The 57,671-nt window shown below is 39.5% G+C and carries 41 protein-coding genes, 1 tRNA gene and 1 pseudogene (1 of these 43 running past the window's edge); 23 read left to right on the top strand and 20 right to left on the bottom strand.

All coding sequences use genetic code 11. The features are described from left to right. From pnp to CWB72_RS19125, 8 genes are all read right to left on the bottom strand, one after another. Positions 1–1,573, bottom strand: partial view of a polyribonucleotide nucleotidyltransferase gene (pnp, locus tag CWB72_RS19160; protein ID WP_138566441.1) — the 5' portion only. Its footprint begins 554 nt before the window's first position; only the first 1,573 of its 2,127 coding nucleotides appear in the window; the start codon lies at positions 1,571–1,573; its stop codon lies off the left edge, out of view. 223 nt (positions 1,574–1,796) lie between these two features. After that, positions 1,797–2,066, bottom strand: a complete 270-nt coding sequence (gene rpsO / locus CWB72_RS19155; RefSeq protein ID WP_010385052.1) for a 30S ribosomal protein S15 — start codon at positions 2,064–2,066, stop codon at positions 1,797–1,799. A 104-nt stretch (positions 2,067–2,170) separates the two neighbouring features. Further along, positions 2,171–3,109 carry a tRNA pseudouridine(55) synthase TruB gene (gene truB / locus CWB72_RS19150; protein ID WP_138634743.1) on the bottom strand — a complete coding sequence of 313 codons (939 nt, stop codon included), beginning with the start codon at positions 3,107–3,109 and terminating at the stop codon, positions 2,171–2,173. Between the two features lie 5 nt (positions 3,110–3,114). After that, entirely contained in the window at positions 3,115–3,507 is a 393-nt protein-coding gene (gene rbfA / locus CWB72_RS19145) for a 30S ribosome-binding factor RbfA (protein ID WP_058029279.1), read from the bottom strand. 115 nt (positions 3,508–3,622) lie between these two features. Then, positions 3,623–6,274 (bottom strand): translation initiation factor IF-2, encoded by a 2,652-nt coding sequence (infB, locus tag CWB72_RS19140; RefSeq protein ID WP_130253952.1) that lies wholly within the window; start codon positions 6,272–6,274, stop codon positions 3,623–3,625. 27 nt (positions 6,275–6,301) lie between these two features. After that, positions 6,302–7,804: a transcription termination factor NusA gene (gene nusA / locus CWB72_RS19135; RefSeq protein ID WP_138566443.1), complete on the bottom strand. Its 1,503-nt coding sequence runs from the start codon at positions 7,802–7,804 to the stop codon at positions 6,302–6,304. Positions 7,805–7,842: 38 nt separating this feature from the next. Next, positions 7,843–8,298 carry a ribosome maturation factor RimP gene (gene rimP / locus CWB72_RS19130; RefSeq protein WP_130253954.1) on the bottom strand — a complete coding sequence of 152 codons (456 nt, stop codon included), beginning with the start codon at positions 8,296–8,298 and terminating at the stop codon, positions 7,843–7,845. Between the two features lie 241 nt (positions 8,299–8,539). Next, positions 8,540–8,616: transfer RNA gene (locus CWB72_RS19125), tRNA-Met, on the bottom strand. A gap of 256 nt (positions 8,617–8,872) precedes the next feature. Here CWB72_RS19125 and CWB72_RS19120 point away from each other — a divergent pair. Next, entirely contained in the window at positions 8,873–9,352 is a 480-nt protein-coding gene (locus CWB72_RS19120; protein ID WP_138634740.1) for a hypothetical protein, read from the top strand. Positions 9,353–9,383: 31 nt separating this feature from the next. Further along, positions 9,384–9,890, top strand: a complete 507-nt coding sequence (locus tag CWB72_RS19115) for a hypothetical protein (protein ID WP_138634737.1) — start codon at positions 9,384–9,386, stop codon at positions 9,888–9,890. A 29-nt stretch (positions 9,891–9,919) separates the two neighbouring features. On the opposite strand, the gene CWB72_RS19110 is transcribed toward CWB72_RS19115, so the two are convergent. The 3 genes from CWB72_RS19110 to dapE form a co-directional block, all read right to left on the bottom strand. After that, complete coding sequence (locus CWB72_RS19110) at positions 9,920–10,312, bottom strand: DUF3019 domain-containing protein (protein WP_130253957.1); 393 nt, start codon at positions 10,310–10,312, stop codon at positions 9,920–9,922. Next, positions 10,302–11,150 (bottom strand): MipA/OmpV family protein, encoded by an 849-nt coding sequence (locus CWB72_RS19105; protein ID WP_249349013.1) that lies wholly within the window; start codon positions 11,148–11,150, stop codon positions 10,302–10,304. Before CWB72_RS19105 ends, CWB72_RS19110 begins: the two co-directional genes overlap by 11 nt. Positions 11,151–11,281: 131 nt before the next feature. After that, complete coding sequence (gene dapE, locus CWB72_RS19100; protein WP_138634734.1) at positions 11,282–12,445, bottom strand: succinyl-diaminopimelate desuccinylase; 1,164 nt, start codon at positions 12,443–12,445, stop codon at positions 11,282–11,284. A gap of 265 nt (positions 12,446–12,710) precedes the next feature. Here dapE and CWB72_RS19095 point away from each other — a divergent pair, with 265 nt between their 5' ends. After that, the gene (locus CWB72_RS19095) at positions 12,711–13,379 is read left to right on the top strand and encodes an OmpW/AlkL family protein (RefSeq protein WP_138634731.1); all 669 of its coding nucleotides are present in this window, start codon (positions 12,711–12,713) and stop codon (positions 13,377–13,379) included. A 40-nt stretch (positions 13,380–13,419) separates the two neighbouring features. Here the strand turns inward: CWB72_RS19095 and CWB72_RS19090 are convergent, their stop codons facing one another. After that, positions 13,420–13,959, bottom strand: a complete 540-nt coding sequence (locus tag CWB72_RS19090) for an acyl-CoA thioesterase (protein WP_138566534.1) — start codon at positions 13,957–13,959, stop codon at positions 13,420–13,422. 123 nt (positions 13,960–14,082) lie between these two features. On the opposite strand from CWB72_RS19090, the gene CWB72_RS19085 reads away from it, so the two are divergent. Next, positions 14,083–14,586, top strand: a complete 504-nt coding sequence (locus tag CWB72_RS19085; RefSeq protein WP_349304029.1) for a hypothetical protein — start codon at positions 14,083–14,085, stop codon at positions 14,584–14,586. Here the strand turns inward: CWB72_RS19085 and tyrR are convergent. Next, on the bottom strand, positions 14,583–16,139 hold the full coding sequence (gene tyrR, locus CWB72_RS19080; protein WP_138566448.1) for a transcriptional regulator TyrR: 1,557 nt from the start codon (positions 16,137–16,139) through the stop codon (positions 14,583–14,585). The two genes, CWB72_RS19085 and tyrR, sit on opposite strands and share 4 nt — an antisense overlap. Positions 16,140–16,363: 224 nt before the next feature. Here tyrR and CWB72_RS19075 point away from each other — a divergent pair, with 224 nt between their 5' ends. The 12 genes from CWB72_RS19075 to CWB72_RS19020 all read left to right on the top strand — a co-directional run bounded on the left by CWB72_RS19075 (position 16,364) and on the right by CWB72_RS19020 (position 41,268). Then, positions 16,364–18,598, top strand: a complete 2,235-nt coding sequence (locus CWB72_RS19075; RefSeq protein WP_138634728.1) for a CapA family protein — start codon at positions 16,364–16,366, stop codon at positions 18,596–18,598. A gap of 21 nt (positions 18,599–18,619) precedes the next feature. Beyond that, a complete protein-coding gene (locus CWB72_RS19070; RefSeq protein WP_138634725.1) occupies positions 18,620–20,578 on the top strand; it encodes a hypothetical protein in 1,959 nt (652 codons plus the stop codon). Next, on the top strand, positions 20,578–23,688 hold the full coding sequence (locus tag CWB72_RS19065) for a poly-gamma-glutamate biosynthesis protein PgsC/CapC (protein WP_138634722.1): 3,111 nt from the start codon (positions 20,578–20,580) through the stop codon (positions 23,686–23,688). Before CWB72_RS19070 ends, CWB72_RS19065 begins: the two co-directional genes overlap by 1 nt. Then, entirely contained in the window at positions 23,675–25,963 is a 2,289-nt protein-coding gene (locus tag CWB72_RS19060; protein WP_138634719.1) for a hypothetical protein, read from the top strand. Before CWB72_RS19065 ends, CWB72_RS19060 begins: the two co-directional genes overlap by 14 nt. Further along, a complete protein-coding gene (locus CWB72_RS19055) occupies positions 25,950–26,723 on the top strand; it encodes a hypothetical protein (RefSeq protein ID WP_138634716.1) in 774 nt (257 codons plus the stop codon). Before CWB72_RS19060 ends, CWB72_RS19055 begins: the two co-directional genes overlap by 14 nt. Before the next feature lie 32 nt (positions 26,724–26,755). Continuing rightward, entirely contained in the window at positions 26,756–30,958 is a 4,203-nt protein-coding gene (locus CWB72_RS19050; protein WP_138634713.1) for a hypothetical protein, read from the top strand. Beyond that, complete coding sequence (locus CWB72_RS19045) at positions 30,945–35,030, top strand: poly-gamma-glutamate synthase PgsB (RefSeq protein WP_138634710.1); 4,086 nt, start codon at positions 30,945–30,947, stop codon at positions 35,028–35,030. Before CWB72_RS19050 ends, CWB72_RS19045 begins: the two co-directional genes overlap by 14 nt. Positions 35,031–35,324: 294 nt before the next feature. Beyond that, on the top strand, positions 35,325–36,761 hold the full coding sequence (locus CWB72_RS19040) for a peptide MFS transporter (RefSeq protein WP_138566456.1): 1,437 nt from the start codon (positions 35,325–35,327) through the stop codon (positions 36,759–36,761). Between the two features lie 428 nt (positions 36,762–37,189). After that, positions 37,190–38,236 carry a 4-hydroxyphenylpyruvate dioxygenase gene (gene hppD, locus CWB72_RS19035; protein WP_130253968.1) on the top strand — a complete coding sequence of 349 codons (1,047 nt, stop codon included), beginning with the start codon at positions 37,190–37,192 and terminating at the stop codon, positions 38,234–38,236. A gap of 148 nt (positions 38,237–38,384) precedes the next feature. Next, entirely contained in the window at positions 38,385–39,698 is a 1,314-nt protein-coding gene (fahA, locus tag CWB72_RS19030; RefSeq protein WP_138634708.1) for a fumarylacetoacetase, read from the top strand. A gap of 132 nt (positions 39,699–39,830) precedes the next feature. After that, entirely contained in the window at positions 39,831–40,892 is a 1,062-nt protein-coding gene (locus CWB72_RS19025) for a M23 family metallopeptidase (protein WP_138634705.1), read from the top strand. Next, positions 40,882–41,268: a bactofilin family protein gene (locus CWB72_RS19020; protein ID WP_130253970.1), complete on the top strand. Its 387-nt coding sequence runs from the start codon at positions 40,882–40,884 to the stop codon at positions 41,266–41,268. Before CWB72_RS19025 ends, CWB72_RS19020 begins: the two co-directional genes overlap by 11 nt. Here the strand turns inward: CWB72_RS19020 and CWB72_RS19015 are convergent. Next, positions 41,255–41,719: a hotdog fold domain-containing protein gene (locus CWB72_RS19015; RefSeq protein WP_138634703.1), complete on the bottom strand. Its 465-nt coding sequence runs from the start codon at positions 41,717–41,719 to the stop codon at positions 41,255–41,257. The two genes, CWB72_RS19020 and CWB72_RS19015, sit on opposite strands and share 14 nt — an antisense overlap. A gap of 190 nt (positions 41,720–41,909) precedes the next feature. Here CWB72_RS19015 and CWB72_RS19010 point away from each other — a divergent pair, with 190 nt between their 5' ends. The 3 genes from CWB72_RS19010 (at position 41,910) to CWB72_RS19000 (ending at position 44,483) form a co-directional block, all read left to right on the top strand. Next, complete coding sequence (locus tag CWB72_RS19010) at positions 41,910–43,103, top strand: multidrug effflux MFS transporter (RefSeq protein ID WP_138634700.1); 1,194 nt, start codon at positions 41,910–41,912, stop codon at positions 43,101–43,103. Positions 43,104–43,368: 265 nt separating this feature from the next. After that, on the top strand, positions 43,369–43,998 hold the full coding sequence (locus CWB72_RS19005) for a LysE family translocator (protein WP_138634697.1): 630 nt from the start codon (positions 43,369–43,371) through the stop codon (positions 43,996–43,998). Positions 43,999–44,021: 23 nt separating this feature from the next. Next, positions 44,022–44,483, top strand: coding sequence for a methylglyoxal synthase (locus tag CWB72_RS19000; protein ID WP_138634694.1), 462 nt, complete (start codon positions 44,022–44,024; stop codon positions 44,481–44,483). A gap of 24 nt (positions 44,484–44,507) precedes the next feature. Here CWB72_RS19000 and yegD read toward each other — a convergent pair whose 3' ends face one another. The 6 genes from yegD to sixA all read right to left on the bottom strand — a co-directional run bounded on the left by yegD (position 44,508) and on the right by sixA (position 51,336). Then, complete coding sequence (gene yegD, locus CWB72_RS18995; RefSeq protein ID WP_138634691.1) at positions 44,508–45,869, bottom strand: molecular chaperone; 1,362 nt, start codon at positions 45,867–45,869, stop codon at positions 44,508–44,510. 53 nt (positions 45,870–45,922) lie between these two features. Continuing rightward, positions 45,923–46,759, bottom strand: coding sequence for a DNA ligase (locus CWB72_RS18990; protein WP_138634688.1), 837 nt, complete (start codon positions 46,757–46,759; stop codon positions 45,923–45,925). Positions 46,760–46,837: 78 nt separating this feature from the next. Then, on the bottom strand, positions 46,838–47,506 hold the full coding sequence (locus CWB72_RS18985; protein ID WP_138634685.1) for an HAD family hydrolase: 669 nt from the start codon (positions 47,504–47,506) through the stop codon (positions 46,838–46,840). Positions 47,507–47,536: 30 nt separating this feature from the next. Beyond that, positions 47,537–47,836, bottom strand: coding sequence for a hypothetical protein (locus tag CWB72_RS18980; RefSeq protein ID WP_138634682.1), 300 nt, complete (start codon positions 47,834–47,836; stop codon positions 47,537–47,539). A gap of 340 nt (positions 47,837–48,176) precedes the next feature. Then, positions 48,177–50,489: a TonB-dependent receptor gene (locus tag CWB72_RS18975; RefSeq protein ID WP_138634679.1), complete on the bottom strand. Its 2,313-nt coding sequence runs from the start codon at positions 50,487–50,489 to the stop codon at positions 48,177–48,179. A gap of 379 nt (positions 50,490–50,868) precedes the next feature. After that, on the bottom strand, positions 50,869–51,336 hold the full coding sequence (gene sixA, locus CWB72_RS18970) for a phosphohistidine phosphatase SixA (RefSeq protein ID WP_138634676.1): 468 nt from the start codon (positions 51,334–51,336) through the stop codon (positions 50,869–50,871). A gap of 161 nt (positions 51,337–51,497) precedes the next feature. Here sixA and CWB72_RS18965 point away from each other — a divergent pair, with 161 nt between their 5' ends. From CWB72_RS18965 to CWB72_RS20955, 4 genes and pseudogenes are all read left to right on the top strand, one after another. Continuing rightward, positions 51,498–54,170: an insulinase family protein gene (locus tag CWB72_RS18965; protein WP_138634673.1), complete on the top strand. Its 2,673-nt coding sequence runs from the start codon at positions 51,498–51,500 to the stop codon at positions 54,168–54,170. A 74-nt stretch (positions 54,171–54,244) separates the two neighbouring features. Beyond that, positions 54,245–56,506: a putative bifunctional diguanylate cyclase/phosphodiesterase gene (locus CWB72_RS18960; RefSeq protein WP_138634670.1), complete on the top strand. Its 2,262-nt coding sequence runs from the start codon at positions 54,245–54,247 to the stop codon at positions 56,504–56,506. A 504-nt stretch (positions 56,507–57,010) separates the two neighbouring features. Further along, complete coding sequence (locus CWB72_RS18955; RefSeq protein WP_130253983.1) at positions 57,011–57,397, top strand: MmcQ/YjbR family DNA-binding protein; 387 nt, start codon at positions 57,011–57,013, stop codon at positions 57,395–57,397. A gap of 84 nt (positions 57,398–57,481) precedes the next feature. Then, positions 57,482–57,619 (top strand): annotated as a pseudogene (locus tag CWB72_RS20955) (6-phosphofructokinase); the annotation flags it as partial. Between the last annotated feature and the right edge of the window lie 52 nt (positions 57,620–57,671).

Here is a 57,671-nt window from a genome sequence, read left to right as displayed (position 1 = left end):
GTGCGATCTGCATGATTTCTTTTGTGATACCTTCAATCTTGATATCCATTTGAAGTGCAGTAACACCAGCGTTAGTACCAGCTACTTTAAAGTCCATGTCACCTAAGTGATCTTCATCACCTAAGATATCAGAAAGAACAACAAAGTCGTCGCCTTCTTTAACTAAACCCATTGCGATACCCGCAACAGATGCTTTAACTGGTACACCCGCGTTCATAAGCGCAAGTGACGTACCACATACAGAAGCCATTGAAGATGAACCATTTGATTCAGTGATTTCTGATACTACACGAATTGAGTATGGGAACTCTTCAAGTGTAGGAAGAACCGCTGCAACACCACGCTTAGCTAGGTTACCGTGACCAATTTCACGACGCTTAGGCGAACCTACAAAACCAGTTTCACCTACACAGAATGGAGGGAAGTTGTAGTGCAACATGAAATGGTGCTTTTGAGTACCTGTTAGGTCGTCAATTAGCTGTGAATCACGCTCAGTACCTAAAGTTGCAGTTACTAACGCCTGAGTTTCACCACGTGTGAAGATAGCAGAACCGTGTGTACGAGGAAGTACACCCGTCATTACGTCTAGTGCACGAACCATGTCTGGTTCGCGACCATCGATACGTTTTTCACCTGCGATGATACGACCACGAACTGTCTTCTTCTCAAGAGAACCAAACAGCTTACCAACTTCTTGCTCGTCTAAAGACTCATCTTCAGCAAGCTCAGCAGTTAGTTTTTCAACAACTTCTGCTTTAGCAGCAGAAATCGCTTCTTTACGAGCCACTTTATCAGTGATCAGGTAAGCAGCGCCTACTTTCTCTTCTGCGATTGCAGCGATTTTATCAGCAAGTGTTACGTTCTTTTCCGGTGCTGTCCAATCCCAAGCTGGTTTACCCGCTTCTGCTTTGAATTCTTCTACAGCTTTGATGATAGCCTGTGCTTGTTCATGACCATAAACAACTGCACCTAGCATCTCTTCTTCAGTCAGAACTTCAGCTTCTGATTCAACCATTAATACTGCGTTTTCAGTACCTGCAACAACTAGGTCTAGCTTGCTTGATTCAAGCTCAGTCAGTGTTGGGTTAAGTACGTATTGACCATCAGTGTAACCTACACGAACTGCACCTAGTGGACCGTTAAATGGAATACCAGAAATAGCAAGTGCTGCTGACGTACCAATCATCGCAACCATATCTGGCTGGATGTCAGGGTTTACAGATACAACTGTTGCAATAACTTGTACTTCGTTTACGAAACCGTCTGGGAAAAGTGGACGAATTGGACGGTCAATTAGACGTGCGATCAATGTTTCACCGTCGTTTGGACGACCTTCACGCTTTAAGAAGCCACCAGGAATACGACCAGCAGCATACATACGCTCTTGGTAGTTCACTGTTAGTGGGAAGAAGTCTTGACCTGGTGCTGCTTCACGCTTACCAACAACAGATACTAATACTGAAGTGTCACCGATGCTAGCTAGAACCGCACCATCAGCTTGACGTGCAATTGCACCTGTTTCTAGGGTCACGGTATGTTGACCTAGTTGAAATTCTTTAATAATTGCTTGCACAATATTTTCCTTATTTAAAACAAAATAAAACGCCAACAATCACCAATTACAGTCTTAAGCAGACTAAATAAATCCGCTTAAGTACTACAATTGGCTAACGCGTCAGCGTTCACTCGACATAATTGCCAAGTGCGAGTAATTATACTTGTAGAATACCCACAAAAAAAGGGGCGATTAGGCCCCTTTTTTATCATTGGCTAAAAAGCCAACATAAACAAAAAGATTAGCGACGTAGGCCAAGCTCTTTGATTAGTGCAGAATAACGCTCAACACTCTTACCTTTTAGGTAGTCTAGAAGGTTACGACGTTGGCTAACTTTACGTAGAAGACCACGACGTGAGTGGAAATCATGCTTATGGTTAGCGAAGTGGCCTTGTAGCTTGTTGATGTCAGCAGTTAGAAGTGCAACTTGTACTTCTGGTGAACCAGTGTCGCCTTCTGCACGTGCGAATTTTGCTACGATTTCTGCTTTTTCTTGGTTGCTTAGTGACATAATAACTCCAAAATAAATTTAAATTGTGCTTTAGCCGATCACTAATTCAGCCAAAGCGGGAAGCGGCGCGTAGTTTATCAGCATTCACACCTAAACTCTAGTCTTTAATCTTGTTGACTTGAAAGTGCACGTTTTGCTTTGAGTAAGCCTTGATCATTACGCTCACCCACACCGGCAAATTGTCCATTGGCAACAACTTTAATTGGACCGTCTGGCAACTCACCACAACTTACCGTTTGACCGTGGCCAAATGCAATGCCTTGCGCTTCATCAATTTCAATACAAGGTAAATCAACGAGTGCGGTATCCATGGGTAACAGCAATTCGTCAAGATACGTACATGCAGGTAAATCTTCTGCCTTCGCCTGATTAAGCTTTTCTTCAAGTTGCTCTAGTGTCAGCATTTTATCACTTGGATAATGCCCCACTTTCGAACGATGAAGCATAATCACATGTGCACCACAGCCAAGCTTTTCACCTAAGTCGTCAACAATCGTGCGAATATAAGTGCCTTTCGACACATGCACTGTCATTTGAATTTCTTCATTTTCCGCGTCATATTCGTCAAGGGTTAAACTGAACACATTGATCTTGCGACATTTTCGTGGCACTTCGATACCTTGTCTTGCATAAAAATACAAAGGCTTGCCTTCGTATTTCAGCGCTGAGTACATCGAAGGGTACTGATCTGATTCACCTAAAAAGCTAGCTACTTGCTCTTCAAGCATTTCTTGCGTCACTGCAACTGGACGTGTTTCGACTACTTCACCGTCAGAGTCTGAGGTGGTGGTACGCTCGCCGAGCTTAGCTCTAACAACGTACGTTTTATCAGTATCAAGTAAAAACTGGCTGAACTTAGTCGCTTCACCAAAACAAATTGGTAGCATACCTGTTGCAAGTGGGTCTAGTGCCCCTGTGTGACCTGCTTTTTGCGCAAAGTAAATTCCTTTAGCGCGCTGTAATGCTTTATTTGAAGAAATGCCTTCTGGCTTATGAAGAAGTAAAATGCCATCAACCGGGCGACCTTTAGATCGTCTCGCCATGCTAATTACTCTTCACTTTCTTCCTCTGGGCCGCGCTTTGCATTGTCTTCACGGATCACAGAGTCAACTAAGTTAGAAATACGCATACCTTCAAGAAGAGATGTATCAACCACAAATCTCAACTCAGGCATAATGCGAGCGCGAATACGTTTACCTAAAATAGAACGAATATAACCCGTTGCATCATTCAGTATTTGTACGCTCTGTTTAGTTTTATCTTCATCACTGGTATTTAACACAGTCACGAAGATTTTCGCGTATGAAAGGTCTCTTGAAACTTCAACGGCAGAAACCGTCACAAAACCTAAACGCGGATCTTTAATTTCTCTTTGTAAGATCACAGCGATTTCTTTTTGAATTTGCTGTGCAACTCTGTCAGTACGAGAAAATTCTCTCATTATCACCTACTTGTAATTTAAACCATTGATTTTACTAATGGTTTTATTCATATCTCTAATAGACGAATGGGGGCATATAAATGCCCCCATTTTTATAATTCAGTATAGCAGTTGATTAAAGGCTACGCTGGATCTCTACAACCTCGAATACTTCGATTTGGTCGCCTACACGTACATCGTTGTAATTCTTAACACCGATACCACATTCCATACCGTTACGAACTTCATTTACGTCATCTTTGAAGCGACGTAGTGATTCAAGCTCACCTTCATAGATAACAACGTTATCACGAAGTACGCGGATTGGATTGTTACGTTTAACCACACCTTCAGTAACCATACAACCGGCAATTGCGCCAATCTTCGGTGACTTAAACACATCACGAACTTCAGCAAGACCAATGATTTCTTGCTTGAATTCAGGTGCAAGCATACCAGACATTGCTTGTTTAACTTCGTCGATTAAGTGGTAGATTACACTGTAATAACGTAAGTCTAGGCTTTCAGCTTCAATCACTTTACGAGCAGAAGCATCAGCACGTACGTTGAAGCCTACAACAATCGCGTTAGATGCTGCAGCAAGTGTTGCATCAGTTTCAGTGATACCACCAACACCAGTACCAACAATCTTCACTTTAACTTCATCTGTTGATAGTTTCACTAGTGCATCAGAAATCGCTTCAACTGAACCTTGAACGTCCGCTTTCAGTACCACATTAACTTCAGACACATCGCCTTCAGTCATGTTAGAGAACATATTCTCAAGCTTCGCTTTCTGCTGACGGGCAAGTTTAACATCACGGAACTTACCTTGACGATAAAGTGCTACTTCACGCGCTTTACGTTCGTCTTTAACTACAGTTGCTTCATCACCTGCAGCTGGCACACCAGAAAGACCTAAGATCTCTACTGGAATTGAAGGACCTGCTTGCTTGATGTCTTTACCATCTTCGTCTTTCATTGCACGAACTCGGCCGTATTCAAGACCACAAAGTACGATATCACCTTGCTTAAGCGTACCTGACTGAACCAGTACAGAAGCAACAGGACCACGACCTTTATCTAGGCGAGATTCAATGACAACACCTGACGCCATACCATCATGAACAGCTGTTAGTTCAAGAATTTCAGCCTGCATTAGAACCGCTTCAAGTAGCTCATCAACACCTTGACCTGTTTTCGCTGAGATGTGAACGAACTGCACGTCACCGCCCCAATCTTCAGGAATTACATCGTGCTGAGAAAGTTCATTCTTAACACGATCTGGATCAGCTGTTTCTTTATCAATTTTGTTTACAGCAACAATAAGTGGTACTTCAGCCGCTTTCGCGTGCTGTACCGCTTCGATTGTTTGAGGCATTACACCATCATCTGCAGCAACAACTAGGATTACGATATCAGTTGCTTTCGCACCACGAGCACGCATTGAAGTAAACGCTGCGTGACCTGGAGTATCTAAGAAAGTAACCATGCCGTTTTCAGTTTCAACGTGGTAAGCACCGATGTGCTGAGTAATACCACCCGCTTCACCTGATACCACGTTCTTAGAACGAATATAATCAAGTGTTGACGTTTTACCGTGGTCAACGTGACCCATAACAGTTACAACTGGTGCACGAGATTTCAGCTCAGCTGAACCTTCACAACGGTCATTTAATACTTTTTCTTCTAGCTCGTTCTCTTTAACAAGAATAACCTGGTGACCCATTTCTTCAGCAACAACTTGTGCTGTTTCTTGGTCAAGTACTTGGTTAATAGTAACCATTTCACCCATCTTCATCATGGTTTTAACGACTTCAACGCCTTTAACCGCCATGCGAGATGCAAGCTCTGCAACTGTAATTGTTTCACTGATGCGAACTTCTTGTTTTACGTCTGCAACTGGCTTTTGGAAACCATGTTGTAAAGAAGTAGGTGCCTTCAGCTTACCTTTACGACCTCTTGCTGGTGCTTCAGCTTTTGCTGGACCTTTCTTCTTCTTCTTGCGACGTGCACTCTTTTCTTCACGCGCATCTGACTCATCTTCTGCTTCTCGAGCATATGTTGATGTAGTCATGTGGTGATCTGCTGTTTCTTCACGCTTCTTGCGCTCTTCTTCTTCCTTTTTCCAGCGCGCTTCGTTTTCTTCCGCTAGACGACGAGCTTCTTCAGCTTGACGTTTTGCTTCTTCTTCAGCTTTTTTCAAAGCTGCTTCTTCTGCTTCTTTCTGCAATCTTTCAGCCTCTAGACGATCTTTCTCTTGCTGTACTGTATCCACTTGCTTGCTCTGCTGTTCTTTGGCTTTACGCTCAGCATCAGCTTTACGCTTTGCCTCTTCTTTAGCTTTGCGCTCAGCTTCCTCTTTTGCTTTACGCTCTGCTTCTTCTTTCGCCTTTTGTTCAGCTTCTTGCTGAGCTTTCAACTCAGCTTCTTTACGAGCAGCTTCCTCTTGCGCTAAACGCTCTTGCTCTTTTTGCTGTTCAACGGCGCTCTTCTTGACATATGTGCGCTTTTTACGAACTTCAACTTGTACAGATTTCTCTTTACCTGTCGAACCTTTCACGCTTAAAGTGCTTTTGCTTTTACGCTGTAATGTCATACGCTCTGGGCCTTCAGCACCTTTACCACCGTGCTGCTTGCTCAAATGATCAAGTAATTGTGCTTTTTCAGCTTCAGTGACCATATCACCATTGCTTTTGCTGATCCCAGCATCACTTAATTGCTGCAACAGTTTATCAACAGATGTATCAATAGTTTCGGCCAGTTTTTCAATACTTACTTCTGCCATAGTGTGTGTTACCTCCGTTAATAAATTTTATGCGTCTTCACCAAACCAACAGATATTACGTGCAGCCATGATAAGCTCACCCGCTTTTTCTTCTGAAAGTTCAGTAATCTCTACTAATTCGTCAATACCTTGCTCTGCTAAATCTTCAAGTGTTACAACGCCTTTACTTGCCATTACAAATGCAAGGTGACGCTCCAACCCTTCTAGAGCAAGTAAATCTTCCGCAGGCTCTGCGCCCTCAAGACTTTCTTCAGTTTTCAGAGCACTTGTTGTTAGTGCATCTTTTGCACGATTGCGTAGCTCTTCAACTGTATCTTCATCAAGACCATCGATTTCTAAGAACTCAGCCGCAGGCACGTAAGCAACTTCTTCAAGTGAAGAGAAACCTTCGTTGATAAGTAAAGAGGCAAAGTCGTCATCGATATCTAGGTTTTCAGTGAATAAGTTTATCAGTTTATCAGATTCAGCCGCGTTCTTCGCTTCCATATCTTCGACTGTCATCACATTTAGTTCCCAGCCAGTTAACTGACTAGCTAGGCGAATGTTTTGACCGTTACGACCAATTGCTTGCGCAAGGTTGTCAGCTTCTACAGCGATATCCATTGAACGCGAATCTTCATCCATTACAATTGATGCAACTTCTGCTGGTGCCATAGCATTGATAACAAACTGAGCAGGATTGTCATCGTAAAGCACGATATCAACACGCTCGCCACCGAGCTCTGTTGAAACAGCTTGTACACGTGCACCGCGCATACCAACACATGCACCCACAGGGTCAATACGTTTATCGTTTGACTTAACTGCAATTTTAGCACGTGAACCAGGATCACGAGCTGCGCCACGAAGTTCAATCATTTCTTCGCCAATTTCAGGCACTTCGATACGGAATAGTTCCATCAGCATTTCAGGCTTGGAACGCGTTACAAATAACTGCGCGCCACGTGCTTCAGGTTTAACTTCGTATAATAAGCCACGAACACGGTCACCCGGGCGGAAGCTTTCGCGTGGTAACATATCTTCACGGTAAATCACAGCTTCTGCATTGTTACCAAGATCAATCACGATCGCATCACGCGTTGCTTTTTTAACTACACCGGTAACTAATTCACCCTGCTGATCTTTGTAGGCTTCAACTACCAGTGCACGCTCTGCTTCACGTACTTTTTGTACGATTACTTGCTTCGCCATTTGCGTAGTAATACGGTCAAATTTAATTGACTCAATTTGCTCTTCAACAAAATCACCCAGTTCAATGCTGTCGTCATCAAAACGCGCTGCTTCTAAAGTGATTTCAGAAAATGGGTTTTCTAATGAGCCATCTTCTTGCGGGTTAACAACCATCCAACGACGGAAAGTATCGTATTCACCCGTTTTGCGGTCAATTGAAACACGTACTTCAATTTCGCCTTCATGCTTTTTCTTTGTTGCCGTTGCTAAAGCAAATTCTAACGCTTCAAAGATTTTTTCTCTAGGAACCGCTTTTTCATTTGAAACGGCTTCTGCTACTAAAAGTATTTCTTTTGCCATAATAATGCCTCGCTTGCCCTTGTCCTTCGCTCTAATTATTAAAATTTTGCGATGATATTGGCACGTTCAATATTGCTAAGCATGATCATATGATCCTGCCCATCGATTTGGAGTGTGATCATGTCACCTGAAACAGCAACTAAATCACCTTTAAAATTTCTTCTTCCATCTTGAGGAAGCTTAGTACGAACTCTTAATTCTTCACCCTGCGCTTGCTCGTAATGAGCTGCTTTGAAAAGAGGTCTATCAACACCCGGTGAAGATACTTCAAGGTCGTATTCATTTGTAATCGGATCTTCAACATCTAAAATCGCGCTCACTTGGCGACTCACATCAGCACAGTTATCAACCGTGATGCCATTCTCATGATCGATGTAAACACGTAGAGTTGAGTGTCTACCGGCTTGCACAAACTCTAGACCCAATAATTCGAATCCCAATGCTTCAACAGCAGGCTCTAGCATAGCTGTTAATTCTAGCTCGATTTTTGACACAAATATCCTCCATACAAACAAAAAAAGGGCAAAATGCCCAGAGTAATCATGTATCTTTAGCAAGCTTTAGATACAACAACGCCCCGGACCAAGCGGGGCGTCACACTAAATACAAAACTGTGTGGCCTAGGGCCAAGCTTGGTCACGCCAGCGCTAAATAAGAACGCTATAAACGCAAAACGCGCATTACAATGAATGCGCGCTACCAGAGTAAGAAAACATAAAAATTATTTTCTAAAATTGGTTGCGGGAGCCGGATTTGAACCGACGACCTTCGGGTTATGAGCCCGACGAGCTACCAGGCTGCTCCATCCCGCGCCAACGTGCAGCACTACTACTGCAAAAACAGGCTGTATTATAGGGAGTGTTCCATAAATAAGCAACCATAAAGCAAATAAATACTTTAGTAAGTATTCTCACTCTGTAGAACCACTTTTCAATAAATATTAATTCAAAACCCTAAAAGCCATCTATACTCATAATGAAACAGCAAATTACTGCTCAAATCACCTTAATAAGGTGCCGGTTTTACGAATGCAAATGGATGTGCCTACTTATTTATGAGGCACTCACTATGAGTCTATCACCCTATCAATTTCAGTTGTTAACCAGCTCAAGTAGAGATATTTGTAATAACTTTGAGCATTTTTATACTTACTTCAATTTATTAATAAATGAAAAGTTGACAACCTTCACACCTTGCTCTGTCCACTTTAATCATAGAATGCATATATTGTCACTTAATGAACATCTCACATCTCAGCAGAGTATTTGGCTTTTTATAGAGCACAACTCTCTCTACCTTAATGAGCTGTTTCCAGACAAGCATCAAGTTTTTATTTTTCGAGATGTATTTTTAATGGCATTAAGTACAACGCTGAAATCCAAGTTTACTCTCGCTGTAAGAAAGGCATGGCAAAATATTCTTCACGTCTTTACTAATATGGTTTTAGCAAGAGTACATGGTTATAGCAACGTTATTTCTATGCAGCAATACAGAAATAGGTTTCAAGAGTCTAAGTCTTTCAATGGAAAATTACGCCGAGATCCGTAAACTATAGAAAATAGGTTTATTAGGAACATGAATGAAAAAGACACTTACTTTAGCAGCCCTACTGACAGTCTCGTTATTTGGATGTGACGTATTTGAAAGTTCAAAAGCGCAAATTGAACAACAATATTTATCTGAGAATCAAGAATTAAAGGCTGCGATTGACGCTATCAGAGAGCAAGGACTTCAAGCTGTAGCAACCTCAGCTGAAAATGGCTCTGTTGCAGCTTGCGTTGCCAAAAACCTAGATTCAGACCCTATGGGTGCTTTAATTGAGGTTGAAGGGGCTCTTCAGGATAGTGCTGATCTAGCGGGGTTAGTAGAAACTATCAACTCACTTACTGAGCAAGAGTTGAGTTTAGAAACAATTGGTAAATTACTTCAGCACGGTGCTGAAACGGTTGATTATTTAAAAACTTTACTCAGCCAATACGAACTATCAGAGTTACAAACGCAACTTACCCACTTACTCGAACAAGGTCAAAATAAAACTCAGGATGTTGGCCAACACCTTCGTGAACTCATTGAACAGTGTAAATAACTAATTTTAAGGGAGACATTTTGTCTCCCTTAAAATATTCTCCAGCGTCGCTTTTTCGATTTAATCTTGTGGACCCAATTCACTTCTATGGTTGTCACCGCCAACGTATCTCTTTTTTGTTTTGAAATTAACTCATAACTGATACTTTGTGTAGAACCGAAATTTAATGTGTACACAAAGGCTTTGGTGTTTGCCCAGCATTGAAGTATTTTCTTGGAATTGCTTTCTCGTAAACAATAATCGCCTATATCAGGGGCGGTAATAGCAAACTTAACGTCTGTATAACAGGTCCGGCCTTCATTTAGAGCTACGCATTTACTCGGCATTGCATTTAGGATCTCAGTTGGTCCTTCATCTTTCGTTTGCGCATAACTTACTGAAGTCATAAGCAACGAGCAGAGTGAGATCGCTCTAAAATACATATTTCACTCCCATAAAAACAACACGGGCATCACGAGAGTGAACAATTGGGCTCTCAACTATATGTGATGAATACGCAAAGCCGGATGCGCCGGCACTAAATACCCAACTTTGTGCTATTGGATAATCAGCTTGCAATTGCACATAAAAAGAAGAGGTGTTGCCTACAACATATTCAGGTCTGAAAGCTGTGGCTTCATCAGCATCAATACCATAATAATAATCTATAAAAGCAGAAGAATAGTAATTTGCACCTATGTTTAACCAAACATCCCAGTTTCTTAATTCAAAGTTTCTCGTGGTATCTAAGTGAAAAAGCCAACCATCACTTTCACCAAAAGCGTCAAACACAAGTTCGGCAACAGTTTGAAATTTTCCGTGACTTAAGTAATAGGCAAAGCCAAGAGACAAATCTGCTTCTCTTTCTTTGATTCCTTTAAGTTCATGTACTTCTTCGTCTCTATCATAATAGCCATTCTCATTGAAAGGTTGTTGATAACTGCCCATAATGACATCAACCCCCCAATCATTTTCAATGATCAATTGGTAACCTAAATCAGATCCACCATAAAAGTCACCTGAATGAGTATTTAAATAAAAATTTTTGTATTCTATCTTCGCATCTATCAGCAGACCGGGTGCACTAAAATGTGATTCCGCCCCCACCAGCTGAGCCATCGTTGAGTCAACCCAAAATGTTCCTAAGCTAAATTGCCATAGTAATTCATCATCTTCTAGATGTTCATCTGCTTGACTATATGAAGAAAAGAAGCAAAAACAACATAGCAATAGTATGGTTATTTTTTTCATTGTTTTTGTGTTTATAGGTTTTATTGTCATTCTTACTTGCATGATAGCCTAAGCTTAAGGCATCCAACAATATGAATTTGAAGTCATAAAAGCATACTACCTTTCCCAAAATGGGGAAAGTAGTAAATCATCAGAGTTGTAAACAAATACAACTAATATAATTATATAAAGTAGTTTTTTAATATTGCTCGATAGATTTCTTCTACTTTCAACAAATCTGCAATTTCCACTCGTTCATTAACTTGGTGAATAGTAGAGTTGGCTACGCCACATTCTATAACTTGGGTATGTGCGTTTGAAAAAAAGCGACCATCTGATGTACCACCCGCTGTGGTTAATTTAGGATATTGACCTGTCGTCTCATAAATAGACTTTTCAACCAAAGTTAAAAAACAATGGTTATCTTTATGACCTGTATAATAGGGCTCACAAGGTCGCTCCCAATAACAGCTTAAGTTTTGTTGAACAGGCTCAAGTGCTTGTTCAACTGCGTTTATAATTTGTTGGCTATTATACCCGTGGCTATACCTTACATTAAAAGTGACTTCGCAGTTATCAGGAATGATGTTATCGACGCTGTTGTTAACTTGAACCCCTGTTACCTGAAGCCCCGTTTTGGAACCTGCTTCATCTTTATTCCAAATAATGTTGGTCAGACAATTAATCACTTTACCTGCTAAGTGTGCCGCATTAATACTGTTTTCAGGATATGCAACGTGACCTGCTTTACCTTTGACCTGAATTCGACCTGAAAGTGCGCCTCGACGTCCATTCTTAATAGCGTCTCCAGCTAATATATCAGCCGTAGGTTCACCAACTAGACACGCATCTAAGACGATATTTTTCTTTTCTAAATACTCGGCAATTACTTTACAGCCAAATTCAGCCTCACCTTCTTCGTCGGAGGTAATTAGCCAGTAGAGTGAGCCAATCTTACAGCGCTGATCCTCTATTAATTCTTTAGTTGCTGATAACATCGCCGCAATTCCCCCTTTCATATCTGCGGCACCGCGGCCATAGATGAAACCATCGACTATATCTCCAGAAAAAGGCGCAACATGCCAACCTAAAGAAGTTGCGGGAACTACATCAACATGACCAATAAAAGCCATACATGGCCCTTCAGAGAAAGTCCGCTTTGCAATTAGGTTACTCACTCCATGATGATTAACCATTTCAAATTCAAACCCCAGCTTCACAAGCTGCTTTGTCAACCAAGCAAGTGTACCGGCATCATTAGGCGTGATCGATTTGGCTTTTATCAATGTTTGCAGGAAGTTAATCGTATTGTTACAGACTGGCTTTTTAATTGCTGTGCTATACATAATTTTCAAACTAACTAGTCAGAAGTTGTCAATTATTTAAGCGTTAATATGTTGCATTTGTGTGTCACTTTACTGTCAATACAAAGATATAATCACCTAATTCAAAATTCATTTTGGGCAAAAATTTAATCTAAATCAAAGTTTCAAAAATTTCTGAAATAACCTGAATTAAAAATTGATCTAGAACAGTTTTCGTTTTCATGGCTAGCCTATAGTGGCTTCAAGAAAAAATATATATACCTTGCAAAGGCATCAGGAGATGAAAATGAAAAAACTTGGCGCAGCTCTACTTACTACCCTTTTAGTAGCCGCTCCTTTAGCACAAGCTAAATTAAGCGTTAACGTTGGTCTTATTAATGTAAACCCAAGCGATACAGCTTCAGCACTTGATCAAGACAAAGGTGCGGGTTTAGTTGCTGATTCAAATACTCAGCTTGGTATTACATTCGATTATCAATATACAGACAACATTGTATTTGAACTAATTGCAGCTACGCCTTTTTCTCATCACGTAGTTGGTGCTGGTAACTTGACTGGTGTAGGTGACATTACTGACGTTCATTTAGCAAGTGTTAAACATTTACCACCTACATTAGTTGCTCAGTACCACTTTTTAGAGCCGAACGCTAAGTTCCGTCCATTTATTGGCGCAGGTCTTAACTACACGGTTTTCTTCGATGAAGAAGCGAGCTCTACACTTAAAGCTGTTTTAAATACTGACGACGTTAAAGTAGAACTTGATAGCTCTTTTGGTATCGCACTACAAGCTGGATTTAACTATCACTTAAACGAAAAGTGGGGCATTCACACTATGGTATCAAAAATGGATATTAATACTGACGCATCAGTTTATGCAGACAAAACTAAGGTATTAACATCTGATGTAGAACTTGACCCTGTTGTTGCTATGGTAGGTGTTAAGTACAAGTTTTAATACAGAATACAGTTACTTTCTCGATCCCTAAGGCCACGTTTTAGTGGCCTTTTTTATTACTATTTTTCTTTGCTTCTAACATGGCCTTCCAATGAATTATTTCTTCTGAAAGCACTGGTGCTTGACCTTCGAAGTTAGCTGCTTTTAGCATATCTTCGACACTCACAATACCTTGTTTACTTCTAAAAACGCCCCTTACATAAGCGATGGCATGCAAGCCTCTCTCGGTAGTAAATCTTTGCTCTATATAAAAGTATTTATGATCCCACCCGACGAGTTGGGTGCTGACTTTAAACGACTCAAATGGCTTTATATCTCTAATGTATGTAATAGCTGTTGCATTCACAATTGGAAACCAGCGACGTTTCATAACGACACTAAATAAGCCTATTTTTTCTGTCATCCAAGTTCTAGCTAGATCCATAAATGCCAAATATCTCGAGTTTGTTAAATGCATGTTGATATCGCAGTCGCTTGGCATAACTTTGAAATCGATATCACAAATATCTAGTAAACCTTTGTATTGTTTATTCCTTTTTATTTTGAAAAGCAGTAGCAAAAGCCTAAAGTATAAATTCATTTGTGGTCCAACCAGCATGTAAAAATTAAAGTCTACCATAAGCTTACTGACTCTCAATAAATTGTTGCCAAGCATTAGTACCTCCACTAGGCTTAATTTATTAATAACTAAAAAAGGATAGTTATGAAAATCATCAAATTACTCTGCTTATCTGTATTATTTAGTGCTTCAGCAATGGCCAATTTTGATTTTGATGGCAAAGGAACTATTACATACCCAACAGGGCTGAGTAAGGACTTTGCATTTGGCTTTGCTTGGGATAAAACACAAAAGCAATTCAGAATTGGAAACAAACATTATGATATGTCTAGTCTACCTGAGTCATATTCAATTGCTTTAACGCTTAGTAAAGATGAGTCAAAGGTTTGGGCTCAAGAGTTTAATGCAGAATTTATAGAAAGCTTTGAATGGCAACTAGCTGATCAAAAAATAACTTTAAAGAAGAAAAAGTTTAAAGTGCCTGTGCGAGGAAATAATGTACTTTCCTTAAACAACACAGATTATTTCTTAGAAAAAACAATATCAGTATTCAAATTAAGTTTAACGAAGATGGTATCGAAAACATTAAAATTGACGGTGTCACAAAAGACATGGGAGCTAAAAAATAGCTCCCTTTTAAATGGTTAGACTTTAACTGTTTTTCTATTGATGCCATATTCTCTGAGCTTATTAGCAACAGCGGTATGGCTTAACCCTAACCTTTTCGCTAGTTGTCTTGAACTTGGGTATGCTGGATAAAGCTTTCTCAGCAGAGTGGCTTCAAAACGTTTAACTGCATGCTCTAATGTGCCTTCAAAATCCGACTCTAAATAGCCTAATTCATGAGTAAATGTGGGCAATTGCATATGCTCAACCCGCAGTTCATTATCATCAAGTAAAGACACTGCACGATATACCGCATTTTCTAATTGCCTTACATTACCAGGCCAAGGATACTGCTCTAAAAATGACAAACAGTCAGCAGCTAATATTGGTGCTGCTTGCCCATTTTGTTGCGCATACTTTTGAATAAAGTGCTCTGTTAGCGGGCCAATATCGGCTTTTCTATCTCTCAGTGGCGCAATATCAAGCGTAAGTACATTGATGCGATAATATAGGTCTTCTCTGAAGGTCCCCTCTTGCACCATAGCAGGCAAGTCTTTTTGAGTTGCAGCAACTATACGTACATTTACTTTAACTTCGTTTTCATCACCTACTTTTCTAAATGTACCATCTTGTAAAAAGCGCAGTAATTTAGTTTGTAGTTGTGTTGACATCTCACCAACTTCATCCAAGAAAACAGTGCCACCGTCCGCTTGTTCTAATACACCGCGTTTAGGGGCGGCGCTTTCGTCAAAACCGGCATAACCAAAAAGCTCCGATTCTGCAACATCATCCGGTAAAGAGGCGCATGACAAAGCTATAAATGGCTTCATCGAACGGTTCGATGCATAGTGGCAGGCCCTAGCTAACAACTCTTTACCTGTGCCCGTTTCACCTGTAATAAGAATTGGTGCATCTAATTGAGACATTTTACGCGCTTCACGAACGACACGGCGCATAGCTGTACTATTACTATGAATAGTCGCAAAGCTTTCTTGTCCATAACGCCTAAAGGCGCTCACTTGCTGACCAAGGCGGCTTTGTGATTTTATATTAATTACCGCACCGGCAAGAATGTCACCACCCGGCTTCTGAGGTACTGTTATAGGTAATATATCGGCAATATAGTCTTCACCGCCAACTTCTACACGAGTGGTTTGCCCTAAAACCTCTTTGCCCTCTAACCAACGAGTGAAATTAAAGCCTTTGAGCAAATTATTTATGTTTTCACCAAGCACATCATCAAGACTTAAACTTAAATCTTTAGAGGCCGCGTCATTACAGTGACGCACCCACCCTTTAGCATCAATTGATATCACGCCATCTGGTAAGGCACTTAATAAAGTATTTAACTCATTATGTTCACGCTCAGATGGTAAAAACGCAGTTGTGCGAACATCTTCTACACCATCTATTAAACGAATTTCAGGCATGATTTTCTGAAACTGCTCAAACTCGATGGGAGGAAAACTCACATACATCTTACAATTAACCGAATCAACTTCGATACCTTTTAAGTCAACCTGATAATTAACTAATATATTTAATACTTCTTGTGCTATTCCAATACGATCAGCACACAGGATTTCAAGACGCATTTGTTCCTCAAGCAGGGCTAAACATAAAACAGCAAAATGATACTCTAAGAATAGTCTTCATACTACAAAAATGTAAACATTATTGGACATTTATCTATAGTTTTATATCCTATCCATACATAACAAGTTAAATATATGTTTAATATTTGGGGTGGCAATTAATAATTGCATCAAATCGAATAAATAATTTATAATACTAAGGACTGATAAAAGTGAGTGTTTAAATGCCAAACACAAGTGTTCTATTCAAACTAACTAATATCCTAACCGTATGTATATCGGTTTATTTCTTATCTGCCTGCTCGGTGGAAGACCCATATCAAACGGGACCGTCTGAAGGGCAAAAGAAAGAAAGTGAAGAACGAGCATCTGCTAAAAAACAACTTATCCCTTACAAACTAGAAATAAAAAATAACTTAAGCGAGCCGTTGGCAAATATTACTGTCAAAGTTGCAGATCAAGTTTATCAGTCAGATCCGAACGGGGTTATCGCATTAAATACCTTTACCCTTGGTAATTATCCAATTGAAATTGAACATCCTGATTATTATTTTACATCCCTCACCTTAAACATTTCCTCAAACAAAAGTAACGAGGTCATAGAACTTACTCCTAAACTTAACAATGAAGTAAGCGTGATCTTTGCTGGCGATACAATGTTTGGTCGTCGCTTTATGGACCCCAGCATCACCACGATGGGGAACTCAGTACCTAATTTACCAGATGCAATGATAAACCTAGCAAATGCAGCTACAGCATCAATAGAAATAACAAAGGCGGTTGCCCCTCTATTTATACACTCTGACTTTGCATCCGTAAATTTAGAGTCGCCAGTGTTAAATCAACCTATTAGTGTTCATCCCACTAAAGAGTTTTCATTTTTTTCTTTGCCTGAAACACTTGAGGGATTAACTAGTATTGGTGTGGACTATGTCGCATTAGGAAATAACCACGTTTATGATTACCAACTATCAGGCTTAACTGACACTATAAGGTTTGTAGACGAGGCAGGATTCTTACACAGTGGTGCAGGTTTTAACGCGGCATCAGCGTTTGCACCTGTTTATGAAAATGTGAAAGGCACCACCTTAGGGCTTGTTTCTGCGACTTCAATTCGAGGTGGAGACCATGCAATTACTTACATCGCTGATGATATAAAAGGCGGTGCGGCAGACCTTTCCGATTCTAATAAGCTAAAAGCGGCTATAAATGCTAGCGTAGCCAATAGTGATTTCACGGTAGTGCAACTACATGGTGGGGATGAGTACTCGTATGCACAAACAGATTACATAGATAATCGCTTTGCTTTTATTTCAAAGCTTGATGAAAAACCAGATTTAATGGTTGCCCATCACCCTCATGTTGCCCAAGGTTTTGCTGTGTACAACGGCGTTCCGACTTTACTTGGTCTGGGTAATTTTGTGTTTGACCAAAACCGCCTTGAAACAGTTTTGGGGTTAGCAGTCGAAGTGCGTGTAGATAAAACACAAGTTCCTAAAGTTACCTCGGCTAGGGCTTACCCAATTTACATTGATGAGTACAAGCCTCGTTTAATTTCAGGTGATTTAAGTAACCACTTAATTAAACGCGTAGCTGAATTTTCTTCGAATGTAACCGTTATTCCAAAGCAAGGCTATGCAGAAATCATTTTCGATGAACAGTTAGAAGCCAGCAATAAACAGCAACATTCCATCGAACTCCCCGCAGGCGAGCATATAATAGATTTAAGAAATCTGGCACCAAGTCAGAGCTTTTTAACTGAAATAACGAGCAGTGAAGAAGTCAAACAAATAACTTTTGGAAGAGATATCTTAGCTTTTGGTGATTTTGAAGACTGGGATAACGATACCGCTCAATTTGAACTAAACCACTGGGACCACAAAGATGAAGATGTGCAACCCTGCTTAACCGGAGCATATAGAGGTAACCAAGGGCTTTGTATTTCGCGAGATCAGTATGACAACCTTCCTTTAAGAGTGCCGTTTAAACAAACTATAAGAGCTTTTCCACTCACACCTGCTGATAATGTGAGCAAGGTGTTTCATAAGCACACTCTGTATGGTTATGCTAAAGGAATAAATGCTGGTCAACTAGCGCTTGATTTAAAGATTCTTACTTCAGAAGACTCGCTCGTATTTTCTGAACAACGCTTAAACATTTTTCAAGACGGCGATTATGACTGGAAACCTTTTAACATAGACTTTGAATTACCAAGCGATAATAACGTTCTGGGCCCCGAAAAATTGCCTCCACGAGGCATGCGCTTTGCATTTATTCACTCGCCACCAAAAAATGGTAATGCTGAGCTACAATTAGATGATATTGCACTTATTTCTTGGCATGACCCAGTAAAATTGAATAATCGAACTTGGCGAACTGCTCAGCTACATGGAAAGACGTTTTTAAGAGTTTCAACTGACAAGGCTGTTCGATTAAATTTAACTTTCAGTCAATTCTAATTGGCTTTTTAGGAACACTTTGTGTCGGTAAAACAACAATTATTTTTTATAAAAAGACATAAAACCTTTTGGTTAATCATTAGCTTGATTACTGTTGTTTTGATCGCCGAATTGACAGGCGTTTTACAGCGTCTAAATGCGCCTATTTTTAATTATTTTAACCTTTGGCAATCAGAAAAACACAGCGATGTCGTAGTCATTGAAGCTAACGACCTGACATTTGAACATGACCAACTTATCTATACTCTTCTAGATCATGCCCCCAGAGCCATTATTGTTGTGTCAGATGCTGGGCTAACACACATTGATAACGAAGCTGTTTTTTACCCTAGAAGAGACAATCAACTTTGTTTAAGTAAATTAAACCCTTGGCTCGGATACTCTATACAAATTGCAGCAGAGCAACAAAACCAGTGTAACAGCCTATGGCTAAAACTTTTTCCTAATAGTAAATTAGAAAATTCACCTTTATTAAGTTTTGCACTAGATATTCAAGCCTTACCCAAATTCAATAGTACTCGCATTCAAAGTAATGATGTCTTAGCTGGGCAGATCAAAAATAAAATAATACTCATTGCTCAAGTCAATAACAGTTTTGGTTTACCTATCCGGGCACCTAAATTAACTGAAGAAGTAAATTCGATTTATTTACATGCCTATGTAGCTCATAACCTTATCGAAAAAACTCTAATTACACCTTTAAGCAGTCAACTTTCATTGCTTCTTCAACTTATCATTATGGTTGCCTTGCTCACCCTCTATCAAAAAGTCGCATTTAATATCGGGTTCATTCTCACTGCTTTAATTTCTTTGTCTTGGGTCGCTTTATGTTATTTAGTTATGGCTAAATTTCATATTTTTTTACCAGCTGCACAAGTAACCATTCTTACCTTCACAACCCTATTCTGGGTGTTTTTGTCTGTAAAATGGGCAGAAGAAGATGATTTACATCGATTGATAAACAATATCACTCAAAAAATGTCTGTTCGCTATTTGCCTAAATCTTTCACCGAACAAAATACGCCTTGGGACTCAATTATTCAATTAATAAATCAACAACTAGCTTTAGATAAAAGTATCTTACTGGCCAGATTAGAGGGAGCTCACCGTGTATATGAGATCCGTTCAATCAACTGCCATTTATCTGATATTTACGAGATGCGTCGTGATTACGAGCGAGCCCCCTATTCTGATGCAATAAAAGCGTTTGGGACCGTAAAAATCACTCGTCCATTCTTTAAGTCATTAAGTGACAATGAATCTCAATATATTGTTCCTTTGATGTATGCGGGGGATATTCGAGGTTTTTGGGCGATGACTATCACCCCTGATGCACATTTCAATGAGCGTGCTTTTGTGAATAATGTAAACCGATTTGCGAATCAAGTTGGCGAACTTTTATTCCACTATCGTGTTTTCGAAACTCAAGGTAAAGCGGAAAGTAATGTAATTGCGAAATTATTAACATTAAATTTAGCTAAACCACTGAGTCAACAAATTAAGCACTCCATTAATGAAATGGAACAAAAGCTGACCACTTTAGAACATGTGTTTAATCATATCCGCTCAGCGTCAGTGCTATTCAATTTATCTGGCCAAATTGTACAAACCAACCACGCACTTGAGTTGTTTGCAAAACAACATCATCTACCTATATTCGAAATGACTGCATTAGATTTACTTTGCAAAGTCACAGGACTAGAGCATGGAAATGCTAAAGGTAAACTCAGGTATTTAACGCTTCATAAAGGCGAAATCTACTTGCCCATTCACTTAAACAAACAGAAATTTGTTCTAAATGTAAGAACCATAGAATCATCTGATCAAAAAAACAATCATGGAGAGCCTTTTTCTTTGGGAGGTATCTTATTTGAGTTTATTAATTTAACCGAATTGACCAGACAAATCGATGACCAAAAAAAAGACTTACACATAAACAACAAACAGTCTAGTGTTATTTCTTCAGAGGCTTCTAATTAATGGAGTGGGCTTTATCTGTTTTCCCTGCTGGAAGTGGACTCGGTCAATCGGTTATCACTACCGTTTGGGTTGGGATTGCGGTTGTTTGCTTTTTAAATCTTAGGTTTGGTTTTCCCCTTACTGGCTTAGTTGTACCCGGCTATCTCGTTCCCTTGTTAATTGTCAGCCCAACTTCTGCAGTAGTAATCATCATAGAGTCCTTCGTTGTTTATTTCATAATGAAGCTGAGTGCGCAAACTATTATGGAGCGATTTGGTTATGCCGAAATGTTCGGCCGAGACCGCTTCTTTGCCATTATTTTAATAAGCATTTTAGTGCGTGTCGTTATGGATACGTTATTTTGGCCGCTCGTCGCTAACTTATTAGGAAGTTGGGATATTACTTTTAATTACTCAACTCAGCTATATAGTCTAGGCCTAATTATTATAGCCCTAGCTGCAAACGTGATGTGGAATGGCGGCTTTAATTACGGTTTAAAAGTGACACTCATACAGTTAACCGTCTCATATATCTTAGTACGCTATATACTGATGCCATTTACTAACTTTAGTATTGCTAACCTCGCCATTATGTATGAAGACGTTGCTGTATCAATTATTGCAGCACCTAAAGCGTATATCATCCTCGTAATAACAGCCTTTATAGCCTCTCGCGCTAATCTTAAATATGGCTGGGAGTTTAACGGTATTATGCTGCCGGCTTTACTTGCGCTGCAGCTTATGCAGCCGAGTAAATTACTCACTTCATTTATAGAGACTGCAGTTATATTAATTATGGGTACACTTCTACTGCAATATACTCGATTAAAAAATGCTAATTTTGAAGGTGCGCGTCTATTACTGTTTTTTTTCAATATCGGCTTCATTTATAAACTTTGTTTGAATTACTTTATTATTAATTACTATCCAAGCCTGAAAGTCACAGATACATTTGCATTTGGCTATATGCTTTCAACACTTTTAGCACTTAAAATTTATCAAAAGAATGCATTAGGTCTGATCATACGGGCCACTTTTCAAACCTCAGTGATAGGTGGGTTTGCAGCCATTTTTATCGGCTTTATTATCATGTTTGTGCCATCTTTATTTACAACAAATCAAATAAAGTCACTGCAGAGCTATACTGAAATTCAAGATCTAAGCCAGCAACTAAGCGAATATAAAAGCTACCTTTATACGGACAAAAAAAATAAAGTTGAAATCAGTCAATATCAAGAAACGCAAAACTTGCAAAGCTTCAGGGCCGCAATCAATATTCTTAATCGTGATAGAAATGACTTTGATAATATTGCTAAAGCGCAAAGTCTATTGCTGAAACTCAACTTTTCGCTTCGTCAAGATGAACAATATATCTACATACAAGATACTAACAAATACGGAATACGTGGTTTATTTGTTGTCAATAAACAAACGAGTTCAAATTTAGTCTTAACAGTACCCCACCCTTCTACAGAGCGTATAGCTACAGATTCTTCAGTACTTCTAATGAATTACTTAAATGCAACCGCATTAGCACTGGGTACTCAATCTACCCTTTCGTTTAGTGCAGATAATAACAGCCAACAAAGTAAATACTATTGGGCATTTATGCAAGCCCTAGAAACTGAAGATATTATGCAACTACGCTCTGTAAATACGCGTACAAACTCAGTATTAAAAACAAGTCCATTTGGCGCAATAGGACAGTTTTGGATATTCAACCGCCTACCTGATGCTATTAATCAATCTGAACTCTCAGAGGTACTTGGGTTTTCACAAAGTAATTTTGGTCTTCTAAGTGAACAAAGCTTGCCTGATCCAGCTTTTAGGGGTCAGTTACTTGAAACTTTTATAGACACCTCAGCATACACCTCATTACTATCAAAAGTCGCATTATCTGAGCAATTAAATCAAACTCCAATCAGGCAACTGACTAGCACGCTAGAAGATGAAATCAGTGAGTTCACCCCTAAGATCACCGCGAAAGGGAGTCAACACTTTCAGAGCTTATCAGACAATGAAGCTGCGCTTTGGGAGTTTGAGATCTTACGCCCACTTTATACTTTGTCAGATGACCTCGTAGGTGATGAGGTTAATATGAATGTACTGAACGAGTTGAATAAAATAAATAATATCGCACGTATGGTTGGCTATCAACTCACTCTACTCAATACTCCTAGAGGTCGTTATATAAAAATTTCCCCCCTCGATGACATACAATATTACCAATTAGGTCAAGGTCTCTATTTTCTCCGCCTAGATCCTACTAACCTATTGAATGTTCAAGTACCTAGACCTTTGTTTGAAAGTAATACCATTCAATTTGCCAGTAAGCTTTACCAAAAAACCAATGCAAAAATGTTACTCATTGCTGGCGCTCACCCATTTGCCAGCGAACAAGCGAATGTTATGGCCGCAGCCAATGTACAAACCCTATTTAATATTGTGCATCAAAGTGCTCTCAGACATTATCAACATCAAGGTATACTAAACTTACAGATCCGCAGTCACAGTGCTCCTTCGCATATCCGGCCCAGCGCACTCGCTTTTCAATACACTCAACCTCAGCCAAGACATAAACAAAGCCTAGAAGTCGTGCGAGTTGCTCTACAAGAGCTTGGGGTTGAACATCAAATTGTACTCGGCCAAACCGCTACTCGAGGTCTTGAGCTGGGTACGTCTCCACAAACTGGTTATCAAATATTTTCTCCTATCAGTGAGCTTGCCACATTGTGGCTAGCGTCTGATTTTAAGCAGCACTTTTCAATCTCAAAAGACGCTTTATTGCAGCGCTTGTTGGCCATTTCAAAACAACCAGTACTTATAAGAACTAATATTTCTGCTCTTTCTCCACAAGATTGGCAGCAACTCACTGCAGACCAAATCAGTTCATTTGAAAATATCACTGAAAATTATGCGTTATCTCATCATCTTCCATTTATAAAATCACTTTGTGAACAGAAGTTTAGTTGCACATTACAAGCAACTGAACTGGCACACCAAGACGAACTGGCATTACTTATCAAGCATAACAATAGAATTGCATTAATATACTTACCTAAACGCAACCAACTAGTCGATTTAAACAAGTTTTCAGAAATTATGATTGGGAGTGAAAATGTATTTCATTAAGCGCCTACTCAAATTACTTGTTAAAACTACATTCCTGCTATTCTTGATTTGGTTTTCAATTCGAAGCTATTTCTGGCTCATTTCAGCAGAACAAGTTGCACTGAGATCTGAAGATGAAACACGTTCAACAGTTCATTGGTTACAACAAGATAAACCTTTAACCTTTAACTTTTCTCCGGATCGCACTTTTTCAATTCGGGTATTATCGAATGCAATCTTCACCCAACAAAACCAGTTCGATGAGCCAGTTCAATACGCGATTGAATATACGTTATTAGATACAGAAGGCAATCCACTCACGACTCACATTTATCATCATGCTTCGAAACTAGCCCTCGATAACGAAGAAAAACAAGTTAAGCAAATCATAGAAAATCGAGATACTTTAGCTGTATCTTCCGGACAATCTTTTTTTATTAGCAATGAACAGCTTACCAATGCAAAAGCAATTTCTCTTCGGCTTATTCCTGAGAATATAGAATTGCGAGGCGTGGTAGTTCGTTTACACGCGAAAACACCGGTGAGTGAAAGTGACATTAATAGAGCCTGGCTAAAGCAATCAACAGATTGGCGTGAACGGATGACCAACTATCACACTATTGGAGATAATGCGCTATCAAACCAAGAAATATTAAATGCGGTGACCTTTGAGTGGCAAAAGTTGGCTCCGCAAGGGATACCTGGCATCGATTTTACTGGAGACACCTTATACGAAACATTGCCCTACTATGTTTTAAGTTATGATTTTAGTGTTGAACAACTTAACCTAGATAGTTTTTACACAGATTCTTCTCTGAGTGCTTCATTTAGAAATTACATTACGCAGAATATCTATGTGCATAAAGAACATCACGATGCCCCTTTATTCGTCACCTGGTTTGATATAAAACAACTCAAACCACCGATACAGCTCCAGCCAATGCCGACGGAAATACAAGGTGTCTATGCCATTCCAGCAGTTGAACCTGGGCTTATCATGCTCCAATCTGATAAACCTTTACTAACACGTTGGTTTGCGCAAGATGATACTCAATTTGGCGCATTGCATAGCTATTTTTATACTGTTAGTAACGAACAGAGCTTGATTTACCAAGTAGCTGAAAATAGTGACGTCAAATTTGAATTTAGGGGCAAAAAAGGTACTGCGGTCGAAATTAAGCTGTTTAATAATCAAACTGAAATAGAAGCTTATCAAGTATATCTGCAAGGTAACACTAGCAACTTTGATAGAGTTATTGATGAAGCGACGCTAAGGCAGACTATTTTTGACGCCGAACAGTTTTATTTACGTTTACCCCCTAATGCCAATCGGATCACTATTCACGCCAAGCAGCCTTTGCTTGCTAAATTGCAATCTCGCTCCTCTACTTTTCATTATCAAAGTGAATTATGTGAGCAACTATGCCAGCTCAGCTTACACAACTTCTATACCATTGATGCTTGGTTCTCTCAAAAAGCAGACAATGATTTTAAATTTACAGAACAAAAGATGATCACTAATGTTAGGCTGTTTGAAACACCGCCTGAGATCCCTGAGGAAGAAGAAACAACCTACTTAAGCCGTGACCTCATTAAAGGTTTACAGTTATCGAATACTTTTCTGATTAACTCGCCTGATAGATATTATATAGACGATTATTCACGGCCAAATCCAACTGAATATCAATTTAATTTAGTTACTTCTAGCCAACAACTGAGTCACGCATTGAAGAACAATCAGTTAAAAGACAAGCGAGTCATCAAATTAACAAACAAACATCCGCATTATAAAGAGCAAGCACTCACTGATATAAATGAAGCTCAAATACTTTCATTATTTGAACCTGAAAGTGTTTTATATGTCAATGATGGGGAAAAGCGTCCTTGGCAAAAACAACGTAACTATTTTTTAAAAGCTGGACAACCTTTAGCGCTAAGTTATTCGTCTGTGCCTGAATCTGTAGTGGTCAAAGTCTTTTCAACCGCTCAATTCTCTGAGCATTTAGTCATCAATACTGAGATAAAAGCACACTTTGTTAGTGGATTAAGTTCTGAATATACAATTCCTAATAAACGATTTGCACTCATGCCTGCGAAGCTGACAAAAGCTCACGCGCTTCACCCTGCAATTAAAAATGTTGCCAGTTTTAGCAGTATTTCTTTAGCAATTAATGATGATATTAAAACGCTAGAGCATATCATTATAACGTCTGAGCAAGACATTTGGATTAGTGTGCTTGATGAACTCAATAGCGCGCCTAATGAAGCGCAGTGGAGGCAATATGAAAATGATTAATCGCATTATCGCTTCTGTTTTGTTGATTCTTTCAAATTCGGCTTGTGCAAGTGATGACGCTAAACTTAATGAACTGGTCTCACAATTAAAGCCATGGTTCGCTTCGGCCGAAAAAGCGGAAATATCACCTTGGCAATATGGTGTATCTAATAGCATTCATCAATTAAAAAACATATCCCCCATTCATGGTGGCGGTGCGCTTCTTTACCGTACCAATGCAAAAGCTTGCGCTATTTCTATTCCGCATCGCTTTTTTGATACCCATACTTATAAAATTGGTAGGCATTTATTTAATGCTCATTGTCAATTACTGGTTCACAACACTCATCACAGATATAGCGACAGTGTTGATGGGCTCTCCATGGACTATTCTAAGCGCCATTATAATTTACATAATGCTGCTATTTTGGCATTTCAAGCGCTTCACAAAGACGCTAAAGTGATCCAGGTGCATGGTTTTAATCAACAGAAAAGAAAAACAGATAAAGCAAAAAAAGCAGATTTTATTATAAGCCAAGGTAAAAAAGGCAATGTCATTAAAAAACAACTAACTCTATGCTTAAGTAAATTATCTAAAAATAGTTACTTTTACCCTGAATTAGTTCAAGAATTAGGTGGCACTAAGAATATTTTACATACACTAAACATAAGGCCTTATTCATTTATCCATATAGAAATCAGCAAGCCAATGCGTAAGCGTTTAATAGAAGAACAACATTTAATGAGCCAATTTTCTGAATGTATAAAGCAAATTATTTAATCTTACTGCTCATATTATTTTCAAGTCAGCTAATGGCAAAACCAGTACCGCTGCAAATAGCCCCTGCTGGGGTTAATACCGACTTGTCTCTCAGCCAAGCGAAAAGTTTAGTAAGTATTCAACAGGGCCAACAAAAGTCCATCTTTGTGCCAGCAGGTCATTGGTTAAACCTCCCCGATGATATATTTAGCAAAACCACGGTATGGCAAGGTCAAAGCCTATACGCAATGCGCAAGTTGCAATCTAATGAGTTAGTCTGTAAGCAAACCCGCTGCCAACTCCCTGCAATCCCTTTTGCACAGATATATAAATTCGTAAATCATAATGATGAATGGGTACATTTAGACATAAAATTAGGCAAGTATCACAGACATCCGGAGCCGTTCAGACGTGCACTAAAACTGCCGCTTTTAGCAAATAAACTCACATTAGCGCAAGATCATGAGCTTTATTACCAGTTGAATGACAAGCAAAGCATTAGCTTATATTTTGAAGCCGCCAAAAAGTTGAAGCTGTCGGTTAGAAAGCCTATGTCTAATTTAAAGCAAGACAGCAAAGTTATTGCACAAATCAATGGCCAACCCGCTAGCATTATCAATGTCACCAATAATCATGCACCTGAATATAAACAACACAAAGTCAGCACAATAAACACTGATTACATAGCCGTTCCACAAGGAAGTTATCTTAAAATCACAGCCTTTGGCGACACACTTATTAAATTGGAGCAAGCTCATCGAGGTATATATGATTTAGATGCACCTGAAAAGCAAACAGAGTCTCTCTTTAACCCATATTTCACACAGCAATTAGATGCTCAGTTTTTTGAAATTTATACTCAGCAAAACTTATCTCAAATTAGTCATTATAGTTCGGCTAGTGCCAGTGCCCTTGAGCAGAGACGTTATCAAGATTTGGTAAGTACCCTATCCACTCGCCGCTTCGCACAAGTAAACAATCGCAGCATACCAATAAATAGCAAAACCATGACTCAGAATGTAATAACTGGGTACAGAGAAGCGGCCAACCAACTTTACCCAACATCCCAACAAAAAACGCTTACTAGCCACCAGCTAACAGATACCTTGGATATAGACGTTAGTCAATTTCAACGGATCCGAAATCAGCTTTTTCTCTATATTCAGGCCGAGCAAGCTGGTCACTTGGTTGTAGAGTTTGGCAAAGAAAGGCAATTGATAGAGTTTACTGCAGGAAAAGAGTTTAAGCGTATCGTATTACCAGTGAGTTTAAACTCAGACACCTTCAAATTATTTAGCGCAGATAAAAAAACAGTTAATGTTGCCATTGAAGTCGATGATCTATTGGCATTACCTAAAAGTCCTTTACTTTATTTGATGCAAGGTACACTAGAAAATAAAAGCACTATTCTACAGAGTTTATTAAATCAACAATATGCTTTGCAAGCTGACGCCTATCTTAATAGTTTACCTTTACCGTTAAGGACTCAAGTCAACCCAAAAGCCTTGGGGGACGATCATAAAGTATTAACTCAGGCGATGAATTTTGCCCTAACAAATCCTGTAAAAGCACTACCTTTATTAAAACAGTTAGTCCATAGCCCCATACCCAGCATATCCCTGGATGCTTGGAGAATACGTATTGATCTTTTGATGCAACTAGATAAAGCGTCAACTGCCAATGCTTATTTAGAAAGTTTACTACACTCAAAAAAACATCTACTAAGTAATTTCGCAGCGCGTGCTTTATTACAAAGATACCAGGCTGCAAATCAAATATATAAAATTCAAGGCTTATGCGCGCTCAAGTATGCACAACTAACAGAGTGCAAACAGCTCAACAATCAAATTTTACTTGCTCAACAGAAAGGTTTAATGGCGCTATGGGCCATGCATGATACGTTTAATAATACACAAACAGCGCAAATAAATTGGTTGCAAAACCGTCTACAAAGCCTCATTCCCATATCAGAGCCTTCCTCTTCGGCTTATGAAGTTCACCATTTTGGAACTACCAGCTTGCAGGGAGACACCGCAGAATATACGGCTTTTGAGCTTCATCCTGAAAAGCCGATGCAAATCTATACTCAAAAAGAGATGACACTCCAAATAAGAGTTCGAGCTCCTTTTCTTCATGATGGTACTCAGCATCAGCAGTGGTTGCATCTAGATACAAATAAATCGCAATATATACTTCCTGTTTTCGTCGATGTGGCCTCAACCGCTCAAGTTAAAAAAAGTGAACGTCGACTTTCAATTGCTAACGAAGCCATCATTAAACTTAATCGGGGTGAACAACTGACGCTCAGCAGTAAACATTTAAAATATGTAAGCCTTAAAGTCATCCCTGAAGAGCTCGCATATGCCAATTTGTTGAACTCTAACGCTGTGCCATTATTATTTGAGCAAAATTTTGCAAATCTAGTGCATAACCCAGAGTTAAACTTAAAAACATTACTAAGTAACGCGTTGTACCGTTTAAGTTATGACTTACTTAACAACTTTGAATTCAATTTATTGTATGCAAAATTACTCAATACACAATTGCCAGCGCATTTAGTAAATTTGAAAAATCGTGTAGATCATTATGGTACCTGGGAAGCTGCTAAGCAGTACCTAAATTACTCGGGCACTCAATTAGTCGATATGACGGCCATGACCAAACAAAGTTTAGCCGAACAACTAAGCCGGCACACCAGTCAAAATGATCAATTAAAAGGCTTACTCATTCGTCCAAATCATACCCTAAACCTTGATTTGAGCGAGTTATTACAATATCAAATCAAACTTATTTTTGAGTATTCTGCTGCTGAATTGGTCAAGAGTCGCTATGCAAATGTTTTAGTCCAGAGCGAGAGTAATAACTTACTGTGGACCATTGAAAGTGATACTTTAAATGAACTTGCATTAACCCAGGACGATCTCAAAACAGGACTTGTTTCTTTACGCTGGATGAACCCCTATGTCTCTCAACTCATCAGTGTCAAAGTACAAGTTTTTCAACAGGGTCGTTGGCAAGATGCCAAGTTAGATACAAGACAACTGTTTTATTTTGCACAGCAAAATGAACAAATCATCGCCAAACTCAAAACTGACACAGTGGTAAAAATAGAGCGTTTACATGATCAGCATAGAGAAGAAGAAATTGCGCTTTACCCTGCTGGAAAGATTAGCATCAAAGCAGAGCAGTCACAATTAGCTCGCATTTTTACCTGGCAACTCGACCCTAATCGCGCTAAAACTCGCTTCGCACCTCCTGTTGCGCCTCTTATTGTCGAAAAGCCTAACTACTTTCATATCCCTGACAAAAAATCATTTTATGAAGATATTATATCGACCGATGAAAACCTCACACATGTTGAAGGTTTTATGCGCTATAACCGAGCAGGTATTTTTGAGACTGAGCAAAGCCAATCGGCACGTCATTTCGCTGACTTTGGATTAAAGTTGAGAAATAAAGACCAAAACCATTGGTATTTACTCGAGTCATTTTACACTTTGGATAATCAAAATTACGAAACATTTTCTATTAATGCACAGCATAATTGGTTATCTGATAGCAGCCATTGGTTCAGTGAAGCTCGAATTAATAATCGCTGGCAAAATGACTCTCAGATCAGTGAGAGCCATCTAATTTCTAACCTCAGTTTTAAGGTTGGAGAGATTTGGCGTGATGATACTAGCCATAGACATCAATGGTGGATGCAACCTTTTTACTACTACACCAGTATCACAGCCGAAGAATATATTGCAGACCGGCTAATGAGTCCTTCCATGTTTAGCTTTTATCGTGAAGATCACATGCATGGTTGGCGTGCTTCATACCAATACCGCTATCAACCTTGGGTAGATAATCAACTGTCTGCAGGTATCTCTTCAACGTCAAACCAAGACTGGACTTCTCTGGACAGTATAAGCTTCAATGTGCAGGCTCAGCAGTTTTATCTGGGTCATATTTTTACTGTGGCAGGAGCGTCTCAATATAAATTTTCAGATCAGCATAGACCTAACAATACATGGCAATACTTAACACAAATGAGCTGGCAAACCTTGTTTGATTTCTCAGAAGAGACTGCTGGGTGGATAAAACTGAGCTGGACGCAAGATTGGTTTAGAAAAGACCACTCATTACGCTTAGAGGTCAGTTTGGGCAATTTACAAAATACAGGGTTTGGGCCTTTTGCACATGATGAAATTTTATTTGAGTCACTGCAGCTAACGCATTTATTAGAACAAGATATCTATGAACAACGATGAATTAAAACAACAACTTGAGCAAATATTATTCGCCAATATCGAACAGTTTTGGCTCAATCTGTCTCGTCATAAATATCATGTTCTCATTAATGAGTTGCTCGAGTGGCCATTGATCCGAAATATCCCTGAAAATGAATCTCCGCAAGCATGGCTTCAGCTACAATCTATTGCTTTTTTGCGTCATAAAATTGAGCGCTTAAATGGTGAAACACAAAAGCTAGATGCAGCTTATCAACTATTTATGCAGCGCCTTGCTAAAGCCGATATAAAAGCCGAAAAAGAGCTGCATATTCTCAATTACGCCAGAGAACTTGGAGCCAGTGAAGAGCAATTAAAAGAAGACAAGCAAGCATTCTCAAGATGGTTCGATGATGGTGCTGTAATTGACAGGTATCAAAGGAAAGTTGCAGATGCAGAGCAAACGTTAAAGTTTCTTATCAGCAAACTAGGTAACCTGACAAAAACACACTTAAGAGGTCATGAAGACGAAATTGTAGAAAATTGGAAAAAGCTCGATTTAGAGCCTTTTTTCATGAATATGATCAAGAGTAACCACAGCTCTCATATTAAACACAGCATCATTCGTGCACTGGTAAACCAAGTTGCTGTTATTCATCAATGCCATGCTGACCCGAAACTCAATGAAGAGCTTATTGCTGAACTTGTAGAATTGCTAGAAGAGCCGAATACACCATATTTAGCCATTGTAGATATTTTAGAAATTCTCTATATGCAACGCCCAACGTTTATTCGCGCGCATATTTGGGCTTTAATTGAAGAAAGCATTACTGACTACTTTGACACACCTAAAAACAATGACAGCTTGTTCATATTAGCGGCACTACCAAGGATCATTTCTAATCAACCAGTTTTGTCTAAAAAAGAACAGCAATTATTATTTTGCTTGAGTGAGCACCCATACCCAAGAGTTAGGCAGGCACTTTTAGAACAGCTCTGTTTTATGGATCTTGAGATATCAAAAAAATTGCTTTCCATACGCATAAATGAAGAAACCTGTGGCGCAGTTTTATTCACGCTAATAAAGCAATTTACCCAGCAACAATATGCTGAATTTGAGTTTGTATATCCGCTTTGGCAACAAGTTTTGTTGCAACCGCTTCCATTTGAAGTTAAGCGTCTTAATATCGAAAACAGCGCAAGAATTATGCTGAACCTGCAGTTGCAAACTGACAAGCCTGAGGATGTCTTTCAGCAGTTTATTGCAACACTTAATAAGGCCCTAGAAAAAGAATCCCATATTGCACTAAAACGCTATATAACACGTGCCAGAGAGCAATTAGTCAGCTTCAGCCAACAAACATTACTGGTTAATATTGAGGATCAGCTGGCAAATGGCAAAACTATTTCTATCTCTAATGGTATCGATCAACATACACTTGGCAGAGTTTTAAGTTTTAAGGCACAAAAAGCAGAAGCTTTTAATGGGGAACAAGCAAAGCAAGGCTGGCAAGTCATTCTAGGTTATCGTAAAGGGCGTCGCTTATGGCGTATTTGGCATGAGTTTTTTAACCCAAGTACTGATAAAAGACAAAGCTTTAATCATACTTTAACTAAAAAGCCTGCAGCACAATTACATGTACCTAGTTGCACTGTTGCAGAGATCAGTGAAACAAATGTGCCCGGTGAAGCACTGTATAATCTAAATGAACATACAGCACGTCCTCATTTACCTTTAATTGATTATTTACTCTCAATTTTAAGCCAAGATAACGCCCCCCAACCTGCGCATAGCTACACACCCGATGGTATTTTAGAAATACATCGCCCCAATTCGTTTATACAAAAGGCTAAGGCATATTGGCACTTATCGGTTCACTTCGAGCAAATTGATAGTCTTAGAAAAGGGAATGAATTAGAGCAAAAGAAGTTTTTGAAAACCTTAAGAGAGTTAGGTTTCTCACTAGAGTTTAAAGCCTACGGTGATGTTCTAGGGGCCCAGTTTCCGCTAGATAAAGACATTGCTAAGTTATTTAATAAATCAGCCATCACACCGGTGTTACTCAATATTTGGTTTAGCTTTAAAGAATACCTTTATTCTATTTATCAAAACTCTATTTCTCAGCTCGTTTTCTTTGTTACTGGATTCATGGCATATTTTTGGGGGCGCCACATTCATGTAAGTAACAAAATTAAACGCAATCGCAAAGCGATCCCAGTCAGTATTGGAGGCTGGGGCACACGAGGTAAGTCAGGGACTGAACGTTTAAAAGCGGCATTATTTAGCAGTCTAGATTTAAGGGTAATCGCTAAAACCACTGGCTGTGAAGCCATGATGATTTATGGTAAAAGTAGTGGCGAACAGTACGAAGTTCCTCTTTTTCGCCCCTTTGACAAAGCCAGTATTTGGGAACAAAGTGACGTATTAGACTTTGCTAGAAAAACCAAAGCTGACGTTTTTTTATGGGAGTGTATGGGGCTTACGCCAAGGTATGTGCGTATCTTACGCCGTTGGATGCAAGATAACTTCGCCACCATTACCAATGCCTACCCAGATCATGAAGATATTCTTGGGCCTACGGGTATTGACGTAGCTAAAGAAATGTCTGCATTTATTGGAAATAACACGCAAGTGTTTACCGCAGAACAAACTATGATGCCGATTCTAAGTGACGCAGCAGAAGCCAAAAATACCACATTGATCCAAACTCACTGGGGAGAAGGTTATCAGATCCCTCCTGACATACGTGCTTTATACCCTTATGAGGAGCATCCAGATAACATTGCATTGGTTTGTAAAATGGCTCAATACATAGGGATTGACAAAGATTTTGTATATAAAGAAACAGCAGAACGTATTGTGCCAGACATTGGGGTATTACAACACTTTCAACCGGCCCCAATAGGCGATATTTCCCAGTCTTTCGTAAACAGTATGTCGGCTAACGAACGTTTAGCCACAATTGAAAATTGGAAACGTTTAGAACTATTTGATTTAAACAACCAACCTCATATTCAAACCATCGCCTTGCTCAATAACCGTAATGATAGAATTGCTCGATCGAAGGTTTTTGCACAAATTTTGGCACAAGACTTACGTTATGACTTTATTGTTGTTATTGGGAGTAACGTAGACGGTTTTAATGCCTATATGCAACATGCCATTAATGAACGTTTAGAAACGCTGCTAGAGAATAATGACCTTGAAGATTTAAAAGCGTTCTTGACTCAAATGAATGTCGTATTCAGTCAACAAAGTTGGCTAGAGAAAATCAACCACACTTTGGATGTGCCACTTCAAACCACAGATATTGCCTCTATCGATACCCTACAATCGGCCTTGAATACTCGATTACCAAATAAGCCTGAGCAGTTACAAAAAATCATCATCAATTTTGAAAACTGGAAAATGGCCATGTCATTGCTAGAGCTTGAAACACTCACTGCAAGCGCTGAGATATTGACCGAAACAATACAAAGTATTTTGGCCAGTAAAGTTGTATTAGTCGAAAATGCTTATGTAAAACCTGATCAACTCACACACCACATCGCTAAATTAGCGATGAAAAATCAACATCAACTGATTGTTGGTATGCAAAATATCAAAGGCGCAGGCTTAAATTATGTTTATATGTGGCAGCAGTGGCAAAAGATTTATCACATGTGTGAAATACTAAAGTCACCGACAACAAAACAGACCGAGTTTAGAAAGCAACTTTTAAAACTCGCTCAACAACCTAACTTCAGTGCCATTGAAACCGACTATTTACAGCAAGCCTTGTCTGAAATAGCCCACTCTGAACATGCTCAGAATGAGTTCAGCCAAGCTGAGTTGAGATTCATTCAAGAAAAAGTATCCAACAATGCGCAAAGTAGCACTCAAATCGAAGAAGAATTACCCAAGAGTAAATTTCGAGGCTTTATCAATCAGGTTGTTGAATCCTTTTTAGATGCAGGTGCCGCTGTAAAACGTAAAAAAACGGCTCAGCAAGTATATGAAGACATAGCAGAACAGCGAATTACCATTGAACGAGCCATTGCAGTACTTGCCAAATTGAATCGTAGTCAAAAGTCTGGTTGGTTATCGTCTAAAAGTGATAATCAGGATATGTAGGCACCACACCTATAAATTAAACAGATTTTATCTTACTCAACACTCGGTTTGTCTTGTCAGACTTCCCCTCTCGCACAGTGGTCGGTATACTGAATTGTTTCAGTGCATACTTAAGCAAAATTTATGCGTATGCATCTGTTTCTTAAATCGTAACAATTTCATTAAAGCAATGCTGTTTACGTTACATCGCTTTACTAAAATTGCTATTAGACGTTTGGCCATACGTCACCATAAGCACTCAGTGCATAACTATAACTAGGCCACACAACACATTTTGATAATTTAGGAAGAAATATGAACACATTACCTAAGGCAGGTGAGTTTTTAGGACACCCTAAGGGGCTATTCCTGCTATTCGGCACAGAAATGTGGGAACGATTTGGTTACTACGGCATGCGTGCCATCTTAGTTTTATATCTTGTTGCTATGGCACAAGACGGCGGCTTCGGTTGGAGCAATGCCGATGCATTAAGCCTTTACGGCACATTTACTATGGCGGTTTACCTGACGCCTTTATTCGGTGGTTGGTTAGCTGATAATGTATTAGGTCAGCGTAAAGCGATTATCATCGGTGGTATTTTAATGGCTGTAGGTCACTTTACCATGGGTATTCCTCATGCGATGGTAAGTGGCATTGAAGAAAATGTTTTCTATATTGGTTTAACATTACTTTGTATTGGTAATGGTTTATTTAAGCCAAATATCTCTACTATGGTTGGTGACTTATACCAAGAAGGTGATAAGCGCCGTGATAGTGCATTCACTATTTTCTACATGGGTATTAACTTAGGTGGTGCTTTAGGTCCACTTATCGCAGGTTATGTTGCAGCAGTAATTAACTGGCAGGCTGGCTTTATCGCGGCAGGTATCGGTATGGTTATCTCAGTTGTGATGCAGATGATCCTAAGTAAGAAATACTTAGGTGACATCGGTGTAGTACCATCTGCTAAATTATCTCAGCAACAATCTGAATCTGGTACTAAAGAGCCTTTAACTAAAGTTGAAAAAGATCGCATTAAGGTCATCTTCACAATGAGTGTATTCAGTATCATTTTCTGGATGGGCTTCGAGCAAGCTGGCGGTCTAATGAATATTTTCGCAAATGATTACACAGACCGTATGTTGATGGGCTTTGAAATCCCTGCTTCTTGGTTCCAATCTCTTAACTCTATCTTCATCATTATCTTTGCACCGATTGTAGCCATGATCTGGCTTAAACTTGATAACAAAGAGCCAAACTCACCAGTTAAGTTTGCTATTGGTTTAGTTTTCTTAGCACTTGGCTTCTTCACAATGATGCTAGCCCTTGCTACTGAAGGTGGTAATGGTCAAGACGCACTGCAAATCAGCATGATTTGGTTAGTACTTTTCTACTTATTCCACACACTGGGTGAACTGTGCTTGTCGCCAATCGGTCTTTCGATGGTAAGTAAACTTGCACCACTTCGTCTCGCTTCACTACTTATGGGTATCTGGTTCCTATGTACTGCAGTTGCAAACAAAATTGCAGCATTCGTAGGTGCATTCATTGGTGAAGGTGAAGCAGCGATGGAAAATGCTATGGGCATCTTTATCGGTCTGGGTGCAACAGGTTTAATCTCTGCAGCATTAATGTACTTCTTAAGTGACCGTTTGGTTGACTGGATGCATGGCGCAGAAGGTAACCACGAACCTCACACACAAGAGCATTATTTAAGCGAAGAGCTAGAAGTATCAGGCTCTAAGCAATAATTGCCCCGAATAAAAAAAGCCGCTTTTGCGGCTTTTTTTATGCTCTCCTTACCATCTGTACTAATATCTTTACACTTGCAAAATTCTTTTATGATTTATAAAGCATAATTTAAGCCAAAAATAATATTGGTCTCCACAATAATAAAACCAATAAAATATATATATATTAAGAACTTAAAAATCATCAACTCAACTTTCTAGTAAGAAATATGCCTGGGTTATTTTATCAATCATTTTCATTGAGCATTTCATATCACATATAAATCAAATTTCAGTAAAGTCGTTATCAATGTGTGTTTTTAAATTTACAAATGCCCTCCTGACAATATCACGGCCCTATCTTCCCCTATTGCGATTTTTGATTAATGATTCATCCCAACAACACATCTAACAAGCAACCCAATTGTGCTTAATTGCGGAGTATGACAATGAGTGAAGTAAAAAACCCACTAGGTTTGGTTGGTATCGAATTTACTGAATACGCAACCCCAGATGCAGATTACATGGACAAAATCTTTGCTGATTTTGGTTTCTCTAAACTTAAAAAGTTTAAAGGTAAAGACATCGTTCATTACAACCAGAACGAGATCCATTTCTTACTAAACAACGAGCGCGGCGGTTTCTCTGCTGAGTTCGCAAAATCTCATGGTCCTGCGATTTGCTCAATGGGCTGGCGTGTAGAAGACGCTCAAAAAGCGTTTGATATTGCTGTAGAACGTGGTGCTAAGCCTGCGACAGATTCAGCAAACAAAGACCTACCGTACCCAGCAATTTACGGTATTGGCGACAGCTTAATTTACTTCATCGACGTATTCGGTGATAAAGGTTCAATCTTTGAAAATGATTTTGAAGACCTAGCTGAGCAAAACATTGTTGAAGATAAAGGTTTCATCCGTATCGACCACCTAACAAACAATGTTTACAAAGGCACAATGGAAACTTGGGCTAACTTCTATAAAGGCGTATTCGGCTTTGAAGAAGTTCGTTACTTCGATATCAAAGGTCAAAAGACTGCTCTGCTTTCATACGCACTTAAGTCACCTTGTGGTACTTTCTCTATTCCAATCAACGAAGGTAAAGATGACAACAACAACCAGATCGACGAGTACTTAGACGAGTATAACGGTCCTGGTGTACAGCATCTTGCGTTCTTAACAAATGACCTTGTTGGTTCACTAGATAAGTTAGACAAAACAAACATCGCAACGCTTGATATCGTTGACCACTACTACGACACAATCTTCGACCGTGTTCCTTGGGTTGCTGAAGATAAGCAAAAGATCAAAGACCACCAAATCTTAGTAGATAGCCAAAGCGAAAACTGTTACTTACTTCAGATCTTCACTAAGAACCTATTCGGTCCTATCTTCATTGAGATGATCCAACGTGTTGATGACGGTGGTTTCGGTGAAGGTAACTTCCAAGCGCTATTCGAATCAATCGAGCGTGACCAAGAGCGTCGTGGTGTTATCTAATTTTAGATAAGCTGAATAAATTAAAAGCAGCTGACGTTATAAGCGTAGCTGCTTTTGTAGTTTTTAAAGCTAAGTCGTTTTTCAAGCTTGATTTACTTTATTGAATCTCCATATTTAGACTTAGCCAATTAATGCAAAAGGAAAGACCATGTCTTTTATTAATGAAACGCACGATATTAATTTAAAAAGTTGGGTAAGCAGCGCAAACGTTGCTGGTAATGACTTCCCAATCCAAAACCTACCATTCGCCTCTTTCCGTCGCAAAGGCGCATCTGAAGAGTTTCGCGGTGGTGTTGCTATCGGCAACCAAGTATTAGATTTAGCGGTAGTTGCGGCTGCTGGTATTTTCTCTGGCGAAGCACAAGAAGCGGTTGAAGCGGCTAATGCACCAGCACTTAACGAATTTATGGGCATGGGCAAAGCACATTGGTCTGCACTACGTTTAGCGCTTTCTAAAGCACTGCGTGAAGGTTCTGAGCATCAAGGTGCACTTGAGTCGGCTTTAGTTGCACAAGATGACGTTGAATATGCACTGCCTTGCCACATTGGTGATTACACAGATTTCTACACGTCAATCTACCACGCAACTGCGGTAGGTAGCTTATTCCGCCCTGATAACCCACTTCTACCTAACTACAAATGGGTACCAATTGGTTACCACGGTCGTGCATCATCAATTGATGTATCAGGTCAAAGCTTCCCTCGTCCTAAAGGTCAAACAAAAGCACCTGACGCAGACGTACCATCATTTGGGCCTGCAAAGCGTATGGACTATGAATTAGAACTAGGTATTTACCTTGGTAAAGGTAACGAGCTTGGCGATGCAATTAGCATTGAAGATGCTGAAGATCACGTATTTGGTTTCTGTCTATTTAATGACTGGTCTGCACGTGATTTACAAGCATGGGAATACCAACCATTAGGTCCATTCCTTGCTAAAAACTTTGCGTCAACAGTATCACCTTGGGTTGTAACAACTGAAGCGCTAGCACCATACCGTACGCAGTGGCACCGTGATGAAAACGATCCTCAGCCACTAGAGTACCTTGAGTCTTCGCACAACCGTGAAGCCGGTGCTTTCGATATTCAAATGGATGTATTACTAGAGTCTGAAAAAATGCGTGCTGAAGGTGCTGAACCAAGCAAGCTTTCTGAGTCAAGTTTCAAGCACAGCTATTGGACAGTGGCACAAATGGTAACACACCACACAGTAAACGGTTGTAACTTTATTCCTGGTGACATGTTAGGGTCTGGTACACAGTCTGGTCCTGAGCACGAAGAAGCAGGTTCATTGCTTGAATTATCTCGTGGCGGCAAAGAAACAATCACACTTAACAACGGTGAAGAACGTAAGTTCTTAGAAGATGGTGACAAGGTTATCATGCGTGGTTGGTGTGAAGCTGACGGCTTTAACCGCATTGGTTTTGGTTCAGTTGAAGGCACGGTTTTACCTGCAAAATAAACTGTCAAAACTTAATAAAAAACACTATTCAAATCAAAGGCGTGCATAAAACACGCTTTTTTTGTGTTTTTAAGCTGGATTTTTGCATAAATATTGTTAAGGTAGAACGTTGTTAACAGGTTATTAAGAAATATGTTGTACAAGATCAGTCACCTAGCAAAAAGCGCATTTAAGCCAAAACAATTGTTACTTCGTCAAAATGGTGACGTGAGTATGTTTAACCTACCTAGCAGCCTGCAAGTAAGCTTGTTATGTGCGGCTGTTGGTGCAGTTTGCTGGATTAGTGTCAGCTCTTATGGTTATGTACAACAACAAGAGCAAATACAAACGTTAGAAAAACAACGCTTGACTGCTGAATCAAACTGGCAGCTAGAAAAACAACAACTAGAACAAAAATTAGCTGAGCAAACAAAAACACTTCAAGATCTTTCTCAACAACAGAACTTATTAGAGGGCTTAGTCGAGGCTTTACCTGAAAGTGTCTCTAAGCCAATAACATCAGAACAGCAAGCTACTCAAAAAGATGAATTTGAAGATCAGTCAAAAAACTTAGCCGATAAGCAAACATCATTACTAAACCACATCGGAAATAGCATCACTGCAAGAGCAAGCGAATTGCATACCCACTTAGATGAAATTGGTTTGGATAAGCAATTGGCACAATCACCAATCGCGCAAGGTGGTCCTTACCACCAGCTAGACACACAACATATTTCTAAAGATTACTTAAGCGTGATTGATAAGTTGGTTGAACTTAATGAGCTTGAACAAATGATTACTTTGCTGCCTGATAGCATGCCGGTAAAACAAGAAAAGTTTTATGTATCCAGTCAATTTGGTTATCGCAAAGATCCTATTACAGGCCGCAGAGCCATGCACAAAGGTGTCGATTTAGCTGGTTGGCATAAAACAGACATTCATGCCCCTGCCGCTGGGGTTGTGACAAAAGCCGGCAAAAATGGCGGTTATGGAAAATTTGTTGAAATTGAGCATGCCAGTGGGCTAGTTACGCGTTTTGGTCATCTTCATACCATTAAAGTTAAGAAAGGCCAAAAAGTCGAAAAGTCAGATGTGATTGCCTTGATGGGAAGTACTGGTAGAAGCACCAGCACTCATTTACACTATGAAGTCTTACAAAATGGTAAGCATATCAATCCTATAAAACTGGCTAAGGTACTTTCTCGTGTTCAATAAACTTAAAAATAACAGCAGCGCAAATTTACCCGCATTAATTTCACCCAACACCCATGTGACTGGGGAGATAGACTGTGATGGAGAGTTACAAGTAGATGGTAAGGTAACAGGTGACTTAAAAGTGTCGATACTCATCGTAGGTCAAAATGGTGAAGTAAACGGCAATATTACGGCTGAAAAAGTACAAGTTAAAGGCACGATCAACGGCAACATTGACGCGCAATCAGTGCACCTAGAAGTTACAGCGAAAGTGCATGGTGATGTTGCTCATGACACACTAACCATAGATGCCGGGGCGCATTTAGAGGGTAAGCTTACACATAAGCAAGCCCCCGACAATATCACTCCAATCAAAGAGCAAGCTAACGCTCAGTAATATACATAGTAATATCAGCATGAAATACTTTGGTTTTGTGCTGATCAAATACTTCTACAGGCACAATCAAGTCTTCTTTATCTTGCCACACCCTCGGTAAGTCAATCTTTGCTTCAGCCGTTAAAATACCGTCTGCCTTTTTAAGATATTGCACTGTCATACCTTTTGGGATCCAACGGTGAGTTTTAACTGGGACGGTTGCATCTGTCATGACACCTGCCACCAGCTCGGCAAGATTACACTGCGCAATGGCATGAATAGTACCAATGTGATTTTGAATCGAGCGGCGTTTCTTTATAACTGCAACGCATTTTCCCGCTTCTAAATGCGTAATAGTCGGTTTAATTGAACCAAAGTAAGGTGCCTTAATACATACAGCCTTACTAAATAACCAGTTACCAAATGGTAACCAACGCACACTTTTATAAATTCCCATTAATGATGCAGCCATGTTTTGCTCCAATTATTGTTCTTATTTAATTAGCAAACATAACTCATCAGACCAGTTTTCAGCAAGTTTTAAATTGAATATAACCTCAAGATAAAAGCCATAAATGAAAATATATTATCGTTTCTCGGTATTAAGTCCTGTCGTTTTTATTTTAGAGCGTTACAATACGCGCCCTTATTTAGGAGTGCGCATGTCTGATCCCCAAATTAACTCAAAACTCAGCGTTTTTATTCTCATTTTACTCGTTATTTTCTGTCCGCTTGGTATTGATTTATATCTACCAGCATTTCCTGCCATGCAGTCTGGCTTAGCAGTGAGCAATGCGCACATTCAGCAAACCGTTGGCATTTATATGCTCACCGTCGGTTTAGGACAACTTATTGCCGGTCCACTTGCCGACAAGTACGGGAGAAGACCCATTGCATTGAGTGGTATCTTTTTATTCGCACTCGGAGGCTTGCTTGCAGCAAACACCAATGACTGGTGCGTGATCATGGCTGCCCGAGCATTGCAGGGGTTTGGTGCATGTGCAACTTTTGTTACTGCTTTTGCCATTGTCAGAGACCAATTCGGTCATAAAGGCAGTGGTAAAATGATCACCTACCTCAATGGTATCGTGTGCTTTATACCAGCATTGGCGCCTATTTTCGGTGCTTGGTTAACCGTGCAATTTGGCTGGCAAAGTAACTTTATCTTTTTAGTTATCTTTGCCGTACTTGGTTTTATCTTGCTGTTTTTGCTGTGCCCTGAAACGCGTCCAAAAGATACAATTTATTCCGGCCATATTTTAGATTTAAGACGCTTTAAGCCTATGCTTGCAAGCAGTGAGTTTATGTTTAATGCCTCTATTACTATGGTTGCTATGTCAGCTATGTTGGTATTTGTCACTACAGCACCTGAATGGGTGATGACTCAGCTGGGTAAAGATATCTCGGAGTTTACGATTTGGTTTACTGTGAATGCCATAATCAGCATTGCAGCCAGCTTTATCGCCCCTAAATACATTCAAAGCGCACCTAAACAGAGCCTAATTTTTGGCTTAGCGCTGCTAACTCTTGGTGGCCTACTCATGATGGCGCTTAGTAGTGTCGCTGAGCCAGCTGCATTTATGTTGCCAATGTATATTGCCTCTATCGGATTTGCATTTACATTGGGCTCTGCAGCTGGAAAAGCGCTTGGCGGCTTTGCACAACAAGCGGGCACCGCATCTGCGCTCATTGGTGTGATGCAAATGTCTGGCGCTGCAGTACTTGCTGTATTAACACAACAATTTAGTTTTAGTGCGCCTTTTCAAGTCGGTATTCACTTAGTCACTTGTCTAATTTATATCGGCCTTCTAAAATCTTCAAAGACCCATCTTTATTATTCTGCCGATAAAAGCTAATTTAATTATGACTTCAATCTTAAAAGTGTCATATCTATAAGACATACTTAACATATTACAGAAATAGCGCTTGCTGTAGTAATAGTCTCATTTATTTTACTAAGCAGAACAAGGTACTACTTCAGCCTGTTCAAGCACTCAGACTGTAGTATCCTAACCAACCATTTTTAAGCGGGCTTTGTGCCCGCTTTTGTTTACCTCTGTATATTTTATTCAAACCCGCTTATACTCTGCCCCACTCAATAACAACAATAATATAAGTGCGATGCTCAACCCTGAATCCGTCATTTCTTTTTTAATTGCCAGCGCAGTTATTGCAGTGGCACCAGGTCCTTCAAATGCATTCTTAATGGCACAAACATTTACCCATGGTCGTAAAGCAGGTATGCAAAGTGCGTTAGGTTTTGCAGCAGGTGGGGTTATTCATACTATTTTTGCTGTAATAGGACTGTCGGCCATTTTAAAAGCCTCTGAAACGGCCTATGCGACGGTACAATATTTAGGTGCAGCCTACTTATGTTATTTGGGCTTTGTGACCCTTAAATATACGTTTAAAAAACAAATTGATTCTGAAGATAAACCCCATGTAAGCACCAAAAAACAAGGCAATGTATTTGTTCAAGCCATGATGACCGAAGTGCTCAATCCAAAAGTGGCGTTATTTTTTATTGCTTTTATTCCGCAGTTTGTTGACCCTACTCTCTCTTCAACCACTCTACAACTGGCTATGTTTGGTTTGCTTTACCCTATTTTGGCTTTCCCGATAGATTGTGCCTACATTTACAGTGGTGACAAAATCGCAGGATACTTTAGGCAGCACCCAAGCGCACCAATCTGGATTGACCGTTTTTCAGGCTTTATTTTTATCGCCTTAGCGATTAACTTGTTACTCTAACAAATAAAAAAAGAGAAATGAGTATGGAAACCAAGGTTGAGAAAATCCCAGCAAATAAGCACATAGCACTGGTTGCTCATGATGGTAAAAAAGACGCGTTAAAAGCCTGGTGTCTAGCCCATAAGAATACCCTTGAACGTCACACGCTTTCTGCCACAGGCACGACGGGTAATGTTATTGAGCAGGCTACAGGCCTTAGCGTCAATAAACTGCTCAGTGGTCCTATGGGTGGCGATCAACAGCTTGGGGCGAAAATAGCCGAGCATCAAATCCATATGCTGGTATTTTTCTGGGACCCACTGGCTTCACAGCCGCACGACCCAGACGTTAAAGCACTGTTGCGCTTGGCTGCTGTGTGGAATATCCCAGTGGCATGTAATGAAGCAACCGCAGATATGCTGCTGCATTCATCTTTGATGGGTACTGAATTTAGCCGCGCTTTGCCCGATTATGACAAGTATTTAGCAACACGGCTTAATACCTAGTATATCTTTATAAAGTTAAAAACGTTATCTGAACAGCTTTTCAGCCCACTTAGTTAAACCGGCGGTGACGCTACCAAAGTTATCGCCACTTAACATCTCGATATCGCCTAGTCGTTGTTTTAGCGCCGCCTTCAATAGTGGCGATTGCGCACTACCGCCCGTTAGATAAATCACATCAGGTTGTGTTCCGGCATCTTGAATGGCTTGTTCGGCCAAGGTGCAGATCTGCTCTAAACTGTTTTCAAGGGCTTCAGAAAGCTGTACATCAGTGATCAGCTTAGCCAAGCCTTTACCAATAAAGCCCATATCACAGTGACTCTGCGAATCAGCACTTAATGCAATTTTCATTAATTCAGCTTGTCTAACTAAACGGTGAGATAGCTTGTTTTCTTGTACTTTGATTAAACGCTGTAATCGCTCTGGCTGCTCTATCTCGCGAAGCATCGCGGTTAAATCGCGATGGTTTTTATCTGAGTAGAAGTCACTTTGCATTTGCAGGTCATTAATTTTACATGCTTGCCAAAACAATTGGTTAGGCATAGGAAGACCTGACTTAAACTTATCGTCACGACCAAGTGAATCTGTTAGTTCATGAAACGCCAATGCTATGTCTAAATCGTTACCGCCAATACGCTTACCGGTATGAGATAAAAAGTCGGCATTTCGGCAGGCATTGCCTCTAAAACTTGGCCCCATTTGCACAAATGAGCAATCAGAAGTACCCCCTCCAATATCAACCACAAGCACTTTTTTGTCAGCCGTTAAGCCAGATTCAAAATCAACACCCGCAGCCAAAGGTTCAAATAAAAACTCAACCTCTTTAAAACCTGCGCGTTTTGCCGCTGTGGTTAAGATACTAACCGCTTGTTGGTTGCTTTCTTCACCCCCAATGGCCTGAAAGTTTACCGGACGGCCAATGACAGTGTGTGTCAGTTCATATCCCAGCTGTTGCTCTGCACGCTGTTTGATTTGCATGATCATGGTGCTGGCAATGTCTTCAAAAAAGGCGATTTGTTGTGGCTTTAAACCCACTGCACCGAAGAATGATTTTGGAGATTTAACGAAATATCCATCTTCTGGAAAGTCGATATACTCTTCTATGGCAGCCTGACCAATAGAAATACCGGTATCATAAGACTCCAAGTCTAGGTCGCGTTTAATAGCCGGTACAGCATTTAAAAGGTGCGCCCTAGATTGTCTAAAACTCTCTACATCACCCTGCTTTAAATTATGTGCGACATAGTCTGAGATCAATGCGTTATGCTGTGCATATAAAGTAGAAGGCAAATAGTGTTTGTTGTTTTCTAATTTAACGAGTGTTACTTGAGAGTCACGCATCACCCCCATTGCACAATTGGAACTGCCGTAATCAAATCCAACTATCATTATTAACCTCCGACACAAAAAAGGTCGCGCAGAGTATCACAGATAAGACGAGTTTAAAATATTTCTCTCACCCTTAAAAACCGCGCAAAACGCGGCTTGTTATATTTAGTTTTATCTTGATAACGATAGGTGATCACAGTGCCTATTTTGGGCGGTTTTGCTCTGAGTGCATCGGTAAGCCCCGAGCCTACTTTGAACTCAATACCATCATCTAAATTACGCACTATCAAAGCGCCCGTTTTGCCTTGGTACTTACCCTTACCTTCGCTGTAACCAATTACAACCGCTTCAGCGTCTGAGTAGGGCTTATATTTTAATAGTTGTGGTGAACGGCCTGCTAAATGTGTAGCGGTGGCTAAATGTAACATTACCCCTTCTCCACCTCTTGCTACCACTTTATCAAAGTAATCATCTAACTGAGCTCTACTGGCAAAGCTTTGCTGTTGTACAGCTTGAATATGAGGCTGCTTCAGCACACTGACCAAATGCACATATTTTTTATAGCGTTCAGCAAAAACGCCTGAGACTTTTGGCATATCGAAGATCATATATTTCACTTTAAGCCAGTCCTCATCATTGCCGTTAAGCTGTCTTGCTAATCCACTGACAAACTCAAATTGCCCGTAGTCGACCCAAAGTTCTCCATCTAGGTAGGTGTTTGGCAACTTCTCTGTAAACCAAACTGGTGCATGAATTGAGTTACCGCGTCGAGTTTTAAGTTGTGTGCCATCCCAAATGGCACGCACACCATCATATTTTTCACTTACTAAATAATGTTCGACTTGGTGAGTATCGTTGAATACAGAAGCTAATTGTGCGGGTGAGGTATTCGCCCAAGAAGCTGAGCTTAACAATAAAAAAGCTAAAAAATAGAAATAATACATACGCATGACTCCTTATGCGCTGAAGTAAAATTAATAATGAGTAGACTTCCTAGCTGCACTCACTAACTGGAGTATTGATGACCTTTATATCGTCTCAAGATAAGTATTTTTTTGAATATACTCCCAAGCCTCAATAATATCATTGGCAATATAGCTGGCCTTGCTGTGATCTTGAGATTTAGAGTATTCATGAGGGATAACAACTGTCTGTACGCCCGCAGCTGTTGCACTTTGCAGTCCCGTTGTGCTGTCTTCTAAGGCAAATGCTTCCTGGGGCTTTATAGACAAGAGTTTAAGTGCCTTTAAATATGGTTCTGGATCGGGTTTTGGGTTAATTACATCATCTTTAAATATCGTCGCACTGAACAAATCTAATAATCCGTAGTGCGCTAATACAGGAATCGCTTCGTTGCGCGTACTGCCCGTTACTAACACCGAAGTAAACTGCTGTTTAGCTGCATTGAGGAAAACTTTCACGCCTGCTAATAACCTTGGCTTTACCTGCTCAGACGTTAAAACAAACTGCTGATTTTTTTGCTCACATAACCACTGAGCTGAGACATCTAAATTATGCCGTTTCTTTATTACTGTTGCGGCTTGTAAGGTAGGGACACCCGCAAACTCTAAGCAAAAAGCTTGCTCTGTATAATGAATGTCAAAAAGAGATAAAACATGTTGCCAGCTGTCATAATGAACGACCTCAGAATCAACCAAAGTACCGTCAAAATCTATCAGTAATGCTCGCTTTTCCATGTTTCTCTCCTTGAATTAATCGTTTTTAGCTTATTGCTTTAAGCTCTCAGGTACTTCTGCTGTTGCTTCTTCACCTGATTCAACCTCTACAAGCGTATAGCCTCGAGGTTGGCGTACTACTTTTAAGATTGGCTTTTCAAACGCAGACTTTAAACGGTCTGTATCAGCTTGAAGCTCTTCAACTTTGCGGCCAAAAGGTGCAGCACCTGTTTCAGACCAATTTGTTACTTTACCATTTAAGTTATATTCAACTTCGTGAATTTGATAAAGCGCCGCTTCATCTTTAGTTGCTTCACAAAAAATAACACGGTAATTCCAAAATCCAGACATAATTTTTCTCTTACTTTCAATTTAGGGCAACTTTACCAGCTCATTTTAGTAATACCAATCCTCAATGTGACTTATTTGAGGGTAATACCAATCCGCAATAACACTTAATCATTTTGAGGGATTAAACCTGATGATAGCTGTGTTAAAGATTTCTCATTTAGAACAACTAAATAACGAAATATTTGCCTTGCTACCAACAAGGTTTTCTTGCCTCAAAATAGACCACTTAGTTAAGCGGATTGGTATAATTGGCAAAAGGCTAAATACGATGTGTTCGAAATATAAAAAACCCGCAAAAATGCGGGTTTTTATTAAAACAAATTTCTATTAAGAAATAGGATTAGAAGAAGCGTACTTTAAATTCAGCACCAATGTAACGCTCTTCATTTAACATGCCTGTTAGGTTATTGAAGTCAACTCCACCGATAACTCTTTGAGTATCAAACAAGTTTCTAACAAATACTGACGCTTCATACTCATTATCCCCCCCAGCCCACGAATAACCTGAGCGTAAGCCTACTTCGAATAATTCTTTACCTTCAAACTCAGTTGCTCGATATAAGAAAAAGTCAATTTTACTTCGGTAAGATGCATCCGCATAAGTGAAGAATTCACCTTCACCTATTTCTGTAGAATAGCGTAATGTTGCATTTGCAATCCATTTAGGAGCATGTGGTAAAGAATTACCGTCGATGCTAGCTATTTCATCCATACCATCGCCATCTGCAGCAAATGGATTAGGAACTTGTCGATAAGGGTCTTGGATAGTACAAGGCGAACCACAAGCACCAACCTCAAGGGCTGAGTCATTCAACTCTGTCTTGTTATAGCTTAAGTTGAAAGTAGCATTTAACTCATCAGTTAATACCCACTCAGAATCAACTTCAAAACCATAGCCTGTTGTTTTATCTACATTCAATAAGCGATTGAAGTTAGCACCACCACCAACAGCCGTTAGCTGTTGATCGTTCATCTGATAATAGAATACTGTCGCATTCACACGACCTTGACCGTCTAATACGTCAGACTTGATACCCGCTTCAATTGAGTTAGTCGTCTCAGACTTAGCAACCGTTACTTCATCACCGAATAAAATACGACCTTGAACACTTGGTGCACGGAAACCGTTAGCGATACGTGCGAATAAGTTTATATCATCAGTGTACTTATAGGTTGCGCTTAAATCCCAAGATACATGGCTATCATCTGGGTTTGCAGAGCCTTCAAGGAAATCAGCTGCACCTACTGGAGATTTTGTACGCTTCGCATAAAACTCTTTTTCATCGTTCGAGTAACGAAGACCTGCTGTTACTTTTAATTCGTCAGATACTGTGTAATCAAATGAACCAAATAATGCCCACGCAGACGTGCTTTGATCTTGTACTGCATAACCATTTTGAAGACCGTAGTTGTTAGCAGTTGCATCCCAAGAAAGCGTATCATAACTGAAGCTTTCGATGATTAAATCTTCTTCGTATAAGAACACACCAACTTGGTAGTTCATATCACCAGAGAAGTTACTTGAAAGACGAAGCTCTTGGGTATATTGGTCGTGTTCAGGAATTGCATCAGCTGTTTCTGAAGGGAAAGGAATAACACCAGGACCTTGGAAATTGATAAACGCAGCACCGTAACCACCGTCTACATCTGCGCGAGAGTAGATTTCAGCACTTTCCCAACCTGTGATTGACGTTACTGTGTGTTCTTTTAAATCCCACTCAAGCTTAAGGCTTAGACCTTGTGTATTAACTTGCTGAGTAGAACGAGAAGCGGCATCGTGATAAACAACATCATTGTCATATTTAGGGTTGATGTTATTTGTGCCTTTTTCAATCAAGTTTGCACGGAAAGCGATTGGACGGCCGTCTAGGTCGCGTTTGTGGTAGTTTAAAAGACCGGTGAAGTCATCACCTTCATACAAAAACTGAACACGCGCAGCTTTTTCATTGTAACCACCAAGCGAATCTTCTTCTTCGAAGCCTGGTGCTTTCACGTCGATATAATCAGGACGATCTTGAATAAGTAGAGAAACACGCGTTGAAAGCTTGTCAGTCAGACCAGTACCTACAGCACCTTCAAAGTCAACAGAACCTTTGCTGCCGTATGACACTGCACTGTAAGCATCGAACTCTTGGCTTGGCTTAACTGAATCAAATTTTACAAGGCCTGCTGGCGTATTACGGCCAAACAATGTGCCTTGAGGGCCTCTTAGTACTTCAATACGCTCAATATCAAATACAGGGAAACCTTTAAGAATTGGGTTTTCTTGAACAATTTCGTCTACAACTAACGAAACAGGTTGTGACGCGTTCAAGTCAAAATCGGTATTACCCAAGCCACGAACATAAAAGCGTGGGAAAGTACGGCCGAATGATGATTCAACTGATAAACTTGGGATTTTTGCGTTCATGAAGCGAATATCCATACCCGCTGAGCTATATGCGTCTAATCCATCACCTTGAAGGGCCGACACAGACACAGGTACTTCTTGTGCATTTTCAACGCGTTTACGTGCTGTTACTTGAATAACTTCAAGTTGATTACTTTTAGCTTCTTGCTCTTCAGCATGGGAGGTAAACGAAGTACTTGCTACAGTAGAGAACAACGCTGCATTAACTAAAACTGCTAACGTAGATCTTTTGATTGCTTTCATGTTTGGGGTAAACCTTTATATGAGCACTCTTTTGTTCAACGGTAAAATATGGGCGCCGTATCACATTGGCGTGATTAGTTCAATTTTTCGCCTATACTAAAAATATAATGCGGACCTTATAAGCGAGAGTGCAAAGCGCTTTACAAGGCTGAATCTAACGCCGCAATTATAGCAATAAATTTCAAATTTGCTTTAAATAACCCACTAAAAGCAAAAAATAATAAATTTTATCTACAAGATTACCCATTTCAACAACTTTTATCTCCACAACAAACAGCCCAAGCAAGGACATTTGTCCTGTACCAACAGTGAAACCCGTTAATTTTGATGCTTTTTTCTGAAAGGGAGAGGCTTTAGGTTTGTATTAAAAACAAACAACTCAAAGTGAAGGAGAGACTATTTTTAAAAAATCTGCTTTTCTGTTTTTTTCATCGTAGCGAATAACGGCAATACCTGCTGTAGAAAAAATTGGCATATCACCAGGGCTTAGTTGATCGACTAAATAACTCACTATTGGCATGTGCGCTACCAAAAGCCAAGTCTCAATCTCTGGATTCAAACTCATTAAAGTTTCTAGGTAATCAATTGCAAATCGCGCATCGCCACTGGGAACGATATCTTTACACACTTCAAAATAATCTGCGGGGTTGTGTTTGAGAACTTGCTCGGCTGTTTGCTGCGCTCTTATAAAAGGGCTCACGAGTATTGCTTTAGGCTGATAATGCGCTTTAATCCACAGTGCCATTTCACTCGCTTGGCTTACGCCGCGTGGAGTCAGCGCTCTTGCTGCATCATCCGCTTGCATAGGGACAGCTTCACCATGACGCATAATTAAAATCGTTTTCATGTAACCTCAAACACTTAGAGAATAAAATTTTCCAAAGCAGTAGCAAATTCACCGCTTTGTTCGCTATATTAAAACAAAACTATCGACAATCCAAAGAAACCTAGCAGCGGTAAGTTAGTTCGATTTCGTCTTTTCTCTTTAAATATATCGGCGGCAAAAACTTGAAAATTAGTAACAATGATAAACGCAGCTATGAAACTCTCACACTCGACAATGGTCTGAAAGTACTTTTAGTCCAAGACGTAAACTCGAATAAATCTGCTGCATCCCTGACTGTTAATACCGGTCACTTTGATGACCCTAAAGATCGTCAAGGTATGGCACACTTCATTGAGCACATGTTGTTTCTAGGCACTCAAAAGTTCCCTGAGCCCGGTTTTTTTTCACAGTTTATAAGCCAAGCGGGTGGCCAAAGTAATGCTTGGACCGGCACTGAGCATAGTAGTTATTACTTTGATTGCGACCACCAACAATTTCCGCAAGCGATTGAAATATTCAGTGAGTTTTTTATCTCTCCGCTGTTTCACATTGAACAGGCCACAAGTGAGCGTAACGCCATTGACGCAGAATTTAAGATGAAGGTCAAAGACGATGGTCGTAGAATTTATCAAGTGCACAAAGAAACCGTTAACCCTGAACATCCATTTGCAAAATTTGCAGTGGGAAACCAGCAAACCCTAGAAGATAGAGAAAAATGTATTGCTGAAGAGTTACATACTTTTTTCAAGGCGCACTACCTAGCTCAGTGGATGACGCTTGCTATTGCAGGTCCTCAGCCAATTGAAACATTACGCGAATTAGCAATAGATTGCTTTTCAGACATTGCCGCAACTCAAAGCCCTAAACCAACGATTAACACACCGCTTTATCGCACTTGCGATTTGGGTAAATTAATCCACATAACGCCCAAAAAACAGATGCAAAAGCTTATCGTTAGCTTTGCAATGCCCAATATACCTAAGCTCTACAAATCAAAAAGTTTAAGCTTTCTCGCGCATCTATTAGGGTTTGAAGGGGAAGGCTCTCTTTACTCTATTCTCAAAGCTCAAGGGTGGATCAATGCACTCTCTGCTGGAGGAGGTGTGAACGGAAGCAACTTTAAAGATTTTAATATCAGCTTCGCCCTCACGGAGCAAGGTATTGAATTTTATGAAGATATCATTGAGATGCTATTTGAATACATCTCATTGATTGAGCAAAGCTTCGCTCAGCTGCCTGAACTCTATGCGGATAAACAAGCTTTACTGGAAATTGCTTTTGATAATCAAGAGCCAAGTAAACTCATTGAATGGGTTAATAGTATCAGCATTAATATGCACCACTTTGATGAAAACGACTACCTTGCAGGTGACTATGTAATGACAGGCTTTGAACCTCAATTACACAAGAAGCTATGTCGGTACTTATCTCCCAAAAATATGCGTGTTGTCTTGATCCATCAAGGGGTTGAAACGAATAAATCTGCACAATGGTACAATACTGCCTACCTAGTCGAAGATTTACCTTCCCTATGGTTAGAAACTTTAGCAAAAACGGTCGCGCCGCTACCACAGATGATGCTGCCTACTGTCAACCCATACCTAAAAGCAAAACAAGTACTGCATGACAGTGCTGAGATTTTTTCTGAGCCTAAAAAGCTCGAATTTAATGATGGTCTTAATTTCTGGTTCAAGCAAGACTCTGAATTTAAAGTAACCAAAGGCCACTTGTATATAGAAATAGACTCTAAAGTCGCGGTGAGCAGTATAAAAAATATGGCACTCACCAGGCTAATGGCTGATTTACTTATGGATGGTCTTGCAGAGCCATTCTATAGCGCAGAACTTGCTGGATTAAATTACCATATCACCTCACACCAAGGGGGTCTTACACTTCATACGGCTGGCTTATCTGCGAACCAACCTCAATTCGCTGTTGAACTTTTAACAAACATATTATCCCGTGAAATAAGTGCAAGCCGATTTGCTGAGTATAAAAAGCAACTCACAAGGCATTGGTTACAACACAACCATAATAAGCCTGTCTCTCAACTATTTAGCATTTTAGGTGCACATCTTATGCCCTGGAACCCTACACCAGAAGATTTAGCATTACACTTAAAACCAGTCACATTTAATGCTTTTGTACAATTTAGAGATACCTTCTTTAAAGCGATACATATTAAATCTTTTATGTATGGCAACTGGCTAGAAGTTGATGCTGAGAAAATGTTAAAAGACATCAAGCATACTTTTAAGCACAGTGAAATCTTAGAAGACTTAAAGCGACCTCTAACTAAATTGAAACATGGTTTCGTTCACAAGTTAGAGAAAGATAAATCTGAACATGGATTTCTATATTATATACAGGCAAAAACTGCTGATGCTGAAGAAAAAGTTCAACTCATGCTGCTTAACCAACTTGTGCAACAAGCTTACTTTGATGAGTTAAGAACCAAACAACAACTTGGTTATCTAGTCGGTGCAGGCTACGCGCCTTTTAACACTCGAGCTGGGGTCGCTTTTTATATACAGTCTCCAAATAATAAAAGTGATGTCCTATCCGAACGTCATAGTCAATTCATTGATCTTTTTACTGAAGAACTTACTCACTTAAGCAATGATGCATTTTTAGAAGCTAAACATGCTTTAAAGTTACAAATTGCCGAAAAAGATAAAAACTTGCGCCTCAGAGCGCAACGCCTTTGGGTTGCAATTACCAACGATGACCATTATTTTTCGATGCAAAAGCGACTACTTACAGCATTAAATTTATTATCTAAAGATATGTTTATAAAAAATGCTACAGCATTGATTAGTAATCAAGATTCTCATGCAAGGCTCAGTTGTAATTAATAACAGACCTAGAATTACTTTACTCTCGGTACAGCATAGATTAGATTAGTCAGCGAACTGAGAATGAAGCATCTATGATTAAAAACATAACAATAATGATGTTCATAGTGTTATTAAGCTCAACAATTAGCATGCCTTTAAATGCATGGGAGTTTAATCACCCCCCTCTAGGTATTAGCCCTTTTTGGTTATTGCCTTTTGGTTTGATCACATTACTGATTACATACTTATTATTTATCAACCGCAGGCTACAGCGTTCACAGCAAGAACTCATCATGTCTGAGCAAAGGTTAAAGCGAACAGTTGAAGGCAGTGGTGATACCCTATGGGATTGGGATATTTCTTCTGGAGAAATCGTTCGTATCAACGATAAGTACATGATCTGTCAAGATCAACCTGATGATAAAAATATTTTAATCCCAAATGCACACCGCATTCACCCACAAGATTTACCATTGGTAGATAAACTACTTAAACAACACTTTGCCGAAAAAAGCGCGTTTTTTGAGGCCAGTTATCGTTTAAAAGATACCCTAAATCAATATCACTGGGTGCTAGATCGGGGAAAAATCATAGAAAAAGATGCTAATCTTAATCCAGTTAGAATGACGGGTACTGTTCGTGACATTAGTCATTTAAAGAGCACTGAAGAACGTTTAAACCTCTTTGCGAAATGCGTAGAGTCTCTCACTGATGCGATTGCTATCTATGATAAGAATTATAAACTTGTCGATGTTAACCCAAGCTATTTAAAGCTCTTTGGAGGCTTAAGGAACCATTACTTAGGTAAGCTTTTTAGCTTGCCAGGCTATGATGAAAAATACATTAGCGAGATTAAAGCAAACCTTCGAGAATGTGAACATTGGCAAGAAGAGTTAAAGTTAAGAAACTTTAAAAATATTCTTCTGCCAATCGAAGTAAGTATTGATGAAATAAAAAATAGCCAAGGTCAAATTACAAACTATGTGGTTATCTTTTCAGACTTAACAGAACGCAAAAAGGCCGAATCGCAACTTCATAATCTTTCTAATCGCGATAGAACAACTGGCCTGCCAAACAGGAATTTGTTTTTTACTAATTTAAAAAAGCTGGCCCAACAGGATATTCACCATGCACTGCTTGTCTTTGATTTAGACAACTTTAAAAAGATTAATGACTCACTGGGTCATCAACTCGGAGATAGTTTGCTTGCAAAACTGGCAATGCGCCTAAATAAACTAGCTCGCCAGCAAGATACCTTCTATCGCCTAGGTGGTGATGAATTCGCCTTGGTGATGACCGGCACGAATGACATTCACACTATTACCAAAACTGCTAAGCAATTTTTAGCAGCCATTGCAACACCATTTAAAATGGCCAACCATGAACTAGTCATCACCTCTTCTGTGGGAATTGTTTTATTTCCTGAAGATGGTGCGACTCCAGAGATCCTTTTGAAAAATGCTGATACTGCGATGTATCACGCTAAGCAAAAAGGTAATCATTACTTGTTCTTCAACGATTCAATGAATGAACAAGCTGTAAAGCGTTTACAAATAGAGAATTTGATGCGTTATGGTCTCAAAGAAGATCATTTTGTTGTGTATTATCAGCCTAAAATGGATATCAAATCAGGCTTATTAGTTGGCATGGAGGCGTTAGTTCGCTTCATAACCCCCAAAAAAGGCATTATCAGTCCTGGAGTTTTTATACCGATAGCTGAAGAAACAGGACAAATCATTGATATTGGTGAGGTTGTACTCGACAAAGCCTGTAAAGATGTAAAGCGCTGGATAGACCAAGATTTATTTGACGGCCGCGTTGCCGTTAATTTATCTGCAAAGCAATTTAGCTTGCCCGACCTTACTACGCGTATAGATATCATCTTACAGAAGAACCATTTACCTTCTTATTTTCTAGAACTAGAAATTACAGAGGGCACGGTGATGGATGACCCCCAAGAAGCCATTAATGTTATGCGTTCATTAAGCGCAAGAGGTATTCACTTGGCAATCGACGACTTTGGTACTGGGTATTCATCACTAGCTTATTTAAAACAGTTCCCACTGAACACGTTAAAAGTTGATAAAGCCTTCGTAGATGACATGCATAACGAAAGAGGTAGAAACATGGTTGACTCAATCGTTACCATCGCACAAAACCTTGACTTACATGTTGTTGCCGAAGGGGTTGAGCAAGCTGAGCAATTAGCTGTTTTAGAAAAGCTCAATTGTCAAACTGTACAAGGCTATTATTACTCTAAGCCTTTGTCAGCAGAAGAGTTTACTGAATTCTTAAAGCAACAGAGAAAAGTTAAAAGCAACCAAAAAAAGCCAGCTCTAAAAGTCGTAAGCTAGTTTAAATATATTTATAGCAACAAAATATCTAATTCTTCCACTTTCTAGTCCTTCCTCTCTACTTGCTTCACAACGATACATAACAGAAATTACTGCTTCTAAAAACAGAAGAATAGAATTTAAAAACACAAAAAAACGCTTAATTGTTGCAAAATATTGCATTATTTAATTTAATAGCCCCCTGTAATTTCACATTTATAACTGTATTTTATTCATTTTTTCATAACCGATTGATATATAGTTAATTTAATATCTGTGTGAAATTTAAACTAGTCGTCATGGTCAGTTTTAGAGCTTATAAAATCAAGCTGCTAAACTTAAAGATTTAAGGCTAACAACTTCTCAATTTTGATTATGCTCTAAAGCAGCTGTAAGTTGCTAAATCCAGCTAGACTGAATAGCATGATTAAGATATTTTCGAGTAATATGTTATTGCCTTTAAGAATTAAGTGCTAAAATCAAACCATGTGGTTTTAATTAATAGTTACTTCAAGGATAAGAGCTATGAATAAACAAAGCGTACATGATTATTTGCAAAGTAAACCAGGCACGTTTATTACGCAGCCATTTTCGCAGGACAGCGATGTTTACAAAGTGCAACATAAAATGTTTGCCACCCTTTACGAAGGTAAAGAAGGTCAACTTGACGAAAATAATGAGCCAGTTTTTTGGTTGAATGTAAAATGCGATCCTGATGAAGCGTTAATTCTGAGAGATAAGTATGAATCGATTCTTCCTGGTTACCATATGAATAAACGCCTTTGGAATACCATAGTGCTTGACGGCTCTGTACCAACTGATGAAATCAAAAAATTTATTGATGATTCTTATAATATTGTCGTTGAAAACTTACCAACTGCTCAAAAAGAAGCTTTAGCAAAGCTTTCTTAATCTGAAAAATAGTGTAATGGCCTCCCTCGTAAAATACGAGGGCCATTCCACACCTCTTCTAATCAGTTTCAAGAAACACATCACATGAAAAAAATAGCTGTATAAACCAGTGGTGGTGATGCTCCGGGAATGAATGCTGCCATACGCTCTATCGTCCTAGCTTGTGAGTACAATCAACCAGTTTGTATTGGCTTTTTTCATGGCTATAACGGATTAATCGACGATTAGGCAATCAAGTTAAACTCTGACCTAGTTAACCTCAGATCTGTATAAG

This window comes from Pseudoalteromonas phenolica, from assembly GCF_005886345.1.
In the GTDB taxonomy this organism is placed as follows: Bacteria; Pseudomonadota; Gammaproteobacteria; order Enterobacterales; family Alteromonadaceae; genus Pseudoalteromonas; species Pseudoalteromonas phenolica_A.
The sequence above is the reverse complement of the archived record's forward strand: the minus strand, read 5'-3'. Positions and strand labels throughout refer to the sequence as shown.

Excerpts from the sequence above, each read along its gene's own strand:
- truB (WP_138634743.1), bottom strand. The coding sequence starts at position 3,109 with ATGGCGAGACGATCTAAAGGTCGCCCGGTTGATGGCATTTTACTTCTT.
- CWB72_RS19095 (WP_138634731.1), top strand. The coding sequence starts at position 12,711 with ATGAAAAAACTTGGCGCAGCTCTACTTACTACCCTTTTAGTAGCCGCT.
- CWB72_RS19025 (WP_138634705.1), top strand. The coding sequence starts at position 39,831 with ATGTTGTACAAGATCAGTCACCTAGCAAAAAGCGCATTTAAGCCAAAA.
- rpsO (WP_010385052.1), bottom strand. The coding sequence starts at position 2,066 with ATGTCACTAAGCAACCAAGAAAAAGCAGAAATCGTAGCAAAATTCGCA.
- CWB72_RS19075 (WP_138634728.1), top strand. The coding sequence starts at position 16,364 with ATGCCAAACACAAGTGTTCTATTCAAACTAACTAATATCCTAACCGTA.
- CWB72_RS18975 (WP_138634679.1), bottom strand. The coding sequence starts at position 50,489 with ATGAAAGCAATCAAAAGATCTACGTTAGCAGTTTTAGTTAATGCAGCG.
- infB (WP_130253952.1), bottom strand. The coding sequence starts at position 6,274 with ATGGCAGAAGTAAGTATTGAAAAACTGGCCGAAACTATTGATACATCT.
- CWB72_RS18960 (WP_138634670.1), top strand. The coding sequence starts at position 54,245 with ATGATTAAAAACATAACAATAATGATGTTCATAGTGTTATTAAGCTCA.
- CWB72_RS19090 (WP_138566534.1), bottom strand. The coding sequence starts at position 13,959 with ATGAATTTATACTTTAGGCTTTTGCTACTGCTTTTCAAAATAAAAAGG.
- CWB72_RS19045 (WP_138634710.1), top strand. The coding sequence starts at position 30,945 with ATGAACAACGATGAATTAAAACAACAACTTGAGCAAATATTATTCGCC.
- CWB72_RS19060 (WP_138634719.1), top strand. The coding sequence starts at position 23,675 with ATGTATTTCATTAAGCGCCTACTCAAATTACTTGTTAAAACTACATTC.
- CWB72_RS19015 (WP_138634703.1), bottom strand. The coding sequence starts at position 41,719 with ATGGCTGCATCATTAATGGGAATTTATAAAAGTGTGCGTTGGTTACCA.
- CWB72_RS19050 (WP_138634713.1), top strand. The coding sequence starts at position 26,756 with ATGGCAAAACCAGTACCGCTGCAAATAGCCCCTGCTGGGGTTAATACC.
- dapE (WP_138634734.1), bottom strand. The coding sequence starts at position 12,445 with ATGTATAGCACAGCAATTAAAAAGCCAGTCTGTAACAATACGATTAAC.
- hppD (WP_130253968.1), top strand. The coding sequence starts at position 37,190 with ATGAGTGAAGTAAAAAACCCACTAGGTTTGGTTGGTATCGAATTTACT.
- sixA (WP_138634676.1), bottom strand. The coding sequence starts at position 51,336 with ATGAAAACGATTTTAATTATGCGTCATGGTGAAGCTGTCCCTATGCAA.
- CWB72_RS19005 (WP_138634697.1), top strand. The coding sequence starts at position 43,369 with ATGCTCAACCCTGAATCCGTCATTTCTTTTTTAATTGCCAGCGCAGTT.
- rbfA (WP_058029279.1), bottom strand. The coding sequence starts at position 3,507 with ATGAGAGAATTTTCTCGTACTGACAGAGTTGCACAGCAAATTCAAAAA.
- CWB72_RS19110 (WP_130253957.1), bottom strand. The coding sequence starts at position 10,312 with ATGTATTTTAGAGCGATCTCACTCTGCTCGTTGCTTATGACTTCAGTA.
- CWB72_RS19085 (WP_349304029.1), top strand. The coding sequence starts at position 14,083 with ATGAAAATCATCAAATTACTCTGCTTATCTGTATTATTTAGTGCTTCA.
- fahA (WP_138634708.1), top strand. The coding sequence starts at position 38,385 with ATGTCTTTTATTAATGAAACGCACGATATTAATTTAAAAAGTTGGGTA.
- CWB72_RS19065 (WP_138634722.1), top strand. The coding sequence starts at position 20,578 with ATGGAGTGGGCTTTATCTGTTTTCCCTGCTGGAAGTGGACTCGGTCAA.
- CWB72_RS18955 (WP_130253983.1), top strand. The coding sequence starts at position 57,011 with ATGAATAAACAAAGCGTACATGATTATTTGCAAAGTAAACCAGGCACG.
- CWB72_RS19010 (WP_138634700.1), top strand. The coding sequence starts at position 41,910 with ATGTCTGATCCCCAAATTAACTCAAAACTCAGCGTTTTTATTCTCATT.
- nusA (WP_138566443.1), bottom strand. The coding sequence starts at position 7,804 with ATGGCAAAAGAAATACTTTTAGTAGCAGAAGCCGTTTCAAATGAAAAA.
- tyrR (WP_138566448.1), bottom strand. The coding sequence starts at position 16,139 with ATGCGTCTTGAAATCCTGTGTGCTGATCGTATTGGAATAGCACAAGAA.
- CWB72_RS18980 (WP_138634682.1), bottom strand. The coding sequence starts at position 47,836 with ATGTCTGGATTTTGGAATTACCGTGTTATTTTTTGTGAAGCAACTAAA.
- CWB72_RS18990 (WP_138634688.1), bottom strand. The coding sequence starts at position 46,759 with ATGCGTATGTATTATTTCTATTTTTTAGCTTTTTTATTGTTAAGCTCA.
- yegD (WP_138634691.1), bottom strand. The coding sequence starts at position 45,869 with ATGATAGTTGGATTTGATTACGGCAGTTCCAATTGTGCAATGGGGGTG.
- CWB72_RS19000 (WP_138634694.1), top strand. The coding sequence starts at position 44,022 with ATGGAAACCAAGGTTGAGAAAATCCCAGCAAATAAGCACATAGCACTG.
- CWB72_RS19105 (WP_249349013.1), bottom strand. The coding sequence starts at position 11,150 with ATGACAATAAAACCTATAAACACAAAAACAATGAAAAAAATAACCATA.
- CWB72_RS19120 (WP_138634740.1), top strand. The coding sequence starts at position 8,873 with ATGAGTCTATCACCCTATCAATTTCAGTTGTTAACCAGCTCAAGTAGA.
- CWB72_RS19115 (WP_138634737.1), top strand. The coding sequence starts at position 9,384 with ATGAAAAAGACACTTACTTTAGCAGCCCTACTGACAGTCTCGTTATTT.
- CWB72_RS19055 (WP_138634716.1), top strand. The coding sequence starts at position 25,950 with ATGAAAATGATTAATCGCATTATCGCTTCTGTTTTGTTGATTCTTTCA.
- CWB72_RS18985 (WP_138634685.1), bottom strand. The coding sequence starts at position 47,506 with ATGGAAAAGCGAGCATTACTGATAGATTTTGACGGTACTTTGGTTGAT.
- CWB72_RS19040 (WP_138566456.1), top strand. The coding sequence starts at position 35,325 with ATGAACACATTACCTAAGGCAGGTGAGTTTTTAGGACACCCTAAGGGG.